Origin of the sequence: Amycolatopsis regifaucium, from assembly GCF_001613935.1 — a bacterium.
GTDB classification, from domain to species: Bacteria; Actinomycetota; Actinomycetes; order Mycobacteriales; family Pseudonocardiaceae; genus Amycolatopsis; species Amycolatopsis regifaucium.
In genome coordinates this window covers 171,775-229,445 of sequence record NZ_LQCI01000034.1, presented here as the reverse complement: position 1 = coordinate 229,445, position 57,671 = coordinate 171,775, and the positions used below count along the sequence as shown (strand labels likewise).

The window sequence follows — 57,671 nt, the reverse complement described above, 5'->3', positions numbered from 1 at the left end:
TAACGGGTCCGGATACTCCGGGCGTGGCAAGTCGCCGCGCAGTACCCGGTTGACCGCGAGTTCGGCGACCACCAGGTAGCTCGGGATACCCGCGAGGTGGAACATCAACGGCTCCCAGTGGAACCGGCCTCGCCGGGCTTCGGCGAGGTGGTGTTCGACGGCGTCGAGGTCACGGTAGTGGACGTCGACCCGCCTGCCGTCGATCGTCAGCCAGGCGCCGCCGTTGAACACGCCACCGCCCCAGGCGCCGATTTCGGAGACCTCGCCGTCCCAGCCGACGGCGCGCAGCTCAGCCGGGTCGAAGTCACCGCGGTAGTAGACGGCGAAATCCCAGTCGCTGCCGGGTCCATGGGTGTTCTGGGCACGGGATCCGCCGAGGGTGACGGCGTGCACGGCGGGCAGTGCGGCCAGCCTGTCGGCCACGTGGGCAAGGAAGGTGTCGTCGCTCATCGCGAAAACGATCTTAGTGACGGCCGCCAGCCGACGCGACGCGTTTTGAGCGCGCGAGACGTCGTCCACGGCCGTACGCTCGAAACACGCGAAAGACGGGAGCCGAGGATGACCCCCATCCCCCAGCGACTTCGCACGCCACTGGCGTTCCTGCCGTTCCTGGCCGCGGTGGCGGTGGCCGCACTCGTCGGCGGCCTGGCCGCGTCCGACGCCCGATCTGTCTACAGTGGACTCGACTTGCCGCCGTTCGCGCCGCCCGCTTGGCTGTTCGGTCCGGTGTGGACGGTCCTGTACCTCGGGATCGCGGTGTCGGGCTGGCTGTACTGGAAATCCGGCGGCGAGCGCCGGGGGCTGGTCTGGTACGCGGTGCAACTGGCCCTGAACGCCCTGTGGACTCCGCTGTTCTTCGCCGCCGGCGCGTACGGCCTCGCCTTGGCCGACATCATCCTGCTCGACATCGCCATCGTCGTCACCGCGCTGCACTTCCGCCGGTCTTCCCCGGTTTCGGCCGCGTTGCTGCTGCCGTACCTGGCTTGGACGTGCTACGCGACGGCGCTCAACATCGCGATCGTCGCCCTCAACTGACCCCGATCGGCAACGTGGCGGCCACTCCCCGGGCGTGCCTGCCGTCGAGCCGGTCCAGGGCGAGCCCGGCCCGGCGGGCGGCGAGGTCCAGGTCCCGCGCCGCGTGGTCCACCGCACGGGCCCCCGCGGCGGCGACCCGGATCGTCGCACTGACCCGGGGTTCGGCCTCGGCGGCGCCCCGGCGCGCGGTCACGGCGAGGGTCACCGCCGCCCCCGGGGCGGCGGCGAGCAGGCGGCGCGACAGTTGGGCCGCGAGCACGGGGGACAGCGAGGCCCAGCCCTCGATCCGGAACGTCGCCTGGCGGATCGGGCCGCTGTGCCAGAACCGCCATTCCTCCCGGATCCGCGCCCGGCCCGCCGTGACGTGCGCCAGCGACGCGAGCGCGCCGAGGACCTCGTTCTCGGCGAGCGCCCGCACCGGCAGCCCGTCGCGACGGAGCTGACGCCGCACGCGCCGGACCGTGTTTCCCAGTGCCTGCCGCACATCGGCGTCACGGTGGACGTCGACCGTGCGCAGCGCCTGCAGCGCGACCCAGCCGCGCGGTGGCCGCGAGCGGTCCGCGCCGATGTGCTGGATGACCTGCGCGGCGGCGTCCGAAGTCTGTTCACCCGGCGGCAGCAACGTCTCCGGCGAGGGCATCGGCCGCTCGCGGACGGCGGTCTTCGGTTGCAGCACCGCGGTGATCCCGTCGGCGCGGCTGACCATGAACACCGTCTCGTCGCCGATCTCGCCGGTGGTCCCCGCCGCTTCGGGCGACAACAGGCGCAGCAACGCCCGGCCCGCCTCGCCCGTGTTCCGGAGATCCCGGTCACGGTCACGCGTCAGGTATCCCGACGCCGAACCGAGCCATTCGTAGAGCCAGCGTCCGCGAACCCGTACCGCCGTCAGCGCCACGGTCACCACCGCCGCGGTGATCACCGCGGCCGCCAGCGGCCATGGCCGCCCCGCCACCAGGACGAGCGCGACGAGGACGAGTTGCCAGCAGACGATCTGCGGTACCCCGATCCCACCGAAGCGGCCGGCACGCCGTACCGGGGCGGGCCCGGGCGGATCCGGGCGCGGATTCGGGGGCGGCGCGCCGTGCCTCGGTGCGGGAGCGGGCACCGCGGCCGCCCAGGGCGGCCGTTGCTCGGTTCGGCGAGCGGCCGTCAGCGCGGCGAGCGCGGCCTCGCGCGCCGCGGCCCGGGCGGCGGGCGCGGCGTAGGCGAGCGGGTCCGCCGGCGCGACGGGCCGCGGTACGGCCGGTGCGGGCCGGGGAAGCGGCGGGGGCGGCGCGGTGAACCGCCCGCCCGTCCTGGCCGCGCCGGGATCGGACATCGTCGAGCCTCCTCAAGCAGTGTCCGCCTGAGCGTGCCGGGCGAACATGAGGTTTCGATGACACGAGGCGCCAAGCCCGGGACAGGCTGTTTCATCGAAATTTCATGGTCGGTCTCTAGCTTGATCGCGTGAACACCGAGGAGCAGGGCACGAAGCGGTTCAGCGTGGTGGCGCGGACCCGGGCGGCCGTGGCGCTGGTGGTCGCGGGCTCCCTGGCGCTGGTCGGCTTGGCCGTGACAGGGCAGGCGTCGACCCCGGACGGGCTGGAGTTCGTCCAGGTCGGTCACTGGGTCTACAACGACGCCGCCCAGTCGGCGTTCCACGTCGACGGCTCGACGAACCGCGTCGACGCGCGCGCGAGCGTGCCCGGCGCCGAACGCGGCAGCCAGGTCGTCCAGGGGGACGACTCGGGTTACGTCGTCGAGCGGAACCGCATCACGGAGTTCGACAAGGCGACCTTGAGCGTGGAGGAGTCCACTCCGCCGCCCGCGCCGGAGACGCCGTTCGTGCTGGAGATCGCGGGTGGTCCGTATCTGATCTACCGCAACGCCGGTCAGCTCGTGCGGCTCGGCGACCCGACCGCGACAGTGCCCGCAGGGGGGCCATTGTCCCGGCCGGTCGCGACCGCCGACGGCACGGTGTGGGTGCACCGCGTCGACAACGGCTCCCTTTGCGAACTGCCCAGGGGCGCCGCCGTCCTGTCCTGCACCGCGCATCTCCCACCGGCACACACCGGAGGGCTCACGCTGGTGGGTGACCGGCCGGTCGTGCTCGACACCACCGGCGACAGCCTCCACCGGGTCGGCCCGGGCGGGCTCGGGGAGGGCCTTCCCCTCGGCATCAAGCTCTCGCCGTCGGCGCAGGTGGCCAACAGCGCGGTCGGTGACCGGCTGGCCATCGCCGACCCGGAGCGCAACCAGCTCCACCTGATCGACATCAGCGGCCTCGACCAGGACCGCCCGGCCGCGAAACCGATTTCGGTCGAGCTGACCAAGGGCAGCCGGTTCAACGGCCCGGTTTCGTCGTCGAACGTCGTCGCCATGGTCGACGAAACCCGCGGCGAGGTGCTGACCTACGACGGCGGCGGCACGCTCAAGGCCACCACGAAGGTGCCCGGCCAGGGCACGCCACCGCGGTTGGCCAAGGGTGAGGACAACCGGATCTACGTCGACAGCTCCGACGGTTCGCACGTGCTGGTGGTCAACGGTGACAACGGCACGGTGCTCGACGTCGACGTCGACAAGGCCGCCAACAGCCAGACCGCGGGCGAGCCGACGGCCGATCCGGAGCCTCAGCCCGGCAACGAACCGCCTGCGCGGCAACCAGAGCAACCAGAGCAACCACAACAACCTCAGCAGCCGCAGGCGCCGCCGCCCACCCGGAAGCCCGTCCTGCCACCGGTGGCGAAGGCGACCCCGCCCGGCGCGCCGCGGAACGTGGGCGCGACCGCCGGGGACGGTTCGATCAAGGTCTCGTGGAGCCCGGCCGCCGACAACGGCGCGCGGGTCACCGGCTACCGGCTGACCTGGTCCGGCGGATCCATGCGGGTCGGCGGATCGGCGCGTTCCGCCACCGTCACCGGGCTGGCGAACGGAACCGCGTACGTCATCACCGTGGTCGCGGAGAATTCGGCCGGTATCGGAGCGGGTGCCGGCGCCAGGGCCACCCCGGTGCCGGCGGGCAAACCGGCGGGCGCCCCGGTCGTCACCGCGAACGCCGGTGCCGACGGCAAGGTTTCGGTGAGCTGGACCCAACCCGACCTCCGGGGCGGCACGCTGGTGCACTACCTGGTGAGCGCCACGGGCAAGGGAGAGCGCACGCTTTCGGCCACGTCCACGGAGTTCACCGGAATCACCGGGACGGCCACCGTCACGGTCCGGGCGGTCACGAAGTTCGGTTCGGGAACCACGCTCACCGGGGCCGCCGGCAGCAAGAAGGTCACCGTGGCGGTGGCTTCGGGACCGCCGAAGATCACCATCACCCAGGTTCGCAGCACCAACAGCCTGGTCGTGTCCGTCAACGCGGAGGGAAAGGGCGCTCCGGCGACCTGCACCGCGGAGTTCAACGGGCTGGCGAGCAAAGCGACCGCGTGTTCCGGACCGACGAATCTCGTCATCTCGAACGTGATCTGGGGCGGGGCGATCACGATCAACGCCACCATCAAGACCTCGGCGGGAACCGCCTCGGACAGCTGGACCGGGGTGCCGACGGTGAACGGCGGTGCGCTGTTCTGGCTCGGCCCGCTGGCGCTGGTCGGTATGCGCCGACGAAAGGACAAGGAAGTTCTGTGACACTCACACCCAGGGTCGCCTACGAGCAGATCGCCGAGAACGTGCAGTCGGTGGTGCGCGGCAAGCCCGAAGTCGTCCGCCTCACCGTGGCGGCGCTGTTCGCCGAGGGACACCTGCTGATGGAGGACGTGCCCGGCGTCGGGAAGACGACGATCGCCCGTTGCCTCGCCGCCAGCATCGGCGGCCGCTGGAACCGCATCCAGTTCACCCCCGACCTGTTGCCCGGCGACATCACCGGCGTGATGGTCTACCACCAGAACAACGAGCGGTTCCAGTTCCACCCCGGCGGGATCTTCGCCAACGTGGTGCTGGCCGACGAGATCAACCGCGGCACCCCGAAAACGCAGGCCGCGCTGCTGGAGGTGATGGCCGAGCGGCGGGTGACCGTCGATTCGGTCAGCCAGGCCGTGCCGCGGCCGTTCCTCGTGGTGGCCACGCAGAACCCGATCGAGCTGGAGGGAACCTACCGGCTTCCCGAAGCCCAGCTGGACCGTTTCCTCATGCGGATTTCCGTCGGCTATCCGGATCTCGAATCCGAGATGCGGGTGGTGATGGGGGACTGCGCCGGGGTGACGCCGGACGAACTGAAGCCGGTGCTGAGCATCGAGGACGTCCAGCGGGTGATCGACGAGGTCCGGAAGTCCCATCTGGCACCGGAAATCGTCAACTACGCGGTCCGCCTCGCCGCGGCGAGCCGGTCGCATCCGGACGTCCGCTACGGAGCGAGCCCGCGCGGCAGTATCGCGCTGATCCGGGCGGCACAGGCACTCGGCGCCACCTACGGCCGCGATTTCGTCACCCCGGACGACGTCAAGGACGTCGCGCACCCGGTACTCGACCATCGTCTCGTGCTGACGCCCGACGCGGAGCTCAACCAGCGGCGGACCGCCGAGATCGTCGACGAAATCCTGGGTGCGACAGCGGCTCCCATGGCCGCGATGGGGCGGTAGGCGTGCGGCTCACTCGCCGCGGCGTCGTCGTGCTCGCCTTCGCCGCCGGGTTCTACGCCCTCGGTGAGCTGGCCGGGTACACCTTCTTCCGTGCCTTCGCCGGGATCGCGGCGGGCGCGGTGCTGATCGCCTTGGCCACCACCAGGTTCCGGCCGCAGGTGGAGATCGGCCGGACCGTCCAGCCGGACCGCGTCGAGCGTGGGAAGCCCGCGCTGGCCTCGCTCGTCGTGCGCAACACCGGTACGCGACGGCACGGCGGATTCGCCGCGGGGGACGGGATCGGCACCGAAACGCATCGGTTACGCGTCCGACCGCTCGCCCCCGGCACGGAAGCGACGTACCACTACGAACTGCCGACGACGACACGCGGAAAGCTGCGGGTCGGCCCGCTCGTGGTGCACCGGCCGGATCTGTTCGACCTCGCCCGCGGCGAGCAGACCGTCGGCGGAACCGCGTGGTTGTGGGTCCACCCGCGACGGCACGCGGTGCGCCCGGCGCAGGCAGGCCATCCGCGGCACCACCACGAAGGCCCGATCACCGACCCGCCGCTGCGTGGTTCGGCGGATCTGCGCGCGGTCCGTGAGTACGTGGTCGGTGACGAGGTCCGGCATCTGCACTGGAAGGCGAGTGCCCGGACCGGGCGGCTCATGGTGCGCGAATACGCCGATCCGGCCCAGCCGCGCTTCACCGCCGTGCTCGACACGCGACGCGCTTCGATGACCCCGGCCGTCTTCGAGGAGGCCGTCGAGGTGGCGGCTTCGTTGTGTTACGCGTCGGCTTCGGCCGGACAGCACTGCCGCCTCATCACCGCGACGGGCGCGGACACACTGACCGACAGCGGGGTGCGCGCGGCGAGGACGTTGCTGGACGAACTCGCGCTGGTCACCCAGGACGCCGCCGACGACGCGCCATTGCTGCCCTCGGTACTGGCCGCCGCTCCCCGCCCCGGCGGGGTACTGGTCGTGATCACCGGACCGGACGCCGACCTCGGCCACGCCGCCCGCTGGCAGCCGGACACGGTGTTCCGGCTCGGTGACCTCAGGCCGTCGGCCGGTTCCGGCGGTCTGATCGTCGCGGTCGACGCCGCCGGTGCCGCGGCGCGCTGGAACTCGGCTCAGGGGAATTCCTTGGCGGGGACGGCATGAGCGGGAGATTCGACCGGCTCGCGGTCGCCGGCCTCCTCGGCGCCACCGCGGTCGCCGGGCTGCTGTTCGCGCCGGTGTTCGGCTGGAAGTCGTTGCTCGTCCCGGTACTCGTGGTCGCCGTCGTCGGATACGGCTGCGTCGAACTGACCGCGAAGTTCCCCAAGCTGGCCCCGTACCGGCCTTTGCTCGTGGCGCTGCTCGGTATCCTCGGCTTGATCGAGACGGTGCTGACCTCGACCACGCTCACCTTCCTGCCCACGGCGGCCTCGTTGCGGGGGGTGGCACGCGGTTTCACCGAGGGCTGGCAACTCACCCTGCAGTCCACCTGGCCCGCGAAGCCGGTCCCGGAACAACTGCTGTTCGTCCCGCTGACGGTGTTGCTCGCGGTCGTCCTCGGCGTGGAACTGGTGCTGCGCCTGAAGAAACCGCTGGTGGCGCTGGTGCCGAGCCTCGCGGTCGCCGGGCTCGCCCAGGCGTATCAGGCGTTGACAGGGATCGTCGCGGTGGCGGCGGCGCTGGGCTACGCGTTGCCCGCGGGGCTTCTGCTGTGGACGAACAGACGCACCTCGGCGGTGAGCAAGGCTCCCGGCGGTCCGCGGTTCTCGTGGCGGATGACGGGATCGGCGGTGTGGCCCGCACTGTCCACTGTGGTCGCTCTCGTCGTCGGAGCCGTCGCGCTCGCCGGACTCGATCCGGTCGGCCGCGATCCGCTGACGCTCAAGGACACCCAGGCCGCGCCGCCGCCCCGGAGCAGGCTCGGCAATCCGCTCGACGAGATCGCCCAGCGGCTCACCCGGCCGGACGAGGAGGTGTTCCGCTACCGCAGCGACCTCCCCGTCGACCAATGGCGCTTGGTCGTGCTGACTGGTTTCGACGGCGCGAACTGGCGGTCCGATTCCCGGTTCCGGCGGCTCGGCGCGGGCCTCGACGGCGCGCCGGAAGGAGTGGTGGGCTCCGCCGAACTCCGGGTGCGCGGGCTCGCGGGACCATGGCTGCCGAGCCACGCTGATCTCACCGGTGTCGACGGGCTGACGCCATTGGTGGACCAGGACGCGGGCACTTTGCTGATGGATTCCCCGTCGGCCGGTCCGGCGCGGGACTACCGGCTCAGCTGGTCCTCGCCCGAGGTCGACCTCGGTGCGGGGGAGGTCGACGCGCGGGCGCCGGGTGGTCTCGGCGGGCTCGGCGCGGTGCCGCCGGAGGTCGAGCAGGTGGCCAAGAACGCCGTACGCGGTCTGCGTCCGACGTTCCAGTCCGCGTTGCAGCTGGAACGCTTCCTCAGCCACAACTATCAGGTCGCGGTGGGCAAGGAGGATCTGCCGACCGGGCACGGCTGGCCGCAGTTACGGCACTTCCTGCTGGAGAGCAAACGGGGGACGAGCGAACAGTTCGCCGCCGCGTACGTGGTTTTGGCGCGGATGAGTGGTATCCCGGCGCGGCTGGTCGTCGGATTCCGCGGTTCGGCGGAGACCGACGGCGGGATGAACGTCGTGCACAACCGCGACGTCCTGGCGTGGCCCGAAGTCGCGGTCGACGGCGCGGGGTGGGTGGCGCTCGACCCGACCGCCACCGCGGGCAAGGCGGGGCAGGGGCAGACCGGTCCCGGCAAGGCGGTCGCCAAGGCGAGGGCCCAGCTGCCGGCCGAACAGGAACTACGGCCGCCGCAGCTGCCGCCGGGCACCCCGCCGGACCCGCCCGAAGACCAGAACGCCGACGCCGGCGCGGGCTGGTGGTGGGTCGCGCTCGCCGTCACGATCGTCCTTTTAGGACTCGGCTGGCTCGCCGGTGTCCCGATGGCGAAGGCCGTCCGCGCGCGCCGACGTCGCCGCCGGACCGGCGAGGAAGGCGTTCTCGGTGCCTGGGACGAGATCCGCGACCGGTTGCGCGCGCACGGCGTGCCGTTCCGGATCGGGATGACCCCGCGCGATCTCGCCGAATCGGCGGGTTCGCTCGCCGGGGAAGGGATCCGCGAGCCGGTCGCCAGGCTGGCCAAGGTGCTGGACGTGACGCTGTGGTCCGGGGTCCCGGTCGGCGACGGCGCCGTCCGGCGGGCCTGGCAGGAGGTCGGCGAGATGCGCAAGGGGCTGGCCACCAGACCGTTCGCGGCTCGGGTGCTGGCGGCACTCGAGCCGCGGACCCTGGTGCCGGTGAAGGGCAAGAAAACGCGCGAGTAAGTCGGACCCGCTAGGGATTGCAGCGCGCGCCGCGGATCGGCATCGGGTCGGTCGTGTAGACGTGACGCCCGTCGGTCGCCCTGAGCTGGAAGCAGTACCGGCGCGCCGGGTCGACCGGCACGTCCATGCCGCGCTGGCGGTGCGCGACGAGCTGTTTCGTCTCGAGCCGCTCGCCCGCCATGATGACGACGAAGTCCAGTTCGCCTTCCGCCGTCCAGGTCAGTTGAACGTGATCGCTCTGGTCCTGCGGCGGGGCGAGCGCCAGCTTGACGTCCGGCGCGGGTGCGGAAGCCGGTGACGGCGCCGGAATCGCGGCCGCCAGCGGGACGGCCTGTCCGCCGATCTCCGCCGGACCGAGGACCAAGGGCACCACGGCCAGCCCGGCGAGGAGCACTCCCGCACCCGCCGTCACGATGGGCCGCCAGGGAATTTCGCGGTCACGCTTGAGGGGACCGCTGAACTCGCGGATCAGGGTCCGGCCACCCGCCGGCGGGGCCTGCACCACCCGCACAGGCTGGAGCTGGGGGACCGACGGAGCGGCGGCGGCCGGCCGGGAAACCTCGGCGAAGTCGTCGAATTCGACGTCGGCTTCCTCTTCTTCGCTTGGCAGGTCAGGAGATTCCCCGGTGACGATCTCGCCGCCCGGCTGGCGCAGCTTCGTGAACAGCCGTGCCAGTGACGCCACGTCCTGCGGCCGGTCGGCCGGTTCCTTGGCCAGCAACCGGAGGATGGTGCCGGAAAGCTCCCTCGGGACGCTCGGGTCCTGGATCGGCGCCACCGGTTCCCGCAGTACCTGAAGGATCCGTTCACCGGGCTGCTGCCCGGTGTGCCGGGGGAACGGCGGGGCGCCGGTCAACGCGGTGTAGAGGACCGCGCCGAGTCCATAAAGGTCGGAGGCGGCGGAAAGCGTGTCGTCGCGCAGGGTTTCCGGCGCGGTGTACTCGACCGCGTACATCGGATCGCGCGGGAACCGCCGCCGCAGCGCCACCGAGAAATCGGCGAGCACGAACTCGCCGGAAGCGCGGTACAGCACGTTGTGCGGGCTCACCCCGCCGTGCAGGACGTCCGCTCCATGCGCCGCGGCGAGCGCCGACGCGATCGCGGCGCCGAGCGCGAGCACGTCGGAAACCCCCAGCCGGGTACCGGAATCCAGCAGTCCGGCGAGTGAACCCGCGCACAGTTCGCGACGGATACCGCTGCGGCCGTCGGGATAGGCCATGACGTCGTCGATCTGCAGGATCGACCGGGTCGACCGCACGGCGGCCAGCGCCTTCCGCTCGCGATCGAGCCACGCCGAGGTCTCGCGATCGAAGGAACCGGGGAACATCTTGATCGCGAAGTCGTTGCCCGTAGCGGGATCCCGCCCCGCGTAGACGGTCGCGACGGGGCCCTGCGCGAGCAGCCGCGGTCCGCCGACTCCTGTCTCGATGCTCATGGCTTCATTGTCGCGCAAGAAGGCCGCTTTCGGCGTACTTTCCCGGCGGCAGGTTCCTGCCGAACCGGCCCGCCGGAGCGGTCGCAGGCGGACCCTTTTCCCATGCAGACTGCCGGCCTGGTCAGGGTCACCATCACCACTCCGCACCGGCGCATCGACATGGCGCTGCCGGAACACGCGTCCGTCGCCGAAATCCTCCCCGGCCTGCTCGCGCGGGCGGGCGAAGGGATGGCCGACGACGGCGTCGCCGGCGGCGGCTGGCAGTTGCGCCGCGCCGACGGGACCGCCTTCGATCTGGACCGGACGCTGGGCGCGCACCGGGTCCGGGACGGCGAGATCCTCCATCTGACACCGCGCCGTGCCGAATGGCCGGAGCCCGAGTACGACGACCTCGTGGACGCGATCGCCACCGGCTCCGGCCGCACCGGCAAGGCCTGGGGGCCACGGCATACGCGCCACGCCGGGCTGGCGACCGGTGCGCTGGCGATGGTCTTCGGTCTGGTCGCGGTACTGCGGGCCGGGCCGCCCTGGACGTCCCCGGCGGCCTGGGCACTGGCGGTTTCCGCGCTGCTGCTGGCCGCGGGCGTCCTGCTCGCGCGGGCGCTCCGCGACGCCGGGGCGGGCGCGGTGCTCGCCGCCGTCGCGCTTCCGTTCGCCTTCACCGGCGGCGGCCTGCTGCTGGCGGGCGACGATCCCGTCGGCGCCCTGTCGGCCGGTCACCTGCTGCTGGCGAGTGCGACGCTGCTGCTCGCGGCCGTCGTCGGCCATCTCGGGGTGACCGCCGCGCCGGAACTGTTCGCCGGAGCGGCCACCGTCGGCCTGCTCGGGGTGCTCGGGGGCTGGCTGGCCACGTTCGACGACCTCGCGGGTTATCGTTCGGCGGCCGTGATCGGCGGCGGCGTGCTGGTGCTCTCGACCACGTTCGCGCCGCTGGCCCTGCGGCTCGGCCGGGTGCCGATGCCGGTGCTGCCGCGCTCGACCGCGGACCTCGTCCGCGACGATCCCCAGCCACCGCTCCATCTCGTGCACGCCGCCGTGGCCAGAGCGGACGCGCTGCTCACCGGCATGCTGGGCGGTGCCGCGATCGTGGTCATGTATTGCCAGCTGCAGTTGATCCGCAGCGACAGCGAGGCGGCGGTCGGCCTCGTGGCCCTGCTCGCGGCCGGATTCGGGGTGCGGGCGAGGTTGTATCCGATCCTGCGGCAGCGGCTGCTGGTGCTGGTGACCGGCGTCTTCGGCGCCGGCTGCCTGCTGGCGGGTCCGCTCATGGCGGACCGCTCGCTGCTGCTCGTCCTCGCCGGACCGCTGTCGCTGGCGGTCGCCGCCGTCGTGGTGGCGTCCGGCGTCGTGCTGAGTACGCGCGCCGCGAACCCGTATCTCGGCCGGATCGCCGAGTACTTCGAGATCCTGGTGACGCTCGCCATCGTGCCGGTGGCGTGTTCGGTACTCGGCCTGTACGGCTACGTGCGCGGACTGGGGGGCTGAAACCGTGGCGTCCAAACGAGATCAACTGCAGGCGTACCAATTCCTGGTGCAGCGCGCGATCTCCGCGCTCGTCACCAGGGAGACCGATCCGGAGCAGCCGCCGTTCCGCCGCCCGTCCGGTGCCGCCTTCGCCGGGGTCGCGCTGGCGATCGTGGCCCTGGCGTGCGTCGGCGTGTACGGGATGATCGTGCCGGGCGGGAACAACGCCTGGCGCAAGGACTCCGCGGTGATCGTGGAAAAGGAGACCGGGACCCGCTACGTCTACCTCAACGAACGGCTGCATCCCGTCGCGAACTACGCGTCCGCGCTGCTCCTGCTCGGCGAGCACCGCACCACGGAACGGGTTTCGCGCGATTCGCTCGCCGGAGTCCCGCGAGGGCCCCGGATCGGCATCGCCGACGCCCCGGACGCCTTGCCCGCCCCGGAAAAACTGCTCACCGGCTCGTGGTCGCTGTGTTCCGCACCCGCGAGCGATCTGGCGGGCAGCCGGATCGAGGAGTCGGTCCTGCTGGCGGGCGCGTCGCCGTCCGGCGGCGCGGAATTGGGGGATCAGGCGTTGCTGGTCGAATCGACGTCGACCGGCGACCGGTTCGTCGTGTGGCGCGGGCATCGGCACCGGATCAACGACTACGGCGCCGTCGGCACCGGCCTCGCGCTCACCGCCGAACCGTGGGCGCGCGTCGGTCGGGCGTGGCTCGACGTGCTCCCGGAAGGCGCGCCGATCGGCCCGCTTCCCGTTGCCGCGGCGGGAGAGGCATCCACCGCGGTGCCGGGCCGCACCGACATCCGGAACGGGATGCTGCTGATGGTCCAGACCTCCAGCGGTGGACGGCAGTACTACCTCGCCGAACGGGACGCCCTGCGGCCCATCACCGAACTCCAGTACGACGTCCAGCGCGCGAGCGCCCAGATGATGGCCGCCTATCCCGGTACCGAACCGAAAACCGTGCCGCTGCCGCCCTCTCTCGCGACCATGTCGAGGCAATTGGACCCGATCCAGGCCGATGCGGGCACGGCCCCGCCCGCCCGGCCGGCGATCGCGCGCCTGCGCGACCAGGACGCCACGGTGTGCGCCACTTTCGGCGACGGCGCCGCCGCGCCTTCGCTGACCGTCGATCCCTCGATGCCGCCCGCGGACCCGATGTCCACCACCGCACGCCGGACCGCCTCCGGGACCCCGCTCGCCGACCGCGTCCACGTGCCGCCGGGCAGCGCGATCGTCGTCGAGGTGATGCCTTCACCTGCTGCGGCGGCGGGAACGCTCACCGTCGTGACCGACATGGGGCGCCGCTATCCGCTGGCCTCGCCGGAGGTACTGAAGATGCTGGGTTATCCGTCGGCGCGCCCCGTTCGGCTGCCCGCCGGACTGGTCGCGCGGTTGCCTGAGGGACCGAGCCTGGACCCCGCTACCGCCCGACGCCAGACCCTGGGCGGCTGAGGACCGCTCGAAAGTCGTGAAGGCCTCCTTCCCTACCTTGAGCGTAGGGAAGGAGGCCTTCACGGACTTGGGGTTCAGCGGGAGTTCGGCCGCCAGAGGTCTTCGTCGAGCATCTGCACCGAGCCCGACTCCGTCTCCCCGGACTGGCGACCCCGCGCGAGCGTGAACCCGGCATCCGGATTGCCGTTGGCGGCCCGGCCGCGCAGCTTGGCCGGAACGCCGTCGCTTCCGCCGGATGCCTGCCTGCGTGACGCGCCGGACCGCCCGGTCGGCTGCTCGGAGGAGCCCGGACGAAGTGTGCCCGCCGTGTTCTGCCCGCCGCCGTGTGGTGGCATCATCGGCGACATCGGGCTCGATGCGGCCTTCGCCGTCGACGGCGAAGCGGTGCCGGGCTGAATTTCCGACGCCAGACTGGGTGCCCGCTTCCCGGCCGCGGGCTTGGCCGCTGGAATCCCGGCGAGACCACTCGCGACGCCGAAGCCGCCAAGGCCGCCCGTCGGCACCGGCGGAGTCCCGGTTCCTGGCGTGATCCCGCCCGGCGAGGGCATCGGGGAGACCGCCGCCGGAACAGCGGTGAGCCCGGCCAGCGACACACCGGAAGTCCCGGTCTGGCCCGGAACTTCGGGCAAGGAGACCTCGCCGCCTGTGCCGCCGCCACCGACACCGACCGATTCGGCCAGCCCCTGAACCTCGGTCAGCGCCTCCATCCCCGCCTTGGCGGCGTTGATGAAGTCGGCCGGGGAATTGCCTTCGGCTGCCGTGACAGCCGTGGGCATCAAGTCGCCGGGTGACTGGATTCCGGACGCCGCGACGACCTTGAGCATCGACATGTCGAACTGCCCGCCGAGCGCGGTCATCCGCGTGCCCGCGAGTTGTTGGAAGCCGGGCGCCGCCCACGCGGTGAGCGGACTGGAAAGGGCCGTGAGGTAGGACTCGTAGAAACCGGTGACGACCTGGAGCGCCTCCGGGATCGCGGCCGCCAGCGTGGTCAGCGTTTCGGCGGGCTGGGCGGCGTCGATCCGGTCACCCCAGAATTTCAGCTCGGCGAGGGTGCGCTGGACCTTCTCCTCGTGCTCCCGGCCACCTTCGTCCTGCCAGTCCGGCGCCAGCTCACCCGCCCTGGTGTGCAGTTCCGCCCTCGCGGACTCGATCCAGGCACGGACTTCGGTCCACATCTTCGCCGCGTCGGTGAGGACCGGGACGTTGGCCTGCTCCGCCGTGATCATCGCCATGTGCATCTCGATCGGCAGCAGGTTGTAAGGGACAGCCATGATTCGCTCCTCAATCGGTCGGGGTGATTTCGGCCGCGGGTTGGTCGGCCGGCTTTTCCACGGCCTGCTGCCCGGATCCCGCCACCTGCTTCACGAGACCGACCCCTTGTTTGATCACTTTGGTCGCGGAAGTCGCCAGTTCGAGGGCGCTGGCGACGTCCGCGGCCGAGTACGCACCGGCGGCGGCCTTGACCTTGACGGAGTCGGTGACCATGTCCTCGGTGACCTTCGTCAGCAAGGCTGACATGGCCGCGGTCGCCGCCTTGTCCAGCACCGACATCGCGATGCCCTCGTACAGCCCGGACAGGTTCGGGGGTATCCCGAGTCGCGCCATGGAGGGCGGCATTTCGGGCGCCTTGAGTTTCGACGAGTAGGCACTCATCGCCTCGATGTCGCCGTTGATCTCTGTTGCGGGCATCTGCCCCTCCTTTAGTGACCGAACCGGTTTTTCGGTGTGGTGTCGTGCTGTTCCACCTGCCACAGCTCCTCGTCGAGCAACTGGACCGTGTCGTTCCCGGAGTCCCAGCGCCGTCGCGCGAGCGGGGTGGGCCGTGCCACCGCGCCGTCGGCCGCACCGGGGCGCCCGGTGATCCCGGACCGTCCGAGCAGGGCGACGCCGGGGGTTCCCCGCGGCTTCCGCTCGCGTGGCCGCCTGGTGGCGGTGTCTTCGGCTGTCCCGGGTTTGATCCCGGTGTCCGCCTTCTTCCCGGCCTGGTTCGGCGACGCCGGAGGTGGCGCCATGCCGGAACCGGACGAAGCCGTACCAGCGGTGCCTGCCGTACCCGCCGCACCGAACGTCGCGGCCGAAGACAGGGGCGCACCACTCGTCCCGGTAGCCGCGCTCTGCGGCTGTGGAACGGCTGAAGACCCGGCACCCATCCCTCCGCTCGCTGGGCCGCTTCCTCCACCATCGCCGCTTCCGGCGAGGCTCGGCGACCCCGAGCCGGCGAGGCCGTTCAGGTAGTCGGCACGTTCGACCGGGGAAAGCGAGCCGAGTGCCACCGGATCGAAGTTCGCCGAATCGGGTAGGGACACCGGATTCGGCACGCCTTGGCCGCTGCCGAGCAGTTGCTGCAACGATTGCGCGGCCTGGCTGAGCGCGTCCAGCGCGCCGGGCCCCTGCTGCAACGCCGCCTTGAGCGGATCCTGGGTTTTGGTCGGGGAGGTCGGGGAGACCGGTTCGGGCACCTGCCCCGGTTCGGTGGGAGAGAGGTCGGCGGGGCCGGGTGTCCCGGCCGTCTGGGGAGCCTCACTGCTCTGGCGGCTCTCCGGGAGCGCCGCGCGCGGTCCGTGCCACTGCCAGTCGCCGATCCGCTCGATCGAGGTCCGTGCCCGGTCGTACGCCTCGGCGAGTTCGTTGAGAACTATCCCAACCTGCCGGGCGGTCTCCCGTTCCTGTTGCTCGGTCGGTTCCTTGCCGAGTTCGATGAGATGGTTGTAACCCCGGACGGCTTCCTGGGTCTTCTGGACCGTATTGGTGATCAAGCCGGGGATCGCCGCGAAGTTCTCCTGTACCTTGTGTTCCTTGATCTTCGCCACGAACGCCGCGAGCTGCTTGCGGTTCGGTTCCAGCTGTTCGTCGCGGAACAGCTGGAAGGCACCGTCCGTCCAGACCTTCTCCAGCTCGGTCTGCCGGTTCGTGATCTTCTTGGCCGACTCGTCGAGATAGGTGACAGCGGCGCCCCACATCTTCGCCGCCTGCTCGGCGGTCCCGAAATGGAGTGTTTCCTCGGAGACGAATCGGACGAGGGTACGCACCGAGAATCCGTTGGTGTAGTCGATCATCGAGGGTCACCTTGAGGTTCGAAGATCCCGGCCCGATCCGTCAGGTTCAGGTCGCGGCGGTTGACGATGGCCTCGAATTCCCGTGCGCTCATCCCGTCGCCGTCCGCGTAACACCGGCCACTGGCGACGGTCATCTCCTTGAAGGCGGCGAACCCCTGCATGACATGGGTGACGTAGGTTTGCAGCGTGTTCGTCGAATTCGAGTCGGCGAGGAAGAGCTCCCGGCATTCCAGGATTCCCGAATCCGAGCAGCGCAGCGGCTCGCGGCGGAGTGGTTCCGCGGTCGCGGTCGGCGGAGCGGTGAATTGACCTCCGATGTCGTTCATCTTCCCCGCGTCGCCGTCCATGTATTCGTTCGCCATAGCACTCCTCGATTTCCGTTCTCATTCGGTCGAACCAGGGCACGCCCTAGTCCCGTGACGGCAGCCATGCGAGTTGCACCAGCCCCTTTTGCCCGCGCCGGTCCACCAGCCAGCCGCGCCCGGGCGACAGTTGCTGGGCTCGCATGCCACCGAGCAGCGGGCCCTCGTCCCGGTCACCCGACAACATCAGGCCGGGCGAGCCGACTTCACGCAGTCGACCGAGGAAGACCTCGAACAATCCACGCCCGGCGCCGCCGGTCCGGCGGGTCAGCACCACGTGCAGGCCGATGTCGGAGCCCTGCGCGATCAGCGGCAGCAGCGGGATGAGCGGGTGCTCCTTGTGGGTGGCCACCATGTCGTAGTCGTCGACCAGCACGAAGACCTCCGGCCCGCTCCACCAGCTCCGGGCCCGGAGCTCCTTGGGCGTGACCTCCGGCCCCGGCAGCCGTTTGGCCAAGGCCCCCGCCGTTTCGGCCACCATGCCCCGGCTGTTCTCGTCGTTCGTGCCATAACCGAGCAGGTATTCGTCGTCGATCTCTCCGAGCAGCCCTCGGCGATGGTCGATCACCAGGATCCTGGCCTCGCTCGGCGTGTAGGCCCGGCTGATCCGCTTGGCCAGCACGCGCAGGAACGAGGTCTTGCCGGACTGGGTGTCCGCCAACAGGAAGAAATGGGGATCGGCGGTGAAGTCCAGCCGAACCGGGGAAAGGTCGTGCTCGTGGATGCCGACCGCGAAGCCGGCGTCATCACCGGTCAGCGCGTCGGCGGCTGGAAGCTCTTCGTAGGGAAGGACTCCCGGTAGGAGGCGGACCGACGGTGCGGGGTCACCCGGCCAGGCCGCACTGACCGCGCCGACCAGCGCGCCGATGCCATCCGCCAGATCGGCGGTGGTGTTCCGGCCGTCGATCCGTGGCAGGGCCATGAGCATCTGGTGCCCACTCATGGAAATCCCACGTCCTGGGGCGTCGGCGGGAACGCTCATCGCGGCCCGCCGGTCGACGACCGAGTCGATCGGGTCGCCGATCTTCAGCTCCAGCCTGCTCGCGAACAGGTCCCGGATGTTCATCCGCAGATCGAACGATCGGGTGCAGGCCGCCACCACGTGGATGCCGTAGGAAAGTCCGCGCGCGGCGATGTCGCCGACCGTTTCCTCCAGGTCCGAGAAGTCGTTGCGCAGGGTCTGCCAGCCGTCGACGACGAGGAACACGTCGCCGTGCGGCAGTTCGGCGAACCGGCCGTCGGCACGGTGCCGCCGATAGGTGATCATCCCGTCGATCTGATGCTCGGTGAACAGCCGTTCCCGTTGTGCCAGCAGGGTGGCCACCTCGGCCACGGTGCGCCGGACCGCGCCCGTGTCCAGCCTGCCGGAGACCCCGGCGACATGGGGAAGACCGGAGATCGAGGCGAGTGTGCCACCCCCGAAGTCCAGGCAGTAGAACGCCGCTTCGCGGGGTGTGTGGGTGAGGGAAAGGCTGGTGATCAGGGTGCGGATGGCCGTGCTCTTCCCGGTCTGCGGCGCGCCGAGCACGAGGACGTGCCCGGCCGCACCGGACAGGTCCAGTGTCAGCGGATCGCGCCGCTGTTCCAGGGGCCGGTCGACGATGCCGAGTACCGGGGCCAGCGAGCCGGTGGCGGCACCGGGGGAGAGCCCGCGACGCGGGTCGGCGACCAGCGGCGGTAGCAGACTGTCCAAAGTAGAGGGATCGGACAACGGGGGCAGCCACACCTGGTGAGCGGCCGTGCCCTTGCCCTCGAGCCGGTCCACGAGAATGTCCAGCAACGTTTCGCCGACAGCGGTGTCCTCGTCGATCCGCTCTGTCTCATCGTCTTCGGCTTCGTCGACTTCACCGGCGAGGTACGCGGTCGTGTACTCGCGCAGCGCCAGCTGTTCCCCGGCGGTCGCGGACACGGAAACACCGGCCGCACGCTGGTAGACGCCGGAGACGTAGGCGGAGCGGAACCGGTCCAGCTGCTCGGTGCCGACCTTGAGGAATCCGTGTCCCGGTGCTCTCGGCAGCTTGAACGCGTCGGCCATGCCGAGTACCGCCCTGCTCTCCATCTCCGAGAACGTGCGCAGGCCGATCCGGTAGGAAAGATGCGTCTCCAGCCCGCGCAGCCTGCCTTCCTCGAGCCGCTGGGAGGCGAGCAACAGGTGCACGCCGAGTGATCTGCCGACTCGTCCTATCTGGACGAACATGTCGATGAAATCGGGTTTGGCCGAGAGCAGTTCGGAGAACTCGTCGCAGATCACCAGCAACGTCGGTACCTCGGGCAACGGCGCGCCCGCCGCGCGTGCCTTCTCGTAATCGCGCAACGACGAGAAGTTCCCGGCCGCGCGCAACAGTTCCTGACGGCGGATGAGCTCCCCGTTGATCGCGTCGGTCATCCGATCGACGAGGTGGAGCTCGTCGGCGAGGTTGGTGATCACCGCGCTGGTGTGCGGTAACGCGTCGAGCCGCGTGAACGTCGCACCGCCTTTGAAGTCGACCAGCGCGAAGTTCAGCGAACTCGGCGAATGGGTGACCGCCAGCGCGAGCACCAGAGTCCGCAACAGCTCGGACTTGCCGGAGCCGGTGGCGCCGATCAGCAGGCCGTGCGGGCCCATCCCGTCCTGTGCCGACTCTTTCAGATCGAGTTCGATCGGGACGCCGTCGGCTTGGATGCCGATCCCGACCCGCAGCCGGTCGCGGTTCGGCCGTGGCTGCCACGTGTCGGCCGGGTCGAATTCATACGGGTCACCCAGATCCAGCAGTTCGGCCAGCCCGAGTTCGGTGCTCATCGGGGTGTCGCCGCGCAGGCCCGCCGTCAGCCGCAGCGGCGCCAGCTGACGGGCGAGCCCCTCGGCCGCGACGGCGCCCAGCGTGTCCGCGCGGCCGAGCGGTGCTTCGCCGTCCATCGTCTCGCTGACCAAGTCACCTTCGGCGTCGACGGCCAGCACCACCGTGGTCCGGTCCAGCGTTCTGGGCGGCATGGTCGTCAGGTCGACGACGGTCACCCCTTCGACACCGCCACCGGTCATCAGATGGTCCGAGCCCGCCACGGAACCGCCATCGAGCACCACCACCAGATGCGGTCCGGAAGTGCGGACGTCCACCTCGGGATCGAACCTCGGACGCTTCGAAAGTTCCTCCTCCAGCATCGATTCCAATGCCGGGATGGTCGGTGCGACGAGACGGAGCGGGCCGAGCGCGTCCACCCGTTCCGGATGCAGCGCGTGCGGTAGCCATTTGACCCACTCCCAGTCCGCACGCTGTTCCGGACCCGAACAGACCGCGATCCGCACGTCCTCCGGCGACTGCAAGGTCGCCAATTGGGCGAGGAGTGCGCGCAGCACACCGAGCACGGCGTTCCGGTCGCCGCGCAGATGTATCCGGCTGAACCCGTTGACCGCGATCGCGATCGGCAACCGGCCCACGGTGGAATAGGTCGTGATGAACCGGCGCAACGCCAACGCGGACAGCGGTTCGAGTTCTTCGAGCGGTTTGGTCTCCGGGGTGACCAAGGTGGTCGCCGGTGCCTGAGCGCCGCTGCCGATACGCGCGACTCCGAAGTCGGCGTCCTCCTTGCGCCTTTCCCACAACCGGTAGCTCGCCGCCAAGGACCACAAGGTGGCGGGGTCGGGGTGCAGGTACTCCATCGCCGTGCGCTGTCTGCGCACCGAACGACGGAGCCGCAACCGGTGCTGAGCGAGATGACGCAGGTACTTTCGGCGGGCGTGGCCCATTTCCCTTTTGCTGGGACCGCCGCCTTGCAGGAATCCCATGACGACCATGCCGAGCATGGCGAGGCCCATCATCCCGTAGATGACGAAACGCATGGATCCCGCCATGCTGCCGGAGTACATCAGCAACATCGCGGCCATCATGGCCACCATCGGCAGCACCGTGAGAACCTGCGTCCAGCCACGGGCGGGCGGGGGCGGGATCTCCGGAGGCGCTTGCAGGATCAGCTCACCGGTCGGCATTTCCGGACCGGGCCTGCGAGCCGGCCTCTTCACCACGATTGTCGCCACCCTCAGATCGTCCGTGACCGCCGGCCTCCGGGGCGCGCGATGGCAGGAACTTGCCGTGTGGCGGGGAAAGCGTCCTCGGAGAACTAGCTTTTCCTTGGCGCGCAACGGCGCGAACGTGGTCTCACCGACACGGGAGAAACCGATTCGGAGGGTAGGTCGATGACGTACAAGATTGATGGTGACCTCGACGCGATCATGCGTCAGTCACAGATGATTTCCGATACCGTGACCAGCTTGCAAGGCGTTTCGCAGCGTGTGACCGGAGCCGTCGTCGAGGGCGTGAGCGCGAGTAGCGGCCGATGGGCCGACAGGCTCGGCGAAGTCGAGGGCAACCGTCACGGTGCCGTCACCGGCAGGGTCGCCCCCGCCTACCAGGAAGGCGCCGACGGCCTGCGGGCCGGCCACGCGACCTACTCGGAGGCCGACGCCCTCGCGGCCAGCGAAGGTGCCAAGGCCGACTTCGGAATCGCCGCCCAGCTCTGATACGGCCATCGCCTCAGAAGATCCCCGGAGAAGAGGAGAATTCACATGAAACGGATCACCGGATACAGCGAAGTCAACCAGTCCATGGCGCAACAGCTGCGTGACGGCGCGCAGGAGAGCGTCGATCACACCGAGGACACCCATCGCGGGATGGAGTTCGTCTACGACCAGGACCTGACGGACGGATTCGGTCAGGAAGCCCTCGAGGTCTTGGGACAGCATCGAGTGCTGGCCAACGAAACCTGGGACCAGCAGAACCTGCAGGCCCAGGGCGTCGTCAACGCGGACGGACACCTGATGAACGCGGTGGAGATGGCGAAGGCCGGTATGCGTCGCTGATCCCGGGTGGAGTCCCGTCTCACACGGGCGCCGAACGGGCCGTCACTTGCGAAACGCGCGAGTGACGGCCCGTTCGTCGTCTTGCCCCGCGCCGCCTCAGAGAAAAATCTGGTCGGGCGGCTCGACGGCGGCCGGCTGCTCGGGCAACCGCGGGACCCGGCCGGGCCGCCAGTTCCGGCGCCTGCCGAGCGGAAGGACCACGGCGACCAGCCCGGCGAGGACCAGTGCTCCCAAAGCGATGACGGTCAGCAAGCGCGACGTCGCCGACGTGCTCTGCTCCTTCGCCGCTTCGTCGAGCCGTGCCTGGTCCGGTGGTGCCGGGACATGGGCGGGCAGCGCGGCAGGGCGGTCCGTGTCGATCCCGTCGGTCACCGCGCGGTACGGATTGACCAGCCCGGCACCGTAGGCGTCGCTGTTCCGGCCACCGCGGGCAGGGTCGGCCGTGGCGATCAGCCGCCGTGCGACATCGGCGGCGCCGAGCGTGGGCCAGGCGGCACGGACCAGTGCGGCCGTTCCGGCCACGAACGGGGCGGCGAAGCTGGAACCGTCCACATAGGCGTGCCCGTCCACCCTGGTCGTGGTCAGGACTTTCGCGCCGGGAGCGACGAGATCCACGTATCCGCCGATTTGTGATCCGGGCATTCTGGCACCGTTGATGTCCACGGCTCCGACGCCGAGCACACCGTCGTAGGCGGCCGGGTAGGAAGGCAGCTCCGTCGTGTCCCGCTGCGCATTACCCGCCGCGGCGACGACCAGCACGTCACGCGACACCGCGTACGCCACTGCCTGCCGGATGGCGGGAAAGTCCTCATGTCCGGACAACGACAGGTTGAGCACCTTCGCGCCCTGGTCGGTGGCATAGCGGATGCCGTTGGCGACCACTTGCGGGTCGATCCGCAACGCCTCGCCCTGGTCGCCGACGTCGCGGTCGCTGATCCGGACCGGCAGGATCCGCGAGTCCGGCGCCGTACCGTGGAAACCGATACCTGGCACCGGATCGGCGCCGATGATGCCCGCCACCCCGGTTCCGTGCGATACGCAGTCGAACGCGCCCGGCAAACCGCCGGGCTGGTGGAAGTCACGGCCGGCGAGCACTTTCCCCGGGGCGCGCAACTGCGGATGGTCGGCGTCGACGCCGGAATCCACGACCGCGACGAGCACACCCGCTCCCCGGCTCCGTGGCCACGCTCGTCGTGGATCGAGCGTCTGCTGAGCCCAGGGCAGTGCCCGGACCTGTGGGTGTGCGGGAGCCGGGTCGTGGCAGACGCCCGGCGGCGGCGCGGCGTCGGCCGCAGGCGCGCCGAGGAACTGGAACGCCAGCACGGCGGTGACGGCGGGCACCCGGAATCGTCTCATCGCGCCATCGTCGCCGGGGGCGGGTGAACGCGATCCCCCATGGCAGGAACGCGCCATCCGCCCGTTCCCGGCCGCGACCGGCGACAGACTCGGCAGGGAGCGATCGAGGGAGGCACTCGTGGACACACCCCTGCACTTGGGAATGTACGACGAATACGCGCGGATGGCAGAGGACGTGCGGACGATGCAGCGGCGGCTGGCCGAGGTCCGGGTGACCGCGGACTCCGACGACGGGCTGATCAGCGTGACCGTCGGTGGTGCGGGTGAACTGCTCGAACTCTGGCTGGATCCCCGCGTCCACCGCGATCCCGATTCGGCCGCGTTGGCGAAGTCCATCACCGAAACGGTTCACCGGGCCGTCGCTCTCTCACGGGACGAGGGCGTCGCCATCGCGGCGAGTCTCTTACCCGCCGGGGCGACGGCCGATAACACCGATCTGCGGTTCGATCCGTATCTACGCGAACTCGACCGGCAGGTCGCCGGAGGTGAGCGCCGATGACCGGGATTCACCACGACCAGGACGGCGTCATCGACATGCTTCCCGCGGAAACCGTCGTCCACCTGAAAAAGGTGCATGACACCGGGGCCATTCTCCGCACGGAGTGGGCTTCCGTACGCGACAAGCTGCAGAAGGAGATGGAGGTCGGCAACGGCCCGCTCGGCAAGGAGTTCATGGGGAAGTACAAGCCTGCCGCGATCTCCGTGGACAAGGCGGCGCGTGAAGTGCCTGGCGTCTACCAAGGAATGGCGAACAACGGCTACCGCGCGGTACAGATCTACGAGGGCGCGGACGCCGAGGCGACCCACGAGTTCCCGCCGGCCTGACGGATCGACATGGCGAACGACGAACCGGAAGGCGAGCTCTGGATCCGCGTCAAGGAGTCGGGTGTGGTCGGCGTCGACTACCTCTGGCCGCCGGACAGCGAATCGGATGCCAAGGAACTCGCGGACGCGTGGGGGGCGGGTGCGGTCGCACTCGACAAGGCGATCCGGGAGTCCGACGCGGCCGCCAAGGCCTTGCTCGAAACGTGGCTGGATTCCGCCGGTTTCCACCTGCAGTACCTCATCCAGTCCTACAACGGCGGGACCAGCGGGACCGAGGGACTTCACCTGCTGGCCGCCCAGATGAGGGAACTCGAGGCGGCCTGCCGGGGTTATGCGCAGACCTTGGCCGACACCAAGAACCAGATCCGCGTGGAGATCGCCATCAACGTCGGGCTGTTCGCGCTCGCGGCGGTGTTCGGCGGTCCCGGAGGCGCCGCGGCGTTCGCGGCGAGGCTGGCGGGCCAGATCGGCGCGAAGATGATCGTCTGGGCCGGACGTGTCGCTTCCGCTTTCGACAAGTTGGGAGACGTCTCGAAGTTCGGTCTGCGGTTCGCCGGGGAACTGGCGAAGGAGGCGGGCGAAGAGGTCTTCATCGACCTCGCCGGCCAGCAGTTGAGCAAGACACAGGGATATCGGGACGCGATCGATCCCAAACAGACGCTCGCCGCCGGACTCGGTGGTGCGATCGGGCAGCCGCTGAACCGCGTCGTGAACAAGGCCGGTCTCGGCCAGGCGACCAGGGCGCTCGGCGACACCGCGGGCAGGCATATGTCGCGCGCGGCGGCCGACCACGTGACCCGCGGGGTCAATTCCTTCGTCGGTAACGGGTTGACCTCCCCGGTCGCCAGTCACCTCGCCAACAGTGCGGTGTCGGGGGAATGGGCCCCGATTCCCAGCGCCGACCGCATCGTCGGTGACGCGGTTTCGGCCGGGACGATGGCCGCTTCGCGCACGAACACCGTGCTCGCCGGAGAACAGATCCATCAGAACCGTCTCGGCGGAACCGCGGCGGCGCCGGACGTGTCGGTCGAGCAGCTCACCCGGACCGACTCCCCGCCACCGGACGATCCCCCGCCGGGGCAGGTGGAACGAGGGCAGTCCGGAACCGAGGCGGGGACGGCGTCCACCGCTCAGGCGGCCCTCGATTCGGCCGGCACGGAGACGAAAACCGTGGCACAAGCCGCGGCTGCCGAGTCCGTGACCGCGGAGGCGCACGGCAATACCGAACAGGTCGCCACGTCGTCGGCCGCTTCCCCGTCGGAACAGGCGGCCGCGACCGGCGCGAGAACCACGACCACGGTGCTCGCCGCACCCGCCCACGTCAGCGCGGGTGCCGTACCGGCGAGCGCGGCGATGCCCGCCGCGGTGGCGAACACAGCGGCGAACACGGCCGAGACCGCCAAACCCACCAAGGGTGAACCGAACCACGCCAAACCCGCTGAGGGCGAGGACGTGGACGGCGTCTCCGAACCGGGTGAGGTCAAGCCCGTCGAAGAGGTGCCTCACGAACTCCCCGCCGAGGTGCCCGCGGCGGAGAACACACCGGAGGAGGCGCAGCCGGAGCAACCGGCGGAAGAGACACCGGCGAGCGAACCAGGCCAGCTCCAGGAGGCGGCTCCCCGAGCGGAGCAGGACCCTGGCTTCGGAGAAGCCGTCGAAGCCCAGGAAAGTGTTCCCCCGCAACAGGAATCAGCGGAAACCCCGCCTGTGCGGCCGGATGACCTGACCGACGAACTCGGCAAGGTTTGGGATGGTGTCCCCGAACTGCGGCGTCCGATCGCCGATCTGGTCGCGATCGTCCATCCCGTCCGGGCGGAGACGACGCTGAACTTCATGACGCAGGGAATCGCCGGGAACGGCACCCTCTCCGACAAACTGTCCGCACTCGGCTCGGAAGCCCTCGCGAAGTATGTCGAGCGACTGGACAAGACGACCGCCAGGGAGTCCCGCCGAGACCAGACCGAAAAGAACGACCAAGCCGCCAGGGCGAACCGGGCGGCGCCGGACCGGCTGGAAAGCGCCACCGCGTACGAGCAGCTGGACGCGGTGTCCAATATCGGCAAGATCCTCCGGAAGCTCACCGAGCTGGGGGTGAACACCCACGACGCGGCGGAGAAACTGGCGAGCACCATCGAACCCGTCCGGGACACGCCGCCCCGCGGCAAGCCGAGGCAGCCCACGGCCGCTCAGATCGAGGGGGCCAAGCTCAATCTCACCGGGATCGAAGCGGAACTCCGTGCCGCGTTGACGCTCACCGAGCTCAGCGGCGATCAGCTGGCCGCGCTGGGCCTGCCGGACCTGAAGATCGACAGCGTCCGGGCCCCGCAGTTCGACGCCGACGGCAAACTCCTGTCCGACATCGACATCCGGGGCCGGTTGTATCACGGGTACGGGCCGGAGATCCGGATCGATGTCAAGCATCTCTCTTCGGCGGACCCGTCAGTCGTTTCCCTTCTGCAGGAACAGATCGCCAACCAGCTCTCGGCGCTGCCGACGGATCGGCAGGCGCGGCTGGTCTACCTGTTCACGAACGCGTTGACGCAGCAGATCGCCGACGGGCTGATCCAACTCGGGGTGGACGCCGTCCTGCGGCACGACGGTGGCTGGGACTTCAGTGTGGCAGCGGCCAAGGGGCCTGAAGGATCGGCGTCGTCCGGGCCCACCGATCCCGGCCCTACGCCTTCCGGCCCGACACGACCGGGCCCTACGCCTTCCGGTCCGTCGAATCCGCCACCATCGAACCCGCCACCGGACCCGCCGCGGAATCCGCCACCCGGCCCGGCGAACCCGCCATCCGGTTCCGGCGGCGATTCGGCGGCCACGCGGTTCTACCATCCGGAGAACCCGGCGCGGCTGGACCATCCGCCGTCCTCGTCGACGGTGGACCGCAGCAGGCTGAGGATGGTCCTGTTCAGCGAACACCGCCTTCGCGTGCTCATCGACGAGTCCGGCTTGTCCTGGAACGAACTGCGCTCCCTGCTGCTTGAACACGGTCTGCTGCCGTCGGATTCGCGACCGGTGCGCCCCCGTGACGTCTCCAGGATCGTGGAAGCCGATTGGGTGCGTTCGCGGATCGCTCCCGGGTTGCAGGAGGCCGCGGACGCCGCGAGCCGCGAATTCGATCGGCTGACCCGGGGTCTCGCCCCGGAAAGGGACTCGGAGCAGACGCGGCGCCGGGCGCGGATGATCCTCGATCACCTACGGGACGGCACGATGACCCCCGCGTTGCGGGGGACCTTCGTCCATCAGATCTTCGCCGACGAGATCCGCGCCAGGGATGGCGAGATCCTCGGCGATCACGCCGGCCGGTTCCGGTTGACCACCGCGCAGGCGTATCACCTCGACGGCCGCGGCAGGCCGTCCCTGGGGCAGGGCGGCGGAGAGCGGTCGCACTACGCGGGATCGACCGTTCCGAACCTCACACTCGACCTCATGGTGGACGGACGGCCGGTGGTCGTGCAGAGCTACGACTTCACCACCGGGAACCCGGCGCCGGACCCGAATCAGGCTCACCGCGGCGACACCTTCACGCGGGCATTGTTCGAAACGCGGATCCTGCGCCCGGGTCAGTCGCCGGTGAGCCGGGCCGAACCCGTCGTCGCGGGAAGGGAACTCTTCCACACCGGGGACGTCACCGCGATCACCGAAGCCCTCGAGGCGGCGGGCGCCCCCACGCTTTCCCGTTATCGCCGCGCGCTGATGGGCATCTTCATCGCGATCCGGATCCTCGGGATGCCGAACACGATCGACAGCGCGATGGAGGGCAAACCTCCGAAGAGCGGTCCGGTCGACCTGGTCCGGCCACGGAACACCGACGAGCAAGGCCGCAAACCCCGTCGCCCTGGCCATCTGCCGCCGTTCGATCCGGACGGCGATGACGTCGCCGTGAATATCGACCCGGTGACCGGCGAAATCACCTTCAAGGACCCACCGGACGGAACGACCGGTCCCGCGACGATGGGGTCGGCCCGGCTGGACGAGGTCGGTGGCTCCCGCTGGGTCGAAGCGCGGAGAAAGGTCGCGCCCGGACCGTGGGACGGGGCCGTGGTCACCGGTGAGGGCGTCGTGTACGCGCCCGCCGGAATGGCCATCGGCGATGACCTGACCACCCGCTACGCGCATATGCGGGCGATGCTCGGCAACCGGCCGGCCCCCGGTAGTCCGTATGTGGTCACCCTGCACGGCAGCAGGAGCGGACATCCCATTCCCGGTCTCAGCCTGTACTCCGAGATCGCGCTCACCGAAGAACAGCTGCGGGCCATCGAGGAGCTGTACATGCTCAGCCCCGAACAGGTGGCCGAAGCGACGCTCCACAGCGAGTACTACACGGCCGGGCAGCCGGTCCAGCTGAACTCCTGTCACTCCGGATCGTCCGGATGGGCACAGCGCTACGCCGACGCGCTGGGAGCAGAGGTCGTCGCTCCGCGAGGAAGACTGCACGTGATGCCCGGCGGGCGGCTGATCGTGGAGGGCTTTCCCGAAGGCGAAGGGTGGGCGCGGTTCACTCCGACGGCGGCACAGGAATCCGACGATGGCCGGAGCGCCATCGACAAGGCGATCAACCCCGCCGGCGAGGACGACTTCGCCACCCTGCTGCGGCACCATCCGGAACTGGCCCAGGTGCTGCGGGAAACGCCATACCTGGCGAATTCCCTGCGCGCGCGGCCGCAGACCCTGGCCAATCTGTTGCGGCATCCGGAGGCGGTCGAGGTCGTCATCGCGGCGGTGGCCGAGGTCGCCGCCAGAGGAGCGGAAGAGATCCTGCGCGAGCAGGAGGAATCGTCCGGCCCCGGGCCGGTCGATTTGACCGAGACACAGCGCCGGGCCGCCGAGGCGGTGCGTGCGCAGATTCCCCGGAGATACGCCGCGGTCAAGGTGACCCAGCCTGGTTATGCCCCGTCCGCCGGGCTGTCGGAGGAGCAGCTGGCCGCCTACAGAGCCGAGTACCTCGCCGATTTGTACCGCTCTTGGGGCCGCGACCAGAAGGAGCTCAAGAAGCTGGCCGAGTGGCTCGCCGGACACGCCGGGGGCACGGCGGCCTGCCGCTCCGAACCCAAAAGCCGGGTTCGCGCGCAGGACAAGATCGATGGTGACTACGCCGGGGACCCCTCGCGGCTGCTCGATCTGGTCGGCGCGCTGGTGCGGTTCGACACCGTCGCCGAGATCTACCAGGCATTGTATGCCCTGCAGGCACATCTCGCGGAGGGTGGCGCGCCGATCCGGATCGTCGGGATCAAGGACCGGTTCACCAACCCGCAGATGAGTGGCTACCGCGACATCCTCATGACCGTGCGGTTGTCGAACGGGCATATCGCCGAACTGCGGCTGCACCTGGGGCATATCGACGAAGTGGCGGCCTTCGAGCACAGCCTGTACGAGGTGCGCCGGGACTTCGACGCGGTCGCCGCCGAGCAGGGCCGTCCGATTTCGCCGGAGGAGCGGGCACTGGAGGCCACGATACTGCGGCGACAGAGAGAACTGTTCGAGGAAGCGACTTTGCGTGGCCTCCCGCCAGGCGATGAGAGGATCGGACCGTGAACGACATCGAGACTCCGGTGTACTTCGAGTTCTACCACTCGACCTACCGGGTCGACACGACACCGGACGGCTCCTTGGCCGGATACCTGCTGAACCTGCGGACGGGGCGGATCGACGAGGACAACTCGCGGATACGGGCGGTCCTGCACGCCAGGGAAGAGGACATCGAAGTAGTGAGCGAAGACCGGTACATCGAGCTCACCGAGGCGAGGAGAGCACACCATCTTCGTGGTGACGGTCCGATCTTCGCGCTCTACGAGACGATCCAGGCGATCCACGACGCTGCCGATCAGGAGTCCCGGTCGCTCGAGCCCGCTGAGGACGCGATGATCAAGATCACCAGGGCGCGTACGTTCCGTATGTGGGAACAGGAGTTCGCGCGTCGCGACGCGGGAGAGCCGCCGTCGTTCCGGTTCTGGCCGGTCAGTTCGGGCTGATCGGGAGCCTCAGTTCGAAGATCGCGCCGCCCTCGTCGGCGTTGTACACCGCGAGCGTGCCGCCGTGCGCCTGCGCGACCCACCGCACGATGGACAGCCCGAGCCCGGAGGAGCCGCCGGTGCTGGCGAACCGGTCGAAGGCGTCGTCAGCCATGGTGGTGTCGATGCCCGGGCCGTGGTCCGCGACGGTCACGGTGCCGCCGGCGACGGTCAGGTGCACGAACGCCTTCGCGCCCGGTTGGCGGCCGTAGCGCACGGCGTTGTCGAGAAGGTTGCCGATCGCGCGTTGCAGCAGCGCGGGGTCGGCGTTGACCTTCGTGGGCGCGGCGGTGACGGTGACTTCGGCGTTGTCGGTCGCGTTGTCCTCGACCACGCCGACCACCAGCTGGTCGAGCCAGATCGGCTGGATGCTCAGCTGTTCCACGCCGGCGGCGAGCCGGGCGCGAACGAGCAGGTCGTCGATGATGCCGCCCATTCTCGCGGCGAGGCGGACGGTTCGCGGCAGGAGTTCCGCCGACTGGGCCGGGTTGACCATCGCGGTTTCGGCGAGCGCGCGCAGGGCGGCGACCGGGGTGCGGAGGTCGTGCGCGGTTTCGGCGAGCAGGACCTCCTGCTGCTGCAAGGCCGCGGCCGCGGGACGGATCGAGCGGCCGGACAGCAGGTGGCCCGCGAAACCGAGGACCGCGATCAGCAGGACGGTGCCGCCGATCACCAGCAGGGTGAACTGGGTGTGCGCGTCGTCTTCGGCCGCCGTCGACTGCGCCGCGACGACGGCGGCGAACGTCTTGCCGTTCTTGTCCCGCAACGGTTCCGCGCGAACCTTGACCACTTGGCCGTCCATCGCCTTTTGGTGGCCCTGAACGAGTTTGCCGGTCCGCACCGCTTCGGTGGCGAGGCCGTTCAACAACTGGGGGTTCATCGGGACGCAGTTCGCGCGCGAAAGGTGTGGCTGGAACGCGGGCGCGCTGCCGGGCAGGATCGCGAACTGGGGGCAGCGATCGTTCAGCACGTCGGTGTTGACCAGGTCGAAGCCCACGGTGCCGTCGTAGGCGACCAGTCTGCTGACCGACGACGTGACCTGCGTCAGCGCGGCGTCGATCCGTTCCTCACCCTGGTCGCCGTCCTCGTTGATGAGCAGCCACGCGAAGACGACCAGCCCGAGCGTGTTCATCACGGTGAACAACGCGGTCAGCAGCCAGCGCAGCCTGCGCAGCCGATCGGCCGAGGAGTGGCTGTTCATCGGGTGCCCAGCCGGTAGCCGAGCCCGCGGACGGCGTGGATCAGTTCGGGTTCCTTGAGTTTGCGGCGCAACCGCTTCACCACCACGTCGACCACATTGGACATCGGATCGGCCTGCGCGTCCCAGCAGTGCTCGATCAGATCCGCCCGCTGCACCGGCAGTCCCGCCCTGGTCAGCAGGTATTCGAGCACGGCGTACTCCTTGTTCGTCAAGGTGAGCAGCACCCCCGCCCGGCGCACTTCGCGCCGTGCGCAGTCCATCACCAGGTCTTGGTACTGCAGCACCGACGGCCGGTCGAACGCGGCCCGGCGGCACAGGTTGCTCACCCGCTCGGTCAGTTCGGCCATCACGAACGGCTTCACGAGGTAGTCGTCACCGCCGTGTTCGAACCCCGCCACCCGGTCGGCGAGCGCGTCGCGGGCGGTGAGGAACAGCACCGGCGCCCGCCAGCCCAGCTGCCGTCGCATGTGGACGTATTCGATCGCGTCGCCGTCCGGCAGCATCCGGTCGAACACCACGCAGTCGTGGCCGCCCGTCCGCAGAATCCTGTCCGCAGTCGCGATGTCGGCCGCGTCGTCGACGGCGAAGCCGGCCGCGCGCAGCTGCGTGACCAGCGCGAGCCGCAGATTCTCGTCGTCTTCGACGACCATCACCCGTGTCATCAAAACCTCATGTTCGGACAGCGAAAGTAGACGCATGCAGTTTCACCGACCCGCCGCGCCCGCCCGGTTGCCCCTGAACGCTAACGCGTCGGGCATCGCCGGCCGCCCGGACGGGAGGAACTGGCATGAACAGGACGTGGTCGGCGGTACCGCGCGGGGGAAAGGGAGGGACAACGCCATGAGCGTGCAGACCGGCGGGCTCAGCCTGGTCGTGGGATCGGAACCGGCTCGTGACCGGGCGGGACTGGCAGAGCTCCTCGCGGCCGCGAGGAGCGAAGTACTCATCATGAGCGCGGGAACGGATTCCACGTTCCAGCGGATCGCGCTCGCGAATCTGCGCCCCGGAGTGCGGTACAAGGTCCTCTTCCCCGACGCCGCGCGGATGTCCGGCGCGCTCAACCGGGTCTCGAGGGCAGGGGCCGAGGTGCGGACCGACGCCGAGGTCCCGATGGACGCGCTGGTGATCGACCGGACCTCGGTCGTGCTCCCCGCGGACGGCAGGCAGACCGGTGCCGCGGTGTTCCGGCTGCCCGGCGTGGTCACCGCGACGGTCGGGTTGTTCGAGCGGATCTGGCAGGCCGCCGCCCCGCTCGTCCCGCTGGACCTCGCGGAACCCGAGGACGCTTCGATGCTGACCTGCCGCGAGCAGGAACTGCTGACCCTGCTCTTCTCCGGCACGACCGACGAGTCCGCCGCCGCGCGGCTCGGCATCTCGGTGCGCACGGTGCGCCGGATGGTCGCCGACATCATGAACCGGCTGGGCGCCAGGAGCCGGTTCCAGGCGGGCGCCAAGGCCGTCGACCGCGGCTGGCTGATGGCCAAGGCGGGCTGATGACCACTTCGACCCCCGGCCGCGTCCTGCTGGTGGCACCCCGGCCCGGCGCGTATCCGACCATCGGCGACGCGTTGTCGGACGCCTCCGACGGCGCCGTCGTCACCATCGCGAGCGGTGAATACGCCGAGACCGTCGAGCTGACCGGGCTGCGGGTGACCCTGGCCGCGGCGGACGGTGCGACCGTCGTGGTCGACGGCCGGGGCGCCGACCGGCCCGTTTTCCGCGCCACCGGTGGATCACTTGCCCTGAAAGGGATCGAAATCCTGGCGGGCGGCGCGTCCGCGATCGAGACCGAGGCCACCGAACTGACCGTCCAGCGCTGCACCGTCTCCGGTGGTCGCGGGCCGGCGATGGCGATCCGCGGCACGACGGCGTTCACCGTGACCGGCAGCGTGATTTCGGGTGCGGAACAGGGGATCCTCGTCGACGGGGCGCCCGGCAGGATCGAAGACACCACCGTCGAAGACGTACTGGGAGACGGGATCACCCTCGGACAGGGCGCCGACCCGGTGGTGACCGGCTGCACGGTGACCGGCTGCGGGTTGCGCGGCTTTTACGTCTACCAGTACGCGAGGCCGACCATCGAAGGCTGCGTGATCTCGCACACCGGTCACGAGGGCATCGCCGTGGCGCACCACGGCGCGCCGGTGCTCAAGCGGTGCACGGTCACCGACACCCGCGGCTCCGGGATCGCGTTCGCTTCCGGTTGCGGTGGCGAGATCTCCGCGTGCCGGGTCGCCAACACCGCGGAACCGGGGATCTCGATCGCGGAGGGGGCGACGCCGACGCTCTCCGAGGCCGCGGATCCGGGCGCCGTCGGCGACAACGCGCTGGACGAGATGCTCGCCGAACTCGACGGGATGATCGGCCTTCCCGGCGTGAAAGAAGAGGTCCGCGCGCTGGTCGACGAGTTGCAGGTCAACGAATGGCGCCGCCGGGCCGGGCTGCCGATCGGCGCCACCGGTCACCACCTCATCTTCGCGGGCGCGCCCGGCACCGGGAAGACGACGGTCGCCCGGATCTACGGCAAACTGCTGAAGGCGCTGGGAGTTCTGCCGGAAGGCCAGTTCCGCGAGGTGTCCCGCCGCGATCTCGTCGGGCAGTACATCGGGCACACCGCCGAGAAGACCGCGACGGTGTTCGAGGAGGCCAAGGGCGGCGTCCTGTTCATCGACGAGGCGTACACGCTTTCGCGGCTCGCCGGTTCCGGTGGCGACTTCGGCCAGGAGGCGATCGACACCCTGGTGCCGTTGATGGAGGAGCATCGTGACGAAGTGGCGGTGATCGTGGCCGGGTACACCGGCGAGATGGTCGACTTCCTCGCCGCCAACCCGGGGCTCGCCTCCCGGTTCGGCAAGACGATCGAGTTCGAGAACTACAGTCCCGACGAACTGCTGGCCATCTTCGGGCGGATGGCGTCGGCTGGGGACTACGAACTCGATCCCGGCACCGCTCCGGTCCTGATCGAGCACTTCCGGCTCATCTCCGGCGACGTCAATTTCGGCAACGCGCGGGACGCGCGCCGGTTGTTCGAGAAGGTGCGCAAGGCGCAATCACAACGCTTGCGGCTGCTGGGCCGGATGCCCGCCGTCGAGGAACTGCGCGGGCTGCGAGTGGCCGACGTGCTGGCCGCGACCACGCGCTGACGCTCTGCCGAACGTCGATCGCGGACACGGGTCCACCGACACAGACTAAGGTTCCCGTCGTGCGGGTGCTGGTGACCGAGGACGACGAGAACTTACGGGTGGCGCTGGAATTCGCCCTGCGCGGCGACGGGTTCGCGGTGGACACCGCCGCCGACCTGCCCGGCGCGGACGAGGCGCTGATGGTGAACGCCTACGACTGCGCGGTGTTCGACCGGATGCTGCCTTCGGGTGACGCGCTGGCGTACGTGCGCCACCGGCGCGGCGCGGGCTGGCCGATGCCGGTGCTGTTCCTGACCGCGCGCGACAGCGTCGCCGACCGGATCAACGGGCTGCGCGTCGGCGGCGGCGACTATCTGGTCAAACCGTTCGCGATGCCGGAACTGATCGCCAGGGTGCGCAGCCTGTGCCGCCGCGACATGGCCGGGCAGGCGGTGGTGCTGCGCTGCGCCGACGTCGAACTCGACACCGGCAGGCACCAGATCTCGCGGGCGGGCGTACTGCTCACCGTGACCCGCAAGGAGTATCTGGTCATGGAACGGCTGCTGGCGGCGACCGGCCGACCGGTTTCGCGCCAGGAGCTGATCCGGTACGCGTGGGACGAGATGGCGGACCCGGCGTCGAACGTGCTGGACGTCGTCATCGCGCGGCTGCGGCGGAAACTCAAGGATCCGCCGCTGATCCACACCGTGCGGGGCTCGGGTTACCGCTTGGCGCCCTCGTGACCGCGCTCTCGCGGGGCGTCCTTCGGTCGGTGGACCGGTGACGGCCCCGTGCACTGGCCTTTTCCGTCCTGGCTCGCGGATGCTTATCGGCTCGGGGGGTGAAGGCTTGATCGCGAGTAGTCGGCTGATGGTGGGTCAGGGCTTGGTCGCGGTCGTCGTGGCCTGTGCCGCGGCTGGCTGACACGCGAAGCCAACGTCCACTCTCGCGTAACCCGGACGACCCTCGTGCAATGAAGGGGCCTTTCATCGCAAATTTTGCGATGAAAGGCCCCTTCATTGCGGTCGCGCGAGGAGGACGTACACCCCAGGAGTCCCTGGCGTCACGTGCGTCACAACGGTGACCGGGATCGGCCACGCTCCATCCCACGGGCTGAAGCCGCCCGAGATGTGCCATGCTCGACAGCGCACGAGGCGGCGAAACCGAGAGGTGACGAGGGTGTCCATCTGGGCAGGCGTGATCAATTTCGTCCGGGCACGGTACGAGGTGCTCGAAGAGCGGGACGGCTGGCTCCGGTTCCGGGCCGACACCGAGGACGGCCGCGGCCAGCAGGTGTCCTTGCACCACTTGCCCGACCACGACGGCGCGGAGTGGGTGGAGATCTCCTCTCCGGTCGGCTGGGCCGACAAGATCGACCTGCGGCGCCTGCTCGAACTGGCGGGCGGCGATTCGGTCGGCGGCGCGGCCGTGGTGGACGGGGTGGCGCTGCTCAAGCACACGGTCCCGCTGATCGACCTGAACCTGGTCAACGAGTTCGAACATCCGCTGAAGACCCTCGTCGCCCGCGCCGACGCGCTCGAACACGAGCTGACCAAGGCCGACGAGTTCTGAGCCGGCCGGTCCATTCGGGACGGAAACGGTGAAGGCCCCCTGTGCCGCAGGGGGCCTTCCCTCATTTCGGGGTCAGAGGCGCTCCTGCAGCGCGTCCGCGGCGGCGAGCAGGTCCGCGGCCCAGCGCGCCCCCGGTTTACGCCCTATCCGTTCGATGGGCCCGGAAACCGACACCGCGGCGACCACGGTGCCCGTCGAATCCCGGACCGGCGCCGAGACACTCGCCACACCCGGTTCCCGCTCCGCCACGCTCTGGGCCCAGCCGCGGCGGCGGACTTCGAGCAGCGTGCGCTCGCCGTAGACCGCTTCGGAAAGGATCGTCCGCTGCGTATGCGGATCCGACCACGCGGCGAGGACCTTCGCGCCGGAGCCCGCGGTCATCGGCAGCCGTGAACCGATCGGCACCGTGTCACGGAGACCGCTGGGCGGCTCCGCCGTCGAGACACAGACGCGCTGGACGCCGTCGCGGCGGTAGAGCTGAACGCTTTCCCCGGTGATGTCGCGCAATTTCGGCAGCACCGAACTCGCCGCGTCGAGCAGCGGGTCGGTCGAACCGCCCGCCAATTCCGCGAGCGCGGTACCCGGCCGCCACCGCCCGTCCGGGCCGCGGCGCAACAGACGATGCACCTCGAGACCGACCGCGAGCCGGTGCGCCGTCGCGCGCGGCAACCCGGTCCGCGTGCACAGTTCCGCCAGGCCACAAGGATCTTCGGCCACGGCCTGAAGCACGGCCACGGCCTTGTCGAGTACTCCGATACCGCTATGCTGTCCCACAAGCCGATACTATCTTCCCGAAGTTTGAGATGTCCAGATGGTGGGAAGTACCGTTTTCACCGCATGTGAGGAGCCGGAAATGCCCCGGACACTGGCCGAGAAAGTGTGGGAGTCGCACCTGGTGCGGCGCGGCGAGGGGGCCGAGCCCGACCTGCTCTACATCGACCTCCACCTGCTGCACGAGGTCACCAGCCCGCAGGCGTTCGACGGACTCCGCCTGGCAGGCCGGAAACTGCGCCGCCCCGACCTCACCATCGCGACCGAGGACCACAACGTCCCGACGATCGACATCGAGCTGCCGATCGCGGATCCCGTGTCCCGTACCCAGGTCGACACCCTTCGCGACAACTGCAAGGAGTTCGGTGTCCGGCTGCATCCGATGGGCGACGCCGAACAGGGCATCGTGCACGTCATCGGCCCGCAGCTGGGCCTGACCCAGCCCGGGATGACCGTGGTGTGCGGCGACAGTCACACCTCGACGCACGGCGCGTTCGGCGCGATGGCGTTCGGGATCGGCACCTCCGAGGTCGAACACGTGATGGCGACCCAGACCCTGCCGCTCCGTCCATTCAAGACGATGGCGATCACCATTGACGGGCAGCTGCGTCCCGGTGTCACGGCGAAGGACGTCATCCTCGCGGTGATCGCGAAGATCGGCACCGGCGGCGGGCAGGGCTACGTCCTCGAATACCGCGGCAAGGCCATCGAGAACCTGTCGATGGAAGCCCGCATGACGGTGTGCAACATGTCGATCGAAGCGGGCGCGCGCGCCGGGCTCATCGCGCCGGACGAGACGACGTTCGCCTACCTGAAGGGCCGTCCGCACGCGCCGAGGGGGGCGGACTGGGACGCCGCCGTCGAGAACTGGCGCGAGCTCCGCACGGACGACGACGCCGTCTTCGACGCCGAGGTGCACCTGAACGCCGACGAGCTCACGCCTTTCGTGACCTGGGGCACCAACCCCGGCCAGGGTCTCCCGCTGAACGCCGAGGTGCCCGACCCCGAGAAGATCGGCGACGAGAACGAGCGCGTCGCGGCCGAGAAGGCCCTGTCCTATATGGACCTCAAGCCGGGCACGCCGCTGCGCGAGATCGCGGTGGACACCGTCTTCCTCGGCTCCTGCACGAACGGCCGTATCGAGGATCTGAGGGCCGCCGCGGACGTCCTGCGCGGGCACAAGGTGGCCGAGTCGGTCCGGATGCTCGTGGTCCCCGGCTCGATGCGCGTCCGGAAGGCCGCCGAAGCCGAAGGCCTGGACCGGATCTTCACCGACGCGGGCGCGGAATGGCGCCAGGCGGGCTGCTCGATGTGCCTCGGCATGAACCCGGACCAGCTCAAGCCGGGCGAGCGCAGCGCGTCGACCTCGAACCGCAACTTCGAAGGCAGGCAGGGCAAGGGCGGCCGGACGCACCTGGTGTCGCCGCTCGTGGCCGCCGCGACGGCCGTGCGGGGAACCCTGTCCAGCCCCGAAGACCTGCAGCCGGCCACCGCCCACTGACATCGCTGACATCGCCGACATCGCTGAGGAGTTTCATCACCATGGACGCGTTCACCCACCACACCGGCGTCGGGGTCCCGTTGCGCAGGTCCAACGTGGACACTGATCAGATCATCCCGGCGGTCTACCTCAAGCGCGTGAGCCGCACCGGCTTCGAGGACGGGCTCTTCGCCGCCTGGCGCTCCGACGAGTCGTTCATCCTCAACCAAGAGCCCTTCAAAAGCGGGTCGGTCCTGGTCGCGGGCCCGGACTTCGGCACCGGTTCCTCCCGTGAGCACGCCGTCTGGGCCCTGATGGACTACGGCTTCCGGGTCGTGATCTCCTCCCGGTTCGCGGACATCTTCCGTGGGAACTCGGGCAAACAGGGCCTGGTCGCCGCTCAGGTCGAGCAGGCGGACGTCGAACTGCTGTGGAAGCTGCTCGAAAACGAGCCCGGGACGGAGGTCACGGTGGACCTCGAGTCGAAGACGGTACGAGCCAAGGACTTCACCGCGCCCTTCCAGATCGACGACTACACCCGCTGGCGACTCCTCGAAGGGCTCGACGACATCGCCCTGACACTCCGCCACGCGGAGGAGATCGACACTTTCGAGTCCCAGCGCCCCTCCTGGAAGCCGGTGACCCTCCCGGCGGCCGCTTCCTAAGGCCTGCCGACGGGGGCGGATTCCCTTGCTGAGCAGGGAATCCGCCCCCCGGCCGAGGCTCTCCAAGACAGCCCCGAAACCACACCGAACGGCACCTCAACAGGCCCCGGAGGGGTCCCTCAAGAGGCGGAACCGCCCCCGAGACAAGGGAAATTTCCGCGCGTCGTTTGGAATTTGTGCTGCATTGGTAATACCGTGTGCGCTAAGTCGGCCGACGGGGCCGTGTACAAGTAGTTCTTCTTGGAGGACTGGAATGGCCAACAAGGCCCAGCTGATCGAGGCGCTGTCGGAGCGCCTGGGCGACAAGAAGGTCGCGTCGGAGGCCGTCGATGGCCTTGTCGACATCATCATCCGGACGGTCAACAAGGGCGAGAAGGTGAACATCACCGGCTTCGGTGTGTTCGAGAAGCGCGCCCGCGCCGCCCGCACCGCGCGGAACCCGCGCACCGGTGAGACCGTTCGCGTCAAGAAGACCAACGTGCCCGCCTTCCGCGCGGGGACGACCTTCAAGGACGTCATCAGCGGTTCGAAGAAGCTGCCGAAGGCCACCGCTGTGAAGCGTGCGACCACCGGCACCACCACCCGCGCGACGACGACCCGGACGGCCGCCAGCCGCCCGGCCGCGACGCGTTCCACCACCACGCGGACCCGCGCCGCCGCGACCACGACGCGCGCCGCCGCGGCGAAGCCGGCCGCCAAGGCGACCGCGACCAAGGCCGCGGCAAAGACGACCGCCACCAAGGCGGCGCCGAAGACCGCGGCGAAGGCCACGACTCGCGCCACCACGGCCAAGAAGGCGACCACCACCAAGGCCGCCGCGAAGCCGGCCGCCAAGGCGACCGCCGCCAAGGCTCCCGCGAAGAAGGCTCCGGCCAAGCGGACTTCGGCGGCCGCGAAGAAGAAGTAAGCTCCCTCTCCACGAGTGAGCCAACGGCAGGGCCCCGCGCACGGCGCGGGGCCCTGCCGCAGTTTCAGGGGCCCTCTGCCCGGGAATGCCGGGGAACCCGCCCGGCCGCCGTCCTGTTTGTGTCACGCTTCTCGCCGGGGGAAACCGAGGCGGGGAACACAGGATCGGCAGACTGGAGGGCGGCCACCATCGAAATCCGGCTTCTCGGCCCGTTCCGGGTGATCGTGGACGGGGTACCGCGTTCGCTCGGCAGCGCCCGTCAGCGCGCCCTGCTCGCCACTCTGGCCCTGTCTTGCGGCCGCCTGGTTTCCATCGACACGCTCGCGCGCGGGGTCTGGGGATCCGAACCCCCGGAACGGATCCGCGGCAGCCTGCAGACGAATGTGATGCGCTTGCGGCGGTTGTTCGGCGACGACGTCGTCGTGACCGAACCGGACGGTTACCGTCTCATTTCCGCTCCCGCCGAGGTCGACGCGCTGCGATTTCTGAACCTGCTCGACGAAGCCGCCGGATCGGAACCGGCCGAGGAACGGGAACTGCTGGCCGGGGCGATCGCGCTCTGGGGCGGCACACCGCTGGAAGGCGTCGGTTCCCCGACCCTCGCCGACGAATGGGGCCCGCTGCTCACCGAGCGGTATCTGTTCGCCGTCGAAAGGCGGATCGATCTCGACACCGGCGTCGTGGCCGACGCGGAACTCGTCGCGGAATTGACCGATCTGGTCGGTCAGCATCCCCTCCGGGAATCGTTGTGGGAAAGACTCGTGCGGATTCTCGCGCGCTCGGGCAGACGGGCCGAAGCGCTGGCCGGATACGCCCGGCTGCGGTCGATTCTCGCCGAGGAACTTGGTGTCGAACCGGGTGCGGAACTGCGGCGGCTGCACGCCGGACTGCTCGCCGCGGACGTTCCCGGGGAGACGGCGGCGCCGGTGTCCCCGGTACCGCGCCAGCTTCCCTTCGACGTCACGGGTTTCACCGGACGCGAAACCGAACTGGCCCGGTTGGACGGGTTCCTCGACGAAGACCGGCCGACACGGATCGTGGTCATCGAAGGGACCGCCGGGGTCGGAAAGACCGCTCTCGCCGTCCATTGGTCGCATCGGCTGCGCGAAAGATTCCCCGATGGACAACTCTTCGTAGACCTGCGCGGGCATTCCGCCGGTACCCCGGTCACTCCGATGGACGCACTGTCGGAGTTCCTGCAGGCGGTGGGGGTGCCCGCCGACACACTGCCCTCCACAGTGGAGCAACGGTCGGCGGCGCTGCGCGGCAGGCTGGCCGGAACCAGGATGCTGATGCTGCTGGACAACGCGCGGGACGCCGAGCAGATCCGGCCGCTGCTGCCCGGATCGGGCAATCTGGTCGTGGTCACCAGCCGGAACCAGTTGCGGGGACTGGTCGCCAGGGAAGGGGCGCGGCGGATGCCGTTGCGCTCCTTGGACGAGCACGCGGCCAAGGCGCTGCTCGCCGAAAGCGTCGGGCACGCCCGGCTCGACGCCGAACCCGGCGCCGTGGCGGAACTCACCCTGCTGTGCGGCGGATTGCCGCTGGCACTGGCGCTGGCGGGGGAGCGGGCGTCCCGGTTCCCGGGAACCTCGCTGGCCTGGATCGTCGACGAATTACGGGATCAGCGGGTCCGGCTGGACACCCTGCGGGACCCGCAGGACGCGGGCACCGATCTGCGGGCGGCGTTTTCGTGGTCCTACAACGCCTTGAGCCCCGAGGCCGCCCGGCTGTTCCGGCTGCTGGGGCTGTTCCCCGGGGTACCGCTCCGGGTCGAGACCGCGGCCGTCGCGGCGGGAACCGGGGTGCTCGAGGCGCGCGAACTGATGGATCGGCTGGCCTCGGCGCATTTGCTGAACCAGCCGAGTACCGACCGGTACCGGTTCCACGACCTGTTGCGGGTCTACGCCGCGGAACTCGCCGAAGACGACGAACCGGCCGAACGCGAAGCGGCGCTGCGGCGGCTGATCGACTGGTACACCGCCGCGGTCGCCTCGGCGGACGAACTCATCCGGCCGGACCTGCTCACTTCGGACGTCACACTGGAACCGGCCGACGGGCCGCGGCTCGATTTCGCCGACCGCGACGAGGCGACGGCTTGGTACGTCGAGGAACGCCCTGCGCTCGCCGCGCTGGTCCGGATCGCCGCCGACCGCGGCTGGGCGTCCCGGGCCTGGAAACTCGCTTGGCTGCTCCGCAGCTTCTACTCCGAACGACACGATCAGGAGGACTGGGTCAGCACCGGGGAGGCCTCCGTCGAGGCCACGAGGGCCGCGTCCGATCCACTGGGGCTGCAGTACGCGGCCAACAACCTCGGATCCGCCTATCTGCGGGCACTTCGCCCCGACGAGGCGCTGGAGATGTTGGAAGAGGCGAGGAAGGCGTCCGCGGAGACCGGCGGCTCGGAGGTCACGGTCGCGATCCTGTCGAATCTCTCGGGGGCCTACTACCTCCGCTCGGAATTCCGGAAGAGCGAACAGGTCGCCGCCGAGGCCGCGCGTCTCGCCGCCGACAGCGGTCAGCGCACCTTCGTCCCGCACGCGCTCCTCAACATCAGCGCCAGCCGGATCGGGATGGGTGCCTACGACGGTGCGGTCGAAGCCGCTCTCGAAGCGAGAAAGGCCTTCGCCGACCTAGGCGACCGGTACCACGCGGCACTCGCCCTCTCGAACTCCGGTGAAGCACTCGCGGGCGCGAGGCGGTTCGAAGAAGCGGAGGCGAATTGTTCCGGCGCACTGGCCGAACTCCACGAGCTCGGCACGGAATACGGGACCATCGACACGCTCATCACGCTGACGAAGATCATGCTGAGCACGGGCCGGACCGAAGACGCGAAGGCTTACGGAGCCGAGGCGCTGGCCGTTTGCCAGCGCCTCGGTGATCCCCGTGCCGACGAAGTACGGGCGATGCTGTCCGTTCCACCCCCAGGCTGAACGGCGAGTACCGCGTCGCGACCCCCCAGCGGGGACACGGGTGGAGTGAACCAAGCGGCGCTGTCAGTTCGCTGTCACCGCGGGCGGCCCGGAACTCGGGGATGCGCGGGCGCCGGCGTGGGCAGAGGCGACGCGAAGTAGTCCGCCGCCACCAGCACCGGTCCGTCTTCCTCGGTCGGCGATCGGAAGGACAGCACCCAGAACGAGCCCTTCTTCGACGGCACCACCCCGCCACGGGCGGCGGGCAGCTCGACGCCGTCGCGGTCGGCCAGCGCGCTCACCACGTCCGGGATCACGCCGCCCTGGCTGGAGATCACCGGCGTCCCGCCGTCGCCCGCGACGGCGAGCAGCCGCGCGACGCCGAGTACCGGATCCGGCCAGTAGCCCTCTTCCGACAGCAGCGGCTCGTGCCGGATCTCGACCTCGAGGTCCTCGGCGAGCCCATTCACCGTCTGGACGCACCGCAGCCGTGGCGCCGAGAGCACCCTGGTCGGCCCGTAATGGCGCAGCAGCGAACGCAGCGCTTCGGCCTGACGCTGACCCGCGTCCGAAAGCGGCCGCAGGTCGTCGTCGCCGTTCCACTCGTCTCGTTTACCCGCCTTGGCGTGCCGCACCAGGATCAGCGTGGTGAGATCGGGCGGCAGCGCGGAGAACTCGCGCAGCACCCGCACGTCACCCGGCCGCGTCAGCAGTTTCTCCGCGGTCTCCGCGTCGAGCCAGCGCAGTTCGTCGACTTCCTCGTTCGGGGCGAACTCACCCGAAACCGCGTGGGCGGAGAAGTAGTCGACGGTCTTCGGCGCACCCGCGACGGTGTACTCGGTCCGGAACAGATACCGGCCGAGGACCGCCTCGAAGCCGGTCTCTTCTCCGATCTCGCGGACCGCGGCCCGCGCGATGGTCTCGCCCGGATCCAGCTTTCCCTTCGGCAGTGACCAATCGTCGTAGCGCGGCCGGTGGACCAGCGCGACCTCGACCCGGTCGCCGTCACGACGCCAGAGGACGGCACCCGCCGCCCGCACGACCGCGCTCATCCCGCGGCTCCGTGCCGCTTCGCCAGTTCGACCTGGTGATCGCGGACGTCGTCACCGGAGGCGGGGAACGGCGTCCACTCGCCGGTGGCACCCAGCACCCAGCACCGGGTCGACGGGTGCAGCGCGGACTCGAAGATGTAGTCCAGCTGCGCCGTCAGCTTCGGGTCCTTGACCCGCACCAGCGCCTCGATGCGGCGGTCCAGGTTGCGGTGCATCATGTCCGCGCTGCCGATCCACTGCGTGCCGCCCGCGCGGAAGTTGAAGATGCGCGAGTGTTCCAGGAACCGGCCGAGGATCGAGCGCACGTGGATGTTCTCGCTGAGCCCCTCGACTCCCGGTTTCAGCGCGCAGATCCCGCGCACCACGATGTCGACCGGCACGCCGGCCTGTGACGCGTGGTACAGCGCGTCGATGACCTGCTCGTCGACGAGCGAGTTGCACTTGATCCGGATCCCGGCGGTCTGCCCGGCGCGCGCGAGTTCGATCTCCTCGCCGATCGCGCGCACGATGCCGCGGCGGATCCCGTGCGGCGACGTGAGGATGTTGCGGTAGGTGTCCTGGCGGGAGTACCCGGTGAGCACGTTGAACAGATCCGTCAGGTCCGCGCCGATCGTCGGATCGGCGGTCAGGAGGCCGAGGTCCTCGTAGAGGCGCGCCGTCTTCGGGTTGTAGTTGCCGGTGCCGATGTGGCAGTAGCGGCGGATGGTCGAACCTTCCTGACGCACCACCATCGACACCTTGCAGTGCGTCTTCAGCCCGACGAGCCCGTAGACCACGTGCACGCCGGCGCGTTCCAGCGTGCGCGCCCAGGTGATGTTGGCCTGCTCGTCGAACCGCGCCTTGATCTCCACCAGCGCGACGACCTGTTTGCCCGCCTCGGCGGCATCGATCAGCGCGTCGACGATCGGGGAGTCGCCGGAGGTGCGGTACAGCGTCTGCTTGATCGCCAGCACCTTGTCGTCCGCGGCGGCCTGCTCGATGAACCGCTGGACGCTGGTGGAGAACGAGTCGTACGGGTGGTGCACGAGGACGTCACCCTCGCGCAGCGTCGCGAACACCGACTTCGGCGTCTCGCGCTCACCGAACGCCGGATGGGTGGCGGGAACGAAGGGACGGTCCTTGAGTTCCTTACGGTCCACTCCGGACAGCTGGTGCAGGCAGGTCAGGTCCAGGAGACCGGGGACCTCGACGACGTCGCGCGGGTCGACTTCCAGCTCGCGGAGCAGCAGTTCGAGCATGTGCTCGCTCATGTCCTGCGCGACTTCGAGCCGCACCGGCGGGCCGAACCGGCGCTGCGCCAGCTCGCGCTCCAGCGCCTGGAGCAGATCCTCGTCCCGGTCCTCTTCGACCTCGAAATCCGCGTTGCGGGTGACGCGGAACGCGTGATGTTCGGTGACCTCCATCCCGGTGAACAGCTCACCGAGGTGGGCGGCGATCAGTTCCTCCAGCGGAAGGAAGGTGGCGGTGCGGTTCTCCCTCGGCTGCTGTTCGATCCGCATGAGCCGCGGCACGTTGCTCGGCACCTTGACGCGGGCGAACCGCTCGGTGCCCGCCTCCGGGTCCCGGACGGTGATCGCGAGGTTGAGCGAAAGGCCCGAAATATAGGGGAACGGATGCGCGGGATCCACGGCCAGCGGTGTGAGCACCGGGAAGATCTGCTCGCTGAAGTAATTGGACAGCCGGAGCTGGTCGGCGCCGGCCAGGTCGTTCCAGCCGACGATGTGGATGTCCTCGTCGGCCAGTCGCGGCCGGAGGTGCAGTTCGAAGGCGTTCGTGTGCCGCTCGACCAGGTCCTGGTTGCGTTTGGCGATGTAGGCCAGCTGCTCGCGCGGGGTGAGCCCGTCCGCGCTGCGGACCGGGAGGCCCGTCTCGTCGCGGCGCTTCAGCCCGGCGACGCGCACCATGTAGAACTCGTCCAAATTGGACGCGAAGATCGCCAGGAACTTGGCGCGTTCGAGCAGCGGCTGCGATTCGTCCTCGGCCAGCGCGAGCACCCGCGCGTTGAAGTCCTGCCACGACAGCTCGCGGTTGAAGTACCGGTCGTCGGGCAGCGTCTCGACGGCGGTCGGCGCCGAGGTCACCGCGGGCGGCGCGGTGGGCAGCGCGCGGAACTCCTGCGCGGGACGGCTCGCCGAACCGCCGCGCGTCGCGCGGATGGCCGCGCGCGGGGTGCTGTTGGTCTTCACCGCGGGACTGGCCTTCCTCGCCCGGACAGGCTTGGTGCCGCTGTGGTCCGGCTCCGGTTTCGCGGCGGAGGTCTTCCGCCTCCTCGCCGAGTTCGGGGTGCCGCCGTCGTTTGTGCTCACGGGCTTCATTGTTCACCACTCGGAGCGATTATGTGCGCCGCGCGCGCGTCGCTGTGGTGAACTCTCGTCACATTGCCACGCAGGGCGTCCCCAGCAGCGTTGACGTGCGTTTTCCGACGCCCAGGGCGCGGACGTGAGCGAGATCATCCGCGGTGTCGACGTCGGCGCGGAGTGATTCCGCGGCGATCGTGAGCGGCGTCGCACCGGAAGCGGTGTGCGCCCGCGCGGAACCCTCGCCGAAGCGGGGGGCGAGGGGCAGGCCGGCCGCCGCGAGCAGCAGCGTCGTGCCCGTTCCCTGCCGGTCCGCGACGAACGCCCGTCCTCCGGCGGCCTCGGCGAGCGCCGCGGTGAGGTCTTCGGTCCGCAACGCGGGCAGGTCGGCCTGCAGGGCGCCGACGAGACCGGACGGCGTGTCCCGGCGAAGCAGTTCTTCGCCGTAAAGAAGGGCAGCGTTCAACCCGCCTCGCGACGGCTCGGCGACGATCTCCACCCCGAGCTCGACGAGATCCGCCACCGACGCCGGGTCGGCGGCGACCACCAGTACCCGGCGAACCCCGTCCGCCGAGGTCGCCGCGGCCAGCGTGTCGTACGCCAGCGCCAGGACCAGTTCGGGGTGCCGCTCGGGCACGACCGCGCCGCGAAGGCGCGACTTGCCCTGCGTCGGGCGTTTCATCGGCACGATCAGGTCCACGTCCACATCTGCATTCTTACCCGACCCTCCCTGGACCCCGCTCGTGCTCGGGCGGCAGGATCACTACGGCATCAGTGGTCGATGACGGCACGCGCGACTTCGAGGAGGACGAAATTGGCCCGACGTGAGAAGGGCGGCTTCTGGGTTGGCGTCGCCGCCGTACTGTTCTATCCGGCGACGGCCATCGGCAAGCGCGTCTACCGCGGTGCCGAGAAGATCCCTCGCGAAGGCGGCGCGTTGCTGCTGCTCAACCACGTGTCCCACATGGACCCGGCGGTCGACGCGGTCTTCGTGCACCGGCAGAAGCGGGTGCCGCGTTTCCTCGGCAAGGAGAGCCTGACCAGGACACCGGTCTTCGGCAAGATCTTCGTCGGCGCGGGTCAGATCCCGGTCTCCCGCGGTTCGGCCGCCGCCGGTGACAGTCTCAAGGCCGCCCACCAGGCGTTGCGTGACGGCAAGGTCGTCGTGATCTATCCGGAGGGGACGATCAGCAAGGACCCCGACGGCTGGCCGAAGAAGCCGTTCACCGGCGCCGCGCGGCTCGCGCTGGAGACCGACGTGCCGGTGATCCCGATCGCCCGCTGGGGCACGAACCACATCTTCAACGGCTACACGAAGAAGTTCACGCCGTTCCCGCGCAAGACGATCACGCACCTGGTCGGGGAGCCGATGGACTTGTCGGCCTACAAGGACGGCTCCACGCGCAGCGCGTCCAAACTGCGCGATGTCACCGAGCTGATGATGACCGAGATCACCGCGTTGCTCGCGGAGATCCGCCAGGAGGAACCGCCCGCGAAGAAGCCGGAGGACGACGCCTGATGGCCGGAACCGCCACCGAGGTCCAGCGCCTGACCGTGCTCGGCGCGGGGTCGTGGGGGACGGCGTTCGCCAAGGTGCTCGGCGACGCCGGCCGCGACGTGACCATGTGGGCCCGGCGGCCCGAGGTCGCGGCGGAAATCCGGGAGCGTCACCGCAATTCGTCCTATTTGCCCGATATCGAGCTGCCCGAACGGATCACCGCGACGGCGGATCCGGCCGAGGCGCTCGACGGCGCGCAGGCCGTCGTCCTCGCGGTGCCGAGCCAGACACTGCGGACCAATCTGTCGGAGTGGTCCGGTCTCTTGCCGCGCGAGGCGATCCTGGTGAGTCTCGCGAAGGGCGTCGAACTGGGCACGCTCAAGCGGATGAGCCAGGTCATCGCCGAGATCGCGGCCGTCGACGACGGCCGGATCGTGGTCGTTTCCGGGCCGAACCTGGCGAAGGAGATCGCGCTGGGGCAGCCGTCGGCCGCGGTGGTCGCGTGCACGGACCACGACAACGCCAAGGCGATCCAGCAGGCGAGCTTCAATCAGTACTTCCGGCCGTACACCAACACCGACGTCGTCGGCTGCGAACTCGGCGGGGCGTGCAAGAACGTCATCGCGCTGAGCTGCGGGATGGCCGCCGGGCTGGGGCTCGGCACCAACACGATGGCGACGCTGATCACCCGCGGGCTGGCCGAGATGGCGCGGCTCGGCGCGAAACTCGGTGCCGATCCGCTCACCTTCGCCGGGCTCGCCGGCGTCGGCGACCTGGTGGCGACGTGTTCCTCGCCGCTGTCGCGCAATCGGACCTTCGGCGAGCGGCTAGGCAGGGGAGAGACCCTGCAGGAGGCATTGGACGCCGCGGGCGGGCAGGTCGCCGAGGGCGTCAAGTCGTGTACGTCGATCCGGGAACTCGCGCTGAGCCTCGGTGTCGACATGCCCATCACCGACGCGATGCACCGCGTGTGCCACGAAGGGGTCGACCCGCGGCGCGCGGGTGCCGAGCTGCTCGGACGGTCGCAGAAGCACGAGTGGTCCTGACCGCTGGAGCTGCCTTCACGCGCTTGGAACTCAAGGTTGGCGGCTTGGTCCAAGGGGCTCGAGGGCGAACTCTCTCCAGCCTCGCTGACCGTCCACAGAGGGCGCTATTCACGGAGAAATGCCCGCTTATGTCCAGTTTGGCCGTATTCTCGAGTATGTGAAGGCCCCCTTCATTGCGCTAGACGCAGTGAAGGGGGCCTTCACATACCTATCTGATCGAGTCGGCAAGTCGACATTTCCGCTCGACTTGTGCCCCTTACGGAGGATCGAGAACCGCACGATCGCGACCGACCAGGGCGGACTCGTGGTCCACGGGGTGAGATCGGTTGACCGCCGGGCTCGGCACTGGTTCGCTGAGGGCATGTTCGCACGTGGGATGACTGTGTCGCGGGACCTCTCGGGTCTTGGCGCCGTCGCGTGTGCGTGCCTTTCGTGTGCCCAGTGCTGTTGTCGGTGAACCAGCTTCCGACCCCTGCCCACACGATCTTTCCTTCTGCGAGGACCTCTTCATGTTCGCCGTCCCGGACAACACGCTCGTCATTCCCGAAAACCCCGCCCTGCGCCACCCGGTGCGCGTCGCGCTCGAATTCGCGGCGGACCGGGACCGCTGGCGGCATCTGCTGCGCTATGACCCGGAGGAGCGGTTCTCCGCGCTCGTCGACAGCGACGAACTGCAGGAGATCTGGCTGATGAGCTGGCTGCCCGGCCAGCACACCGACCTGCACGACCACGAATTCGCCGCGGGCGCGTTCACCGTGGTCAGCGGGCAGCTGAGCGAAACCGTCGCCCGGCGCGCCGTCGACGGGCGCGCGGTGACGGAGCTGCATTCGCTGTCGGCCGGGCAGTCACGCGTCTTCGGTCCCGGCTACATCCACGAAGTGCGCAACGAGGGCCCGGACCCCGCCGTCAGCGTGCACGTCTACCGGCACCAGCGCCGAGCCATGCGCCCGTACCACCTGGACCCCGTCTCCGGCCCGACCCGCGTTTAGTCCTCTGAACGCCTTCCTTGCGTGCGCAACTACCGCATTCAGAGGACTAAACGCGGGCGTCGGGGTCAGGTGAGGTCGCCCCGGAGGCGGAATTCGGCCTCGACGCGGTCCCGGGACGCTCCGGTGGCGAGCAGCGTGTGCAGCAGGAGCCGGGATTTACGCGGGTCGAGCCAGCCCGCCATGGTCGCGCCCATCGCGATCAGGTCCGACTCCGAACCACGGAAGCCATAGGTACTCCGGAACGTCGGCCCGGCGCCGGTGCGGCCGGCGACCACGATCGGTACCTCCGGCAGCGCGCGCTCGATGACGTCGGCGGTCGCGGCCGAAACGTGCCCGGCCCCGTTCGCGGCGAGCACCACGCCCTTGACCCCGGCCTTGACCAGCGTCTCCAGCACTTCTCCGGTGTCCTCGACGCCACTTTCGACGATCGGCACCAACCCGGAGAAGTCGGCGTTCTCCAACGACAACGCCGCCGGGCGCGGGGCGACCGGGTGGAAGTAGTGCACCGCGCCCTCCGCGAGCAGGCCGAGCGGACCGGCGGGGTTCGACGAGAACGCCTCGACGTGACTCGAATGCGTTTTGCGGACCCAGCGCGCGAGGTGGACGTCGTCGTTGAACGCGACCAGCGAACCGCGTCCCCGGCTGCGGGGTTCGGCCGCGACGGTCAGCGCGGCGAGCAGGTTCGCCGCGCCGTCCGCGCTGGGCAGGCTGGGATTGCGCATGGCGCCGGTGATGACGATCGGCGCCTCGGAACCCCAAGTCAGCTCGAAGAAATACGCCGTCTCTTCGAGCGTGTCCGTGCCCTGGACCACGACGACGCCTTGGGCGCCTTCGTCGACGGCTCGCGCGGCCCAGTCGCGGGTCCTGATCAGCGTCGCGAAGTCCATCGACGCGCTGGAAATGCCCGCGAGTGTCTCCGCGCTGACGTCCATCTCCAGGTTCTCCCCGAGACCGCCGAGGAGATCCGTGGCGCTGAGCCGGGGGACCGCGTGGTCTTGCCCGTCGCCGGGGACCATGGAGATGGTGCCGCCCAGGGCGGCGACGGCGACCAGCGGCCGTCGGGATTCACTCGACATACCGTCCATTCTCCAAACCTCGCCGGGCCTGGGACAAGCGTTCAGTCCTCTAAATGCGTTTGACGGCTTCGATGGTGAAGCTCGCCGCCAGCCGCTGGGGATCCTTCGTCAGCCGCCATTCCTCCGTCGCGGCGTCCAGGGTCATGAAGCCGGGCAACGCGTTCCACGGCACGCTGTCGTGCTCCACCAGCCGGGTCAGCGTCAGGCCGGCATCGAGCAGCGACATGACGATCTCGCCAAGCCCGTGGTTCCACTCGTGCGCCCGGTTGTGCCGGAACTCCACGTCGGTGTCCACATAGGTCCCCGGCTCGTCGAACACCAGCGGTTCGGCCTGCTCGAAGTACGGATAGTGCGGCGTGATCAGGGGCTGGGTCTCGTCGAGGGTGCCCAGCATCGGGTGCATGTCCCGGATGAACAGCCGCCCGCCCGGCTTGAGCAGCGAGCCGACGACCTGTCCCCAGCGGGCGATGTCGGGCAACCAGCAGATGGCGCCGATTCCCGTGTAGACGAGGTCGAATTCCCCGGTGCCCAGTACGTCGGCGGCACTGTACACATCGGACTCGTAATAGTCGATCTCCGCGCCCGCCTCGCCGGCCAGCCGTCGCGCGATCTCCAGCGCGGCCGGGGAAAAATCGAGTCCGGTCATCCGCGCCCCGAGCCGTGCCAGGGAAAGCGTGTCGGTGCCGATATGGCACTGCAGATGCACTCCGCGCAGGCCGTCGATCTCACCGAGCAGCGGCCGGTCGAAGCGGACCACACCGCTGAGGTGCGCGGGGTCCTGCACGAATCGTTCGTAGCCATAATCCGCCGACGCCGCGTGCGCCGGGGCGCGTTCGTCCCAGTTCGCCCGGTTGACGGTCACGTAGTCCGTCATGAAGTGGCTGCCCTTTCGGCGGCGCTGCGCAGCACGCAGAATTCGTTGCCTTCGGGGTCGCCGAGGACGGCCCAGCCGGTGCCGTCGGGATTGCGCCGGTCGTGCAGGAGGGTCGCGCCGAGCTTCAGCAGACGCTCGACCTCCTCGTCGCGCGGGATGTCCGGCTGGAGACAGAGGTGGATCCGGTTCTTCACCGTCTTCGGCTCCGGGACCTGCCCGAAGAACAGGGTCACGCCGTTGTCGAGTTCGATGATCGCTTCGGGGTCTCCGGGCCGATCGTCGTCCGCCATCGGCTTGCCGACGACGCCGCTCCAAAACCGCCCCAGTTCGTAGGCGTCGGCGCAGTCGAAGAAGAAATTCTGTACGACAGAGGTCATGACGCCGCAGTCTGCCCGAGCCCGAGGAACCCGGCCAACGGTTTAACCGAGCCGAAGCCCCGGCGACCGGTGCACCTGCCGTTCCGCGTCGATGACCAGCACCTGGCAACCCGGCTGCGACGCGACCCAGGAGATCCCTTCGGTCCCCATCGCGAAAGCGGCCGTGGCCAGGGAATCCGCCGTGACAAGGTCGTCGGCGACGACCGTGACACTCAGCAGCCCGGTGGCCGGGAGCCCGGTCCGCCCGTCCAGGATGTGCGCGCCGCGCTCGTATTCCGCCGACGTCGCGACGGCACCGCCGGACGACTCCACCACGGCGCAGATCGCGTCCGGCTGTTCGGGATGCCGGATGCCGACCCGCCAGGGGCGGCCGGGTTCCGGTTCACCGGAGGTGACGACGTCCCCGCCCGCGTTGATACAGAAGACGTCCAGCCCTTCGGCCCGCAGCAACGCCGCCGACCGCCGCACCGCCCAGCCCTTGACCACCGAGTTCGGGTCGAGCCGCCGTCCGGGCAGCCGGGCGGTGAACGCCCCGCCGGACAGCCGTTCGTAGTGGTCGCACAGCGAAAGGACCTCGAGCAGGTCGTCGCTCAGTTCCGACGGCGCGAGTTCGCCGCGGTCGTAGCGGCAGACCTCGCTGCCTGCCTTGAACGGGCTGAACCGGGCGTCGACCTCGCGCAACCAGCCGAAGACGCCGTCGACAGCGAGCTCGGCGAGGTGGCCGCCCGCCCGGACGTCGACCGAGACCGGTAGTCCCATCACCTGCTCGACGCGGTTCATCTGGCGTCCAGTGCCGCCTGCAGCGATTTGACGTACGACTCGCTCGTGGCCGTCGCCCCGGAGACGGTGTCGATGTCGGCGCTCTGCGCGGTCAGCGTCTCCTCCTGCAGCACGGGGATCGCGGCGACCCCGCGCCCGCTGGCCGGTCGTTGCAGCAGCCGCACTTCGGCGATCCTGTCCTCGGCCGAGATCACCAGCCGTACCTGGACGGTGCCGTAGCGGTTGCTTTCGACCGAGCCGTCCAAGGTGCGTTCCGCACCCTCGGAGGCGCCACCGTCCGAAGTGGACCTGCTCGGCGGTGCGGGTGCGGCGACGGCCACGGTTTCCGAGCCGAGCGGATCCGGTTCGTACAGCCAGACACCGAGGAAGCCGGCGGCCGAAAGGGCGACCGTGGCGGCGACGATGGTCTTCTTCATGATCGGGGACTCCCTGGCTCAGGCGGCGAGGCTGAAGCGTTCGGCGTGGACCTGCTGACCCGGCACGCGCAGTTCGCGCAGACTGCGCAACGTCGCCGAGGTCATCCCGGGCGGACCGCACACGAAGACGTCCCGGTCCGCCACGTCCGGCACCATCCGCCGCAGGTTGTGCGGCCCGAGCACCGGACCGTGCGGACCGGCCGGATCGGACGGTCCACTGAGGACCCGGACGACCGCGCCGCGCGCCCGTGCCAGCCCCATCAGTTCCGGCAGCAGGACGGCGTCGTTTTCGCCGCGCACGCGGTAGAGCACCACGACGTGCCCGGAGATCTCCTCCAGCAGCGCGCGGATCGGCGTGATCCCGACCCCGCCCGCGACCAGCAGCGCGTCCGGTTTCCGTTGGTGCATCGTGGTGAACGCGCCGTACGGCCCTTCGGCGAACACCCGCGTGCCGACCTTCAGCGAACGCAACGACGCACTGCCGTCACCGGCCGCCTTCGCGGTCAGCCGCAGGGTGCGGCCGTCGGGCGCGGCGGACAGCGAGAACGGGTTGGCCTGCCACCAGCGATCCCTGGTCATGAAGCGCCACAGGAAGAACTGTCCGGCCTTCGCGGGCATTTTGTCGAGGTGTTCGCCGGTCATGTACACCGAGACGACGTCGTGGGATTCGGGGACCACGGCGACGACCTTCAACCGGTGGCGCAGATTCCGCGCCAGCGGCAGTACCACGCGGCCGGCGAGCACCGAGCCGAGCGCGACACCCCACAGCGCCCACCAATAGGCCTGTGCCCCCGGCGACGACGTGAACGATCCGCCCAGCGCGATCTGATGCGTGAACGCCAGCACGACCGCGGCGTAGGCGTAGAGGTGGATGAAGTGCCAGGTCTCGTACGCCAGACGACGTCGGGCGAAGCGCGCGGAGACGGCGCCGACGAGCAGGATCAGCGCGAACGCGACGACAGCGCGCAGGATCCCCTCCAGTTCGGTCACCATCGTGACGAACTCGTCCCCCACGCCGTTGTCCTCGACCTGCGCGTAACCGAAGACGATGAAGACGAAATGGGCGAGCAGCGTCCACAGCAGGCCGAACCCGGTCCAGCGGTGCCAGCCGGTGAGCCGGTCCATGCCGAGACGGCGGTCCAGCCACGGCAGCCGGGCGACCAGCAGCAGCTGGAACGCCATCGCCAGCGCCCCGTACAACCCGGCGAGCCTGCCGATGCCGATGAGGACGTTGTCCGAGGGCCCGGCGGAGAAGAACAGCATGGTCACGGCGGCCACGTTGGCCCCCAGGAAGGTGAAGAGCCCCGCACGTGCCGCGATCCTGGGACGGATCGCCGGGCGCGGTCTCACGGCGGTCTGCGTCATGGTGGTCACACGTGGTCCCTTCCGGTCCGGTTCAATACCGACCCTGCGGTGCCAAGCTGTGACCTGTCTGGGCGGAACCTGTCGGCTTGCTGTCGGATGGGTTCCCGCCTCGCCCTCGCGCGCGCGTTCACGGAGGATGGGCCTCGTGCACACCGAGAACCCCGTCCGCCTGCTCGTGGTGGACGACGAGCCGCATATCGCCGACCTGGTGGCCACCGTCGCCAGGTACGAAGGCTGGGAAGCCGTCACCGCCGGCTCTGGCGAGGCCGCGCTCGAACGCGCCGCCGAATTCGCGCCCGACATCGTCGTGCTCGACCTGATGCTCCCCGGGATCGACGGGTTCACCGTGCTGGACAAACTCCGCGAGGCCGGGACAGCGGTGCCCGTCGTCTTCCTCACCGCGAAGGACGCGACCGCGGACCGCGTCGCCGGGCTGACCCGGGGCGGCGACGACTACCTCGTCAAGCCGTTCTCGGTCGAGGAACTGATGGCGAGGCTGCGCGCGGTCCTGCGGCGGAGCACGAACCAGGCCAAGGCGGCGCTGTTGCGGGTCGGCGACCTGACCCTGAACGAGGACACCCGCGAGGTCGCGCGCGGCGGCAAACCCGCCGAGCTGACGCCGACCGAGTACGAACTGCTGCGCTACCTCATGCGGCGTTCGCCCTCGGTGCTGTCGAAGGCGCAGATCCTCGACCACGTGTGGGAGTACGACTTCGGCGGCCGGTCCAATGTGGTCGAACTCGTCATCTCGCACCTGCGCCGCAAACTCGACGACGGTGACGAGCCGCTGATCCACACCGTGCGCGGCGTGGGGTACGTGGTCCGGCGGGCGGCGCGATGAAGGTGCTGCGCCGGTGGTACGACGCCTGGCGCTCCTCACGGCTCGGTACCCGCCTGGCGCTGGGGCTCGGCGTGCTGGCGCTGGTCGTGTTCGCCGTCGTCGGCACCGTGATGGTCGGCATCATGAAGGGTTATCTGAACGACCGGCTCGACGAGCAGCTCGCCAAGACCCAGATCAGCCAGGTCCCGTCGCTGCGGACCACGCACGGTGGGAAACCGCAGCAGTCCTACGGCTGGTTCTCGGCGGTGTTCTCGGTACAGAACGGCGACGCGCTGCCGCAGGCGGGCGGCTCCCTGCCAGCGGACACGAAGGCGCTCGAAAAGGTCGCCGAGGACGCGACGCGGACCGAGGTGCTGCGCACCGTCTACATCGAGGACAAGGGCACCTATCGCGTCCGGGCCTGCCCGATCGAGCCGAGCCAGAACATCGTGCTGGTCAGCGCCGCGCCGCAGGCGGAGCTGGACCGGACGGTGAACCAGCTGGTGATGGTGGAGGTCGTCGCGTTCCTGCTGGCGCTGGCGGTGCTGGTGATCGCCGGACGGCTGGTGCTGCGGCGCGGGCTGCGGCCGCTGAGCGACATGGCCGGGACGGCGCACGCCATCGCGTCGCACGATCTCACCACGAACGCCGATCTTCCGGTGCGCGCCAGGGCCAACGGCGGCGGCGCCGAAGTTGAGGAACTGCGGACGGCGTTCAACGTGATGCTGGCGCACCTCGATTCCTCGCTGGCCGCGCGCCGGGAGGCGAACGAACGGCTCCGGCGCTTCATCGCCGACGCCTCCCACGAACTGCGCACCCCGCTGACGTCGATCCGGGGCTACGCCGAGCTTTTCCGGTACGCGGCGGCGAACGAACCCGCCGAACGCGAAGCACACCTGTCGAAAATCCGGGAAGAGACCGAGCGGATGAGCGTGCTCGTCGACGACCTCCTGTTGCTCGCCCGCCTCGACGCGCCGGAGACCGAAGCGCCGCTGCGACTGGTCGACGTCGACGTCGCCGAGCTGGTCACCGACGCGGGGGAGGCCTTCGCCGCCGGTCGCCCGGATCATCCGCTGACCGTCGGCCCGCTACCGGAAGGTGTTGTCCTGCAAGCCGATCCGGTGCGCCTGCGGCAGGTGCTGGACAATCTGCTCGCCAACGCCGCGGTGCACACGCCGCCGGGGACGGCGGTCACGCTGTCGGCTTCGGCCTCGGATTCGGAGGTCGTGCTGCGAGTGAGCGACGTCGGCCCGGGGATCCCGCCGGACGCGCGGGAACGGATCTTCGACCGGTTCTACCGGGTCGACACCGCCCGCACCCGCGGCAACGGCGGGACCGGGCTCGGGCTTTCCGTGGTGCTCTCGCTGGTCTCCGCGCACGGCGGGACGATCGACGTCGCGAGCGGGCCGGGGTCGACGACGTTCACCGTGCGGCTGCCACGCGACCGCCCGTAACCCTCCAGCCCGCGCTATGAAGGACGCTTTCCTTGCAAATTTCGCAAGGAAAGCGTCCTTCATTGCACGTTGGTGAGCGCTACCCGACGCGCCGCTTCACGTGATCCGGCACCGTCCACTCCGAAGCCAGGTCCGCCGACGGCTCCGGCTCCCCGAACACGGTCCGCACCGGCAGTACCCCCGCCCACGAGAGATCCGCCGCCACCTCGTCCTCGGGGTCGTCGGGACCTTCGCCGCGCATCTTCACCGACGCCTCGGTGAGGTCCAGTTCCAGCACCGAAACCGACGCGAATTCCTTCGCGTTGACGTCTCGCGCGTGCTCCCACGAGCCGGGCGCGAGGTGGTCGGTCAGCACGCGGAGGCCGTGCATCTTCCGGTCGGCGTCGGTGACCGCCCTCGCCGTGCCCAGGATCACCGCGCTGCGGTAGTTCATCGAGTGGTTGTTGATCGAGCGCGCGTAGACGATGCCGTCGAGCAGGGTCACCGTGACACAGACCTCGACGCCGTCGGAGTCGCGCATACTCCTCGCGCCGGTCGATCCGTGCAGGTAGAGCGTGTCCCCGTCGCGGCCGTAGCCGGTCGGGATGACCAGCGGGAAGCCGTCGCGCACGACGCCGAGATGGCAGATCAGGGCTTCGTCGAGCACCGCGTACAGCGCCGGGCGGTCGGTGAGCGCGCGGTTCTTCTTGCGGCCGAGCGTGGTTCGGTCGGTGGGAGAGAGCGGGGTGGACATGGGAGCAGTCTCACCCACCAGAGTGGCCTGTAATAACGGCCAATTCTCCTATACTTGAGAAGGCCACTTCCGGAAGTGTGGAGTACAGCATGTCCGACACCGCCCTGCCGGTCAGCCTCGACCGCGATTCCGTCGTCCCGCTCGCGGTGCAGCTGGCCGACGCCTTGCGCGCGGCCGCCGGCGACGGGCACCTGCGTGGCGGCGACAGGCTGCCCTCGACCAGGGCGCTCGCGCACCGGCTCGGCGTCAGCCGCACCGTGACGTCGGCGGCGTACGAGCAGCTTCACGCCGAGGGCTGGATCGCGGGCCGCCACGGCTCCGGCACCTATGTCACCACCACGCCGCCAGCGGACAGATCATCGAAAGGTCCGGTGCCCGGCATCCCCGCCACGCCGCCCACACTGGTCGACCTCACCCCGGGCGTGCCGTGGGCCGACGGACTCGAGAAGGCGGCCTGGCGCCGCGCGTGGCGGGCCGCCGCCGATCCACGGCCGACATATCGCGAGGACAGGTCCGGTCTGCCCGCGTATCGCGACGCGGTGTCCG

At 69.7% G+C, this 57,671-nt stretch carries 49 protein-coding genes (2 of these 49 only partly in view); 27 read left to right on the top strand and 22 right to left on the bottom strand.

Annotated features, from left to right (window positions below; genetic code table 11):
- A protein-coding gene (locus AVL48_RS24820) for a nucleotidyltransferase domain-containing protein (protein WP_061982371.1) crosses the window boundary here: on the bottom strand, positions 1-450 show its 5' portion. It extends 300 nt beyond the left edge of the window; only the first 450 of its 750 coding nucleotides appear in the window; it begins with the start codon at positions 448-450; the stop codon falls past the left edge of the window.
- A gap of 108 nt (positions 451-558) precedes the next feature.
- Between AVL48_RS24820 and AVL48_RS24815 the strand changes: the two genes are divergently transcribed.
- Positions 559-1,035 carry a TspO/MBR family protein gene (locus tag AVL48_RS24815; RefSeq protein WP_061982022.1) on the top strand — a complete coding sequence of 159 codons (477 nt, stop codon included), beginning with the start codon at positions 559-561 and terminating at the stop codon, positions 1,033-1,035.
- Here the strand turns inward: AVL48_RS24815 and AVL48_RS24810 are convergent.
- Complete coding sequence (locus AVL48_RS24810) at positions 1,028-2,353, bottom strand: type VII secretion protein EccE (protein WP_063054140.1); 1,326 nt, start codon at positions 2,351-2,353, stop codon at positions 1,028-1,030. The two genes, AVL48_RS24815 and AVL48_RS24810, sit on opposite strands and share 8 nt — an antisense overlap.
- Positions 2,354-2,481: 128 nt before the next feature.
- Between AVL48_RS24810 and AVL48_RS24805 the strand changes: the two genes are divergently transcribed.
- Genes AVL48_RS24805 through AVL48_RS24790 form a run of 4 tightly spaced genes read left to right on the top strand, consistent with a single transcriptional unit; the run spans position 2,482 to position 8,913 of the window.
- Complete coding sequence (locus AVL48_RS24805; RefSeq protein WP_061986670.1) at positions 2,482-4,644, top strand: fibronectin type III domain-containing protein; 2,163 nt, start codon at positions 2,482-2,484, stop codon at positions 4,642-4,644.
- Entirely contained in the window at positions 4,641-5,594 is a 954-nt protein-coding gene (locus tag AVL48_RS24800) for an AAA family ATPase (protein ID WP_061986672.1), read from the top strand. The genes AVL48_RS24805 and AVL48_RS24800 overlap by 4 nt, the downstream gene beginning before the upstream one ends.
- 2 nt (positions 5,595-5,596) lie before the next feature.
- Positions 5,597-6,739: a DUF58 domain-containing protein gene (locus tag AVL48_RS24795; RefSeq protein WP_061986674.1), complete on the top strand. Its 1,143-nt coding sequence runs from the start codon at positions 5,597-5,599 to the stop codon at positions 6,737-6,739.
- Complete coding sequence (locus AVL48_RS24790) at positions 6,736-8,913, top strand: transglutaminase TgpA family protein (protein WP_061986677.1); 2,178 nt, start codon at positions 6,736-6,738, stop codon at positions 8,911-8,913. The genes AVL48_RS24795 and AVL48_RS24790 overlap by 4 nt, the downstream gene beginning before the upstream one ends.
- Before the next feature lie 10 nt (positions 8,914-8,923).
- Here AVL48_RS24790 and AVL48_RS24785 read toward each other — a convergent pair whose 3' ends face one another.
- On the bottom strand, positions 8,924-10,348 hold the full coding sequence (locus AVL48_RS24785; protein ID WP_061986679.1) for a serine/threonine protein kinase: 1,425 nt from the start codon (positions 10,346-10,348) through the stop codon (positions 8,924-8,926).
- 102 nt (positions 10,349-10,450) lie between these two features.
- Here AVL48_RS24785 and eccD point away from each other — a divergent pair, with 102 nt between their 5' ends.
- Positions 10,451-11,833, top strand: coding sequence for a type VII secretion integral membrane protein EccD (gene eccD, locus AVL48_RS24780; protein ID WP_061986681.1), 1,383 nt, complete (start codon positions 10,451-10,453; stop codon positions 11,831-11,833).
- A gap of 4 nt (positions 11,834-11,837) precedes the next feature.
- Positions 11,838-13,271: a type VII secretion protein EccB gene (eccB, locus tag AVL48_RS24775; RefSeq protein ID WP_061986683.1), complete on the top strand. Its 1,434-nt coding sequence runs from the start codon at positions 11,838-11,840 to the stop codon at positions 13,269-13,271.
- A 74-nt stretch (positions 13,272-13,345) separates the two neighbouring features.
- Here eccB and AVL48_RS24770 read toward each other — a convergent pair whose 3' ends face one another.
- Genes AVL48_RS24770 through eccCa form a run of 5 tightly spaced genes read right to left on the bottom strand, consistent with a single transcriptional unit; the run spans position 13,346 to position 20,701 of the window.
- On the bottom strand, positions 13,346-14,542 hold the full coding sequence (locus AVL48_RS24770; protein ID WP_061986685.1) for a hypothetical protein: 1,197 nt from the start codon (positions 14,540-14,542) through the stop codon (positions 13,346-13,348).
- A 10-nt stretch (positions 14,543-14,552) separates the two neighbouring features.
- Positions 14,553-14,960 (bottom strand): hypothetical protein, encoded by a 408-nt coding sequence (locus AVL48_RS24765; RefSeq protein WP_061986687.1) that lies wholly within the window; start codon positions 14,958-14,960, stop codon positions 14,553-14,555.
- 11 nt (positions 14,961-14,971) lie between these two features.
- The gene (locus tag AVL48_RS24760; RefSeq protein WP_061986689.1) at positions 14,972-16,327 is read right to left on the bottom strand and encodes a hypothetical protein; all 1,356 of its coding nucleotides are present in this window, start codon (positions 16,325-16,327) and stop codon (positions 14,972-14,974) included.
- Positions 16,324-16,689 carry a hypothetical protein gene (locus AVL48_RS24755; RefSeq protein ID WP_061986691.1) on the bottom strand — a complete coding sequence of 122 codons (366 nt, stop codon included), beginning with the start codon at positions 16,687-16,689 and terminating at the stop codon, positions 16,324-16,326. The genes AVL48_RS24760 and AVL48_RS24755 overlap by 4 nt, the downstream gene beginning before the upstream one ends.
- Positions 16,690-16,735: 46 nt before the next feature.
- Positions 16,736-20,701 (bottom strand): type VII secretion protein EccCa, encoded by a 3,966-nt coding sequence (gene eccCa / locus AVL48_RS24750; RefSeq protein WP_061986693.1) that lies wholly within the window; start codon positions 20,699-20,701, stop codon positions 16,736-16,738.
- A 159-nt stretch (positions 20,702-20,860) separates the two neighbouring features.
- Between eccCa and AVL48_RS24745 the strand changes: the two genes are divergently transcribed.
- Positions 20,861-21,184, top strand: coding sequence for a hypothetical protein (locus AVL48_RS24745; RefSeq protein WP_061986695.1), 324 nt, complete (start codon positions 20,861-20,863; stop codon positions 21,182-21,184).
- Between the two features lie 45 nt (positions 21,185-21,229).
- Positions 21,230-21,523, top strand: coding sequence for a hypothetical protein (locus tag AVL48_RS24740; RefSeq protein ID WP_061986697.1), 294 nt, complete (start codon positions 21,230-21,232; stop codon positions 21,521-21,523).
- A gap of 96 nt (positions 21,524-21,619) precedes the next feature.
- On the opposite strand, the gene mycP is transcribed toward AVL48_RS24740, so the two are convergent.
- Positions 21,620-22,879 (bottom strand): type VII secretion-associated serine protease mycosin, encoded by a 1,260-nt coding sequence (gene mycP, locus AVL48_RS24735; RefSeq protein WP_061986699.1) that lies wholly within the window; start codon positions 22,877-22,879, stop codon positions 21,620-21,622.
- A 118-nt stretch (positions 22,880-22,997) separates the two neighbouring features.
- On the opposite strand from mycP, the gene AVL48_RS24730 reads away from it, so the two are divergent.
- From AVL48_RS24730 to AVL48_RS24715, 4 genes are read left to right on the top strand one after another with little or no spacing between them, the layout of a single operon-like run.
- Positions 22,998-23,378: a YbaB/EbfC family nucleoid-associated protein gene (locus tag AVL48_RS24730; protein ID WP_244162587.1), complete on the top strand. Its 381-nt coding sequence runs from the start codon at positions 22,998-23,000 to the stop codon at positions 23,376-23,378.
- On the top strand, positions 23,375-23,704 hold the full coding sequence (locus AVL48_RS24725; protein WP_061986703.1) for a hypothetical protein: 330 nt from the start codon (positions 23,375-23,377) through the stop codon (positions 23,702-23,704). Before AVL48_RS24730 ends, AVL48_RS24725 begins: the two co-directional genes overlap by 4 nt.
- Before the next feature lie 9 nt (positions 23,705-23,713).
- Positions 23,714-29,242, top strand: a complete 5,529-nt coding sequence (locus tag AVL48_RS24720; RefSeq protein ID WP_061986705.1) for a WXG100-like domain-containing protein — start codon at positions 23,714-23,716, stop codon at positions 29,240-29,242.
- Positions 29,239-29,679 (top strand): hypothetical protein, encoded by a 441-nt coding sequence (locus AVL48_RS24715; RefSeq protein WP_244162586.1) that lies wholly within the window; start codon positions 29,239-29,241, stop codon positions 29,677-29,679. The genes AVL48_RS24720 and AVL48_RS24715 overlap by 4 nt, the downstream gene beginning before the upstream one ends.
- On the opposite strand, the gene AVL48_RS24710 is transcribed toward AVL48_RS24715, so the two are convergent.
- A complete protein-coding gene (locus AVL48_RS24710; protein WP_061986707.1) occupies positions 29,666-30,919 on the bottom strand; it encodes a sensor histidine kinase in 1,254 nt (417 codons plus the stop codon). The genes AVL48_RS24715 and AVL48_RS24710 overlap by 14 nt on opposite strands.
- The gene (locus AVL48_RS24705) at positions 30,916-31,581 is read right to left on the bottom strand and encodes a response regulator transcription factor (RefSeq protein ID WP_177242283.1); all 666 of its coding nucleotides are present in this window, start codon (positions 31,579-31,581) and stop codon (positions 30,916-30,918) included. Before AVL48_RS24705 ends, AVL48_RS24710 begins: the two co-directional genes overlap by 4 nt.
- 178 nt (positions 31,582-31,759) lie before the next feature.
- Here AVL48_RS24705 and AVL48_RS24700 point away from each other — a divergent pair, with 178 nt between their 5' ends.
- The 4 genes from AVL48_RS24700 (at position 31,760) to AVL48_RS24685 (ending at position 35,613) form a co-directional block, all read left to right on the top strand.
- A complete protein-coding gene (locus tag AVL48_RS24700) occupies positions 31,760-32,413 on the top strand; it encodes a helix-turn-helix transcriptional regulator (protein WP_061986878.1) in 654 nt (217 codons plus the stop codon).
- A complete protein-coding gene (locus tag AVL48_RS24695) occupies positions 32,413-34,062 on the top strand; it encodes a right-handed parallel beta-helix repeat-containing protein (protein WP_061986709.1) in 1,650 nt (549 codons plus the stop codon). Before AVL48_RS24700 ends, AVL48_RS24695 begins: the two co-directional genes overlap by 1 nt.
- 59 nt (positions 34,063-34,121) lie before the next feature.
- Positions 34,122-34,784, top strand: coding sequence for a winged helix-turn-helix domain-containing protein (locus AVL48_RS24690; protein ID WP_061986711.1), 663 nt, complete (start codon positions 34,122-34,124; stop codon positions 34,782-34,784).
- A gap of 436 nt (positions 34,785-35,220) precedes the next feature.
- The gene (locus tag AVL48_RS24685; protein ID WP_061986713.1) at positions 35,221-35,613 is read left to right on the top strand and encodes a hypothetical protein; all 393 of its coding nucleotides are present in this window, start codon (positions 35,221-35,223) and stop codon (positions 35,611-35,613) included.
- 72 nt (positions 35,614-35,685) lie between these two features.
- On the opposite strand, the gene AVL48_RS24680 is transcribed toward AVL48_RS24685, so the two are convergent.
- Positions 35,686-36,387 carry an IclR family transcriptional regulator gene (locus AVL48_RS24680; RefSeq protein WP_005158149.1) on the bottom strand — a complete coding sequence of 234 codons (702 nt, stop codon included), beginning with the start codon at positions 36,385-36,387 and terminating at the stop codon, positions 35,686-35,688.
- Between the two features lie 79 nt (positions 36,388-36,466).
- On the opposite strand from AVL48_RS24680, the gene leuC reads away from it, so the two are divergent.
- From leuC to AVL48_RS24660, 4 genes are all read left to right on the top strand, one after another.
- Positions 36,467-37,885: a 3-isopropylmalate dehydratase large subunit gene (gene leuC / locus AVL48_RS24675; protein ID WP_061986714.1), complete on the top strand. Its 1,419-nt coding sequence runs from the start codon at positions 36,467-36,469 to the stop codon at positions 37,883-37,885.
- 41 nt (positions 37,886-37,926) lie between these two features.
- A complete protein-coding gene (gene leuD, locus AVL48_RS24670; RefSeq protein ID WP_061986716.1) occupies positions 37,927-38,529 on the top strand; it encodes a 3-isopropylmalate dehydratase small subunit in 603 nt (200 codons plus the stop codon).
- A 253-nt stretch (positions 38,530-38,782) separates the two neighbouring features.
- Positions 38,783-39,436, top strand: coding sequence for an HU family DNA-binding protein (locus AVL48_RS24665; RefSeq protein ID WP_061986718.1), 654 nt, complete (start codon positions 38,783-38,785; stop codon positions 39,434-39,436).
- A 224-nt stretch (positions 39,437-39,660) separates the two neighbouring features.
- Positions 39,661-42,369: an AfsR/SARP family transcriptional regulator gene (locus AVL48_RS24660; RefSeq protein ID WP_244162585.1), complete on the top strand. Its 2,709-nt coding sequence runs from the start codon at positions 39,661-39,663 to the stop codon at positions 42,367-42,369.
- Positions 42,370-42,443: 74 nt separating this feature from the next.
- On the opposite strand, the gene AVL48_RS24655 is transcribed toward AVL48_RS24660, so the two are convergent.
- The 3 genes from AVL48_RS24655 to cofC are packed head-to-tail and all read right to left on the bottom strand — an operon-like array spanning position 42,444 to position 46,403.
- Positions 42,444-43,400, bottom strand: a complete 957-nt coding sequence (locus AVL48_RS24655) for an NUDIX hydrolase (RefSeq protein ID WP_061986722.1) — start codon at positions 43,398-43,400, stop codon at positions 42,444-42,446.
- Entirely contained in the window at positions 43,397-45,715 is a 2,319-nt protein-coding gene (locus tag AVL48_RS24650; protein ID WP_177242284.1) for an RNA degradosome polyphosphate kinase, read from the bottom strand. Before AVL48_RS24650 ends, AVL48_RS24655 begins: the two co-directional genes overlap by 4 nt.
- A gap of 58 nt (positions 45,716-45,773) precedes the next feature.
- Complete coding sequence (cofC, locus tag AVL48_RS24645) at positions 45,774-46,403, bottom strand: 2-phospho-L-lactate guanylyltransferase (protein ID WP_061986724.1); 630 nt, start codon at positions 46,401-46,403, stop codon at positions 45,774-45,776.
- Between the two features lie 108 nt (positions 46,404-46,511).
- Between cofC and AVL48_RS24640 the strand changes: the two genes are divergently transcribed.
- The 3 genes from AVL48_RS24640 to AVL48_RS24625 all read left to right on the top strand — a co-directional run bounded on the left by AVL48_RS24640 (position 46,512) and on the right by AVL48_RS24625 (position 49,230).
- The gene (locus tag AVL48_RS24640; RefSeq protein WP_061986725.1) at positions 46,512-47,216 is read left to right on the top strand and encodes a lysophospholipid acyltransferase family protein; all 705 of its coding nucleotides are present in this window, start codon (positions 46,512-46,514) and stop codon (positions 47,214-47,216) included.
- Complete coding sequence (locus AVL48_RS24635; RefSeq protein ID WP_061986727.1) at positions 47,216-48,241, top strand: NAD(P)H-dependent glycerol-3-phosphate dehydrogenase; 1,026 nt, start codon at positions 47,216-47,218, stop codon at positions 48,239-48,241. The genes AVL48_RS24640 and AVL48_RS24635 overlap by 1 nt, the downstream gene beginning before the upstream one ends.
- 509 nt (positions 48,242-48,750) lie before the next feature.
- Positions 48,751-49,230, top strand: coding sequence for a cysteine dioxygenase (locus AVL48_RS24625; protein ID WP_061986731.1), 480 nt, complete (start codon positions 48,751-48,753; stop codon positions 49,228-49,230).
- A gap of 65 nt (positions 49,231-49,295) precedes the next feature.
- On the opposite strand, the gene AVL48_RS24620 is transcribed toward AVL48_RS24625, so the two are convergent.
- From AVL48_RS24620 to AVL48_RS24595, 6 genes are read right to left on the bottom strand one after another with little or no spacing between them, the layout of a single operon-like run.
- On the bottom strand, positions 49,296-50,306 hold the full coding sequence (locus tag AVL48_RS24620; RefSeq protein WP_061986732.1) for an asparaginase: 1,011 nt from the start codon (positions 50,304-50,306) through the stop codon (positions 49,296-49,298).
- Positions 50,307-50,355: 49 nt separating this feature from the next.
- A complete protein-coding gene (locus AVL48_RS24615; protein ID WP_061986734.1) occupies positions 50,356-51,180 on the bottom strand; it encodes a class I SAM-dependent methyltransferase in 825 nt (274 codons plus the stop codon).
- Positions 51,177-51,557 (bottom strand): VOC family protein, encoded by a 381-nt coding sequence (locus AVL48_RS24610; protein WP_061986737.1) that lies wholly within the window; start codon positions 51,555-51,557, stop codon positions 51,177-51,179. Before AVL48_RS24610 ends, AVL48_RS24615 begins: the two co-directional genes overlap by 4 nt.
- Positions 51,558-51,599: 42 nt before the next feature.
- A complete protein-coding gene (locus tag AVL48_RS24605) occupies positions 51,600-52,337 on the bottom strand; it encodes an FAD:protein FMN transferase (RefSeq protein ID WP_061986739.1) in 738 nt (245 codons plus the stop codon).
- On the bottom strand, positions 52,334-52,753 hold the full coding sequence (locus AVL48_RS24600; RefSeq protein WP_061986741.1) for an FMN-binding protein: 420 nt from the start codon (positions 52,751-52,753) through the stop codon (positions 52,334-52,336). The genes AVL48_RS24605 and AVL48_RS24600 overlap by 4 nt, the downstream gene beginning before the upstream one ends.
- An 18-nt stretch (positions 52,754-52,771) precedes the next feature.
- Positions 52,772-54,118, bottom strand: coding sequence for a ferredoxin reductase family protein (locus AVL48_RS24595; protein WP_061986882.1), 1,347 nt, complete (start codon positions 54,116-54,118; stop codon positions 52,772-52,774).
- Between the two features lie 145 nt (positions 54,119-54,263).
- Here AVL48_RS24595 and AVL48_RS24590 point away from each other — a divergent pair, with 145 nt between their 5' ends.
- Both AVL48_RS24590 and AVL48_RS24585 read left to right on the top strand, forming a co-directional pair.
- Complete coding sequence (locus AVL48_RS24590; RefSeq protein WP_061986884.1) at positions 54,264-54,959, top strand: response regulator transcription factor; 696 nt, start codon at positions 54,264-54,266, stop codon at positions 54,957-54,959.
- The gene (locus AVL48_RS24585) at positions 54,956-56,392 is read left to right on the top strand and encodes a sensor histidine kinase (RefSeq protein WP_061986742.1); all 1,437 of its coding nucleotides are present in this window, start codon (positions 54,956-54,958) and stop codon (positions 56,390-56,392) included. The genes AVL48_RS24590 and AVL48_RS24585 overlap by 4 nt, the downstream gene beginning before the upstream one ends.
- 79 nt (positions 56,393-56,471) lie before the next feature.
- Here the strand turns inward: AVL48_RS24585 and AVL48_RS24580 are convergent, their stop codons facing one another.
- Positions 56,472-57,125: a pyridoxamine 5'-phosphate oxidase family protein gene (locus AVL48_RS24580; protein WP_061986744.1), complete on the bottom strand. Its 654-nt coding sequence runs from the start codon at positions 57,123-57,125 to the stop codon at positions 56,472-56,474.
- Positions 57,126-57,214: 89 nt separating this feature from the next.
- Between AVL48_RS24580 and pdxR the strand changes: the two genes are divergently transcribed.
- Positions 57,215-57,671 carry the beginning of a MocR-like pyridoxine biosynthesis transcription factor PdxR gene (gene pdxR / locus AVL48_RS24575; RefSeq protein WP_061986746.1) on the top strand. 905 nt of this gene lie beyond the right edge of the window, so only the first 457 of its 1,362 coding nucleotides appear in the window; it begins with the start codon at positions 57,215-57,217; its stop codon lies beyond the right edge, outside the window.

Bases quoted from the DNA above. Each gene is read 5' to 3' on its own strand.
- AVL48_RS24760 (WP_061986689.1), bottom strand. From the start codon at position 16,327: ATGATCGACTACACCAACGGATTCTCGGTGCGTACCCTCGTCCGATTC.
- AVL48_RS24745 (WP_061986695.1), top strand. From the start codon at position 20,861: ATGACGTACAAGATTGATGGTGACCTCGACGCGATCATGCGTCAGTCA.
- AVL48_RS24765 (WP_061986687.1), bottom strand. From the start codon at position 14,960: ATGCCCGCAACAGAGATCAACGGCGACATCGAGGCGATGAGTGCCTAC.
- AVL48_RS24615 (WP_061986734.1), bottom strand. From the start codon at position 51,180: ATGACGGACTACGTGACCGTCAACCGGGCGAACTGGGACGAACGCGCC.
- AVL48_RS24580 (WP_061986744.1), bottom strand. From the start codon at position 57,125: ATGTCCACCCCGCTCTCTCCCACCGACCGAACCACGCTCGGCCGCAAG.
- AVL48_RS24785 (WP_061986679.1), bottom strand. From the start codon at position 10,348: ATGAGCATCGAGACAGGAGTCGGCGGACCGCGGCTGCTCGCGCAGGGC.
- AVL48_RS24810 (WP_063054140.1), bottom strand. From the start codon at position 2,353: ATGTCCGATCCCGGCGCGGCCAGGACGGGCGGGCGGTTCACCGCGCCG.
- AVL48_RS24755 (WP_061986691.1), bottom strand. From the start codon at position 16,689: ATGGCGAACGAATACATGGACGGCGACGCGGGGAAGATGAACGACATC.
- AVL48_RS24725 (WP_061986703.1), top strand. From the start codon at position 23,375: ATGACCGGGATTCACCACGACCAGGACGGCGTCATCGACATGCTTCCC.
- leuD (WP_061986716.1), top strand. From the start codon at position 37,927: ATGGACGCGTTCACCCACCACACCGGCGTCGGGGTCCCGTTGCGCAGG.
- AVL48_RS24695 (WP_061986709.1), top strand. From the start codon at position 32,413: ATGACCACTTCGACCCCCGGCCGCGTCCTGCTGGTGGCACCCCGGCCC.
- eccD (WP_061986681.1), top strand. From the start codon at position 10,451: ATGCAGACTGCCGGCCTGGTCAGGGTCACCATCACCACTCCGCACCGG.
- AVL48_RS24625 (WP_061986731.1), top strand. From the start codon at position 48,751: ATGTTCGCCGTCCCGGACAACACGCTCGTCATTCCCGAAAACCCCGCC.
- AVL48_RS24585 (WP_061986742.1), top strand. From the start codon at position 54,956: ATGAAGGTGCTGCGCCGGTGGTACGACGCCTGGCGCTCCTCACGGCTC.
- AVL48_RS24605 (WP_061986739.1), bottom strand. From the start codon at position 52,337: ATGAACCGCGTCGAGCAGGTGATGGGACTACCGGTCTCGGTCGACGTC.
- AVL48_RS24720 (WP_061986705.1), top strand. From the start codon at position 23,714: ATGGCGAACGACGAACCGGAAGGCGAGCTCTGGATCCGCGTCAAGGAG.
- AVL48_RS24815 (WP_061982022.1), top strand. From the start codon at position 559: ATGACCCCCATCCCCCAGCGACTTCGCACGCCACTGGCGTTCCTGCCG.
- AVL48_RS24770 (WP_061986685.1), bottom strand. From the start codon at position 14,542: ATGGCTGTCCCTTACAACCTGCTGCCGATCGAGATGCACATGGCGATG.
- AVL48_RS24665 (WP_061986718.1), top strand. From the start codon at position 38,783: ATGGCCAACAAGGCCCAGCTGATCGAGGCGCTGTCGGAGCGCCTGGGC.
- leuC (WP_061986714.1), top strand. From the start codon at position 36,467: ATGCCCCGGACACTGGCCGAGAAAGTGTGGGAGTCGCACCTGGTGCGG.
- AVL48_RS24610 (WP_061986737.1), bottom strand. From the start codon at position 51,557: ATGACCTCTGTCGTACAGAATTTCTTCTTCGACTGCGCCGACGCCTAC.
- AVL48_RS24635 (WP_061986727.1), top strand. From the start codon at position 47,216: ATGGCCGGAACCGCCACCGAGGTCCAGCGCCTGACCGTGCTCGGCGCG.
- AVL48_RS24740 (WP_061986697.1), top strand. From the start codon at position 21,230: ATGAAACGGATCACCGGATACAGCGAAGTCAACCAGTCCATGGCGCAA.
- AVL48_RS24595 (WP_061986882.1), bottom strand. From the start codon at position 54,118: ATGACGCAGACCGCCGTGAGACCGCGCCCGGCGATCCGTCCCAGGATC.
- AVL48_RS24790 (WP_061986677.1), top strand. From the start codon at position 6,736: ATGAGCGGGAGATTCGACCGGCTCGCGGTCGCCGGCCTCCTCGGCGCC.
- AVL48_RS24710 (WP_061986707.1), bottom strand. From the start codon at position 30,919: ATGAACAGCCACTCCTCGGCCGATCGGCTGCGCAGGCTGCGCTGGCTG.
- AVL48_RS24620 (WP_061986732.1), bottom strand. From the start codon at position 50,306: ATGTCGAGTGAATCCCGACGGCCGCTGGTCGCCGTCGCCGCCCTGGGC.
- AVL48_RS24650 (WP_177242284.1), bottom strand. From the start codon at position 45,715: ATGAAGCCCGTGAGCACAAACGACGGCGGCACCCCGAACTCGGCGAGG.
- AVL48_RS24655 (WP_061986722.1), bottom strand. From the start codon at position 43,400: ATGAGCGCGGTCGTGCGGGCGGCGGGTGCCGTCCTCTGGCGTCGTGAC.
- mycP (WP_061986699.1), bottom strand. From the start codon at position 22,879: ATGAGACGATTCCGGGTGCCCGCCGTCACCGCCGTGCTGGCGTTCCAG.
- AVL48_RS24600 (WP_061986741.1), bottom strand. From the start codon at position 52,753: ATGAAGAAGACCATCGTCGCCGCCACGGTCGCCCTTTCGGCCGCCGGC.
- AVL48_RS24700 (WP_061986878.1), top strand. From the start codon at position 31,760: ATGAGCGTGCAGACCGGCGGGCTCAGCCTGGTCGTGGGATCGGAACCG.
- AVL48_RS24705 (WP_177242283.1), bottom strand. From the start codon at position 31,581: ATGACACGGGTGATGGTCGTCGAAGACGACGAGAATCTGCGGCTCGCG.